Source organism: Nocardioides sp. (genome assembly GCF_036503465.1).
Classification (GTDB): Bacteria; Actinomycetota; Actinomycetes; order Propionibacteriales; family Nocardioidaceae; genus Nocardioides.
On the sequence record NZ_DASXWU010000031.1, the window covers coordinates 1 to 45,095 of the forward strand.

The window sequence follows — 45,095 nt, forward strand, 5'->3', positions numbered from 1 at the left end:
AAAGGCACCGGCCAGACACGATGGGCAGTGCGGTGGAAGCCCGCCCTGAATGCGTTCGCCGTCACCTTCGCCGACCGGATGCCGGCCGCGGAGAACCGCTAACAAGATGAACGCCACTTACACCGTTGATCTGACAGACCCCCTGCTGGACGTCAAAAGAACCATGCGACTCGCTTGTTGCGGTGGAATGCTTGACGTCACTACACGCTTGTCACGAGTGGAGGCCCGATGATCTTCTACGGCTTTCTCGTTCTGGTCGGGCTCGGGACCGTGGTTTGGTTGATCCGTTCTCCTGTTGCCAGACAGGCGCGGCGGGGACACTTCACCGATCCGGGTCAAAATGGCGACAAGTTGGACCAGCTCAATGAAAGCCGGATGGGTTCGGCGGGCGACTTCGACGCAAGCGGCGGAAAGCGGGAGTCGGACTTCTTGAAGCGCAGGCCGCGGTAGCGGGTCCCGCACATGCGGGAGTCGTGCCCCGGGCCACCCGGTCGGCCTGGGCGAACATGGGCGAACACGGGCGTGGGAGGAACGTTCGCCGTACGCCCGGCGCTGCCCTCTGGTGTCCGCCCTCACCTCCGAGGAGGCATTGCGGCGTGGACGCCGTGAAGCGGTCGACGAGATGGGAACATTCAGTGCGTGTCCGAGGCCCGAGACGAGACTGGTGTCCACGGCTGGTGGCTCCGCGTGTCTCGGCGGCTGTTTCACACGCCGGCGCACCCTGATAGAGGCTTGTACGGCGCCGTAGCCGTCATGTTCTGCCTGGGCCTGGTCGCGTTGGCGGCAGGCCTCTTGGGCGTGGTGTACCTGCCGAACGGGGACTTCCCACGAACCTCGTTGCGTCTCGGTGCCGGACTCATCGTCGGACCGGGATTCATGTTCGCCGCCTCGGGTGCCCTCGTGCGCCGATGGTGGAACGGTCTTCAGGAGCCAGGTCGCCACACACTGGACTGACGTTCTCGAGAGGGATCAGCGCGCGAAGCCGCGCCAATCGCGCGTGGCGCTTCCGGCCTGCGCCGTCCTCCTTCTGCGACGGGACACCGAGCCCGCAGAGCTCAGCAGGGGGACGATCCCACCCTCCACACCCCACCGCAGCCTGTGTTCCTATGCCGCAGTCACGTTCGGTCATGCCGACGGGGGTCAGCCGCAGGAAGTCGTGTTCGCGACGTTCGGTGGCGATTCCGAGTGACATACGCGTCCAGGTTGCTCAAGGTGGACTCGAAGGCCATGGCGTGGTCCTCGCTCGAGATTCCGTCTGGAACGTCGGTGGCCGTGATGATGACGAGAGTCCCGGCGTCGACGGGCTCGAGAGACCACGTCATCGTCATCGTTCCGGCCAGGTCGGGGTCATCGGAGACGAAGTCCGCCTCCTCGACCAGCCGATGGGGTTCGTCCATGCTGACGAACCTCGCCTCGACCACGTCGGTGTTCTGGCCGGACTTCCCTCGTGTCGTCGCGTCGTCGTAGCTCAAAGTCATCCGGTAGCCACCGCCGGGTCTGGCGTCGAACCAGCTGAACCGCCCGGACATGCCGGCAGGAGGGAGCCAGGCAGTCCTGGCCGCCTCGTCAACGAGCGCAGCAAACACCTCGTCGAGTGGTGCGTCGACGACCGCCCGTCCCACGTCGGTATGGCTCACACGAGGAGACTAGGCAATGGGGACCACCGCGGGCGGCCCACAACTCGACCGGAGGATCCCAGGGCACCGCGAGACCGGAAAGTTCCGCGCGGGCACGAGGAGCGGGCCGGGGGGGGGTCATCGGGTTTCTTCGTGCTCGCCCCACGCCTGACGTACCGCCTCGGCGGCGGACTGCAGTACGGCGTCCACGTCGAGGTCGTCGGACTTCTTCGGGTGGCGTTCGAGGCGGCGGGCCATCCGAGTCTGCTGCTGACGTGGCGTCCGGGGCGGGATGCGCTTGCGACGCGGTGTCGGGGACATGGCTTCCAGGGAACCAGCCGGGATCAACCCGCGCACGATCAACGGGGCATGGCCCGGCGACCCGTCGGATACCTGGATGCCATGAGCCAACCTCCGCAACATCAGGAACCGCCCGGGAGCCGGGCGCGGATGGAGCCGCGTCCGGACTGCGGCGAGGAGAGCTACGAGGGGCACGGGCGCCTGAAGGGCAAGTGCGCGGTGATCACCGGCGCCGACAGCGGGATCGGCCGGGCGGTGGCGATCGCCTATGCCCGCGAGGGCGCCGACGTGCTGATCTCCTACCTCAGCGAGCACGAGGACGCCGAGGACACCGCGACGTACGTCGAGAAGGCCGGCCGGCGCGCCGTGCTCGTGTCCGGCGACATCTCCTCACCCCAGCACTGCCGGGACATCGTCGCGAAGGCGGTCGAGGAGTTCGGCCGGATCGACGTCCTGGTCAACAACGCGGCGTACCAGATGACCCGCGAGACGCTCGAGGACGTGCCCGACGAGGAGTGGGACCACACCATCGCGACGAACCTCTCGGCGATGTTCCACCTGTGCAAGGCCGCGCTGCCGCACATGGGGGAGGGATCGTCCATCATCGGCAGCTCGTCGGTCAACTCCGACAACCCCAACCCCACGCTGGCGCCGTACGCCGCGACCAAGGCCGCGATCGCGAACCTCACCGCCAGCCTCGCGCAGATGCTCGGGGAGCGCGGCATCCGGGTCAACAGTGTGGCGCCCGGGCCGATCTGGACACCGCTGATCCCGTCCACGATGGAGCCGGACAAGGTCGAGCAGTTCGGGTCCAACACACCCCTGGGCCGCCCGGGCCAACCGGTGGAGCTGGCTCCGGTCTACGTGCTGCTCGCATCCGACGAGGGCAGCTACGTGTCGGGAGCGCGGGTCGCCGTGACGGGCGGACGTCCGATCCTCTGACGACATGCTGTCGGCGGCCGGCGCAGGCATCCATCAGCGCTGGCGGGGTACCCGACAGGTCTCGACAGCTGAACGGAACAACCAGTGGAGGAGTGACCCATGGCAACCGGTGAGACGGGCTTCGACGACGTGACCTACGACCTGATCTCGGTGCAGTACCACGCGCTCAAGGCCGGCCACGACTACGGGCAGTACGTGCGGGACGCGGACAACGCCAAGCAGGACGACATCGCGTCGTTCTTCCGAGACGTCATGAAGCAGGACTCCGAGCGCGCCCACCAGTGCCACGAGTTCCTGCGACGTCTGGGAGGGACCGACAACACGGCGCCGCAGGGCTGACCCTCGGCACCCGCTGCGCGGACGCCGACCCCCCACCGGTCCTTAGGCTGAGGTCATGGCCGAGGTCGACGCCGTGGTCGTAGGGGCGGGTCCCAACGGCCTGACCGCGGCCGCCGTGATGGCCCGCGCCGGCCTCGCCGTGCGGGTGTACGAGGCTGCAGAGACCGCCGGTGGGGGGTCGCGCACGCGTGAGCTCACGCTGCCCGGATTCCGGCACGACCCGTGCTCTGCCGTGCATCCGCTCGCGATCAGGTCGCCGGTCTTCACGACCCTCGAGCTCAACAGGCACGGGCTGGAGTGGCTGCAGCCCGAGATCCCGATGGCCCACCCGTTCCCGGACGGTACGGCGGGGTTGCTGGCCCGTTCGGTCGACGAGACCGCCGCCTCGCTGGGCCCGGACGAGACCGCCTACCGGCGGCTGATGGAGCCGTTCGCAGGACGCTGGGACGAGCTCGCAGCCGACATCCTGCGGCCCCCCTGGTCGGCCTGGCCGGAACACCCACTGCGGCTGGCGCAGCTCGGGCTGCGGTCCGCCGTACCGGCTGCGCTCCTCGGCCGGATCTTCCGCGGCGAGCGGGCACCCGCGCTGCTCGCCGGGATGACCGCGCACGCGATGGCGCCGCTCACCGCGCCCACCGGCACCGCGGTCGCACTGGTGTTCGCGGTCGCCGCGCACTCCTCCGGATGGCCGATCCCGCGCGGGGGCTCCCAGTCCATCGTCGACGCGTTGCTGGCCGACCTCACCGCGCACGGGGGCGAGGTCGTCCTCGGCCACGAGGTGCGCGACCTGGCCGAGGTGCCACCCGCGCGGGCCTACCTCCTCGACGTCTCACCCACCGCCCTGGCCCGGATCGCCGGCGACCGGCTGCCCGCCCCGTTCCGCTCGCGACTGATGCGCTACCGGTACGGCCCCGGCGTCTACAAGATCGACTACGCCCTGGACGAGCCGGTGCCCTGGACGTCTCCGGCCTGCCGCAGGGCCGGGACCGTGCACCTCGCCGCGAGGTACGCCGAGGTGCGCGCCGCCCTGTCCGACGTGCACACGGGCCGTGTCCCCGACCCGCCGTTCCTGATCACCGCCCAGCCCACGCTCGTCGACCCCTCCCGCGCGCCGACGGGAGGCCACACTTTCTGGGTCTACGCGCACGTCCCCAGCGGCTACGACGGCGACCTGACCGACGCCGTGGAGCGACAGATCGAGCGGTTCGCCCCCGGCTTCCGGGACATCGTCCACGCCCGTCATGTGACCCGGCCACGCGACCTCGAGGCCGCCAACCCGAACTACGTCGGCGGCGACATCGCGTGCGGCAGTGCGGCCGGACTACGGCTGGTCGCCCGACCGCACCTGCGCCGCACGCCGTACGCCACGCCCGACCCCGCGGTCTACCTCTGCTCCTCGGCGACCCCGCCCGGCCCCGGCGTGCACGGGATGTGCGGCTACCACGCCGCCCGGGTCGCCCTGGACCGCCGCTTCGGCGTCCGGCTGCCGATCGACCCCTCTCGGAGCTAGTCGACGGGCAGCGCGGTGGACTGGTTCGCGGCGGAGCACAGCTGGTTGGCACGGATGCTGTTCCAGCGCTCGGTGGCCGCGATCTACCTGGTCGCCTTCGTCGTCGCCGCCCGGCAGTACCGCGCCCTCCTCGGTGAGCACGGCCTCACGCCTGTCCGGCGCTACCTGAGGTCGACCGGGTTCCGGCGCTCGCCCAGCCTGTTCCACCTGCACCACTCCGACCGGACGTTCCTCACGGTCGCCTGGGTCGGCGCCGTGGTGTCGCTCGCGACCGTGGTGGGCCTGACCGACGCCGTCCCCCTGGCCGCTGCGATGGCGGTCTGGGCCGTGCTCTGGCTTCTCTACCTCTCCATCGTCAACGTCGGCCAGACCTGGTACGCCTTCGGCTGGGAGTCGCTGCTGCTCGAGGCCGGCTTCCTCGCCGTCTTCCTCGGCAACGACTCCACCGACCCTCCGCTGCTCACCCTCTACCTCGTGCGCTGGCTGCTGTTCCGGGTCGAGTGCGGTGCCGGGCTGATCAAGATGCGCGGCGACCCGTGCTGGCGCGACCTGACCTGCCTGTACTACCACCACGAGACCCAGCCGATGCCCGGGCCGTTCAGCTGGTACTTCCACCATCTCCCGCGGCCGCTGCACCGGCTCGAGGTGCTCGCGAACCACACCACCCAGCTGGTGGTGCCGGTCCTGCTGTTCCTGCCCCAGCCGGTGGCCGGCATCGCTGCCGTGGTGATGATCGTGACCCAGCTCTGGCTGGTCGCCAGCGGGAACTTCTCCTGGCTCAACTGGATCACCGTCGTGCTCGCCTTCTCGGCCCTGCCCGACCGCTGGCTCGCGCCGGCCCTGCCGGGGCCCGGCCACCATGCCTCCGCCGGTACGCCGACGCCGTTCGCGGTGGTCGTCTGCGCGGTCACCGCGGCCGTCCTCGTGCTCAGCTACTGGCCGGTGGCGAACCTGCTGTCCTCCCGGCAGCGGATGAACACCTCGTTCAACCCGTGGCACCTGGTGAACGCCTACGGTGCTTTCGGGAGCATCACTCGGACCCGTTTCGAGATCGTCGTGGCGGGGACCCGTGATCCCCGGCCCGGCTCGGCCTCGGCGTGGGAGGAGTACGAGTTCCGGGGCAAGCCGGGAGACCCGAAGCGGCGCCCGCGGCAGTTCGCGCCGTACCACCTTCGTCTGGACTGGCTGATGTGGTTCGCCGCCCTGTCACCCCGGTACGCCGAACCGTGGTTCCGAACGCTCGTCCAGCGGCTCCTCGAGGGCGACCGCGCGGTGTCACGCCTGCTGCTGCGTGACCCGTTCGCCGGTGACGCGCCGTACGCCGTGCGGGCACTGGTCTACCGCTACCGGTTCACCACCCGGAGGGAGCACGCCGTCAGCGGCGAGTGGTGGGCACGCGAGCGGGTCGGCGAGTTCCTGCCGCCGGTGACGCTGCACGGACCGGCGGCAGCCGGGAGGCGACGCTCGGCGCTATAACTGGCGCGTGAGCGCGCACCGGCTCGTCGTCGCGGACGCTGCTATGCGGGGCCGCCCCGGCCGCTGGCAGATCGGCGTCGACGACGGCCTCATCACGACGGTCAGCGAGGATCGGTTGACCGGCCGGGACGAGATCGACGCCGGCGGCGGACTGGTCACCGAGAGCTTCGTGAACACGCATCTGCACCTGGACAAGGTGCACACGCTGGACCGGGCCGGCGACGCCGCGCTCACGGCGTACACCGCCGGGGACCCGGGTTCCGCGTTGCTCTCGATCGGGCTCGCGTCGGCGGTGAAGGCGGACTACGACCGCACCTGGATCGAGCCGAACGCCCGCGCGGCACTCCTGCAGGGCGTGCGGCACGGCGTCCGGCACATCCTGGCGTTCGCCGACGTGGACACCAAGGCCCGCCTCGAGGGCGTGATCCCGCTGCTGGCGTTGCGGGACGAGTTCCGCGGCGTGGTCGACCTGCAGGTGGTGGCGTTCCCGCAGGACGGTCTGCTCTGCGACCCCGGCGCCGAGGACCTGATCCGTGAGGCGGTCGACCTGGGCGCCGACGTCGTCGGTGGCATCCCCTGGATCGAGCACTCCGACGCCGACGCCCGCGAGCACGTACGCCGGATGTGCGCGCTCGCCGCGGACCACGGCCGGCGGGTGGCGATGCTCGTCGACGACGCCGGGGACGCGAGCCTGCGCACGACCGAGATGCTCGCGGAGGCGATGCTCGAGCACGACCTGGTGGGTCGCGGGGTCGCCCTCCACGCGCGGGCCCTGGGGCGGTATCCCCGGCCCGCCCTGGAGCGGCTCGGTCGGCTCGCGACGCGCGGGGGTCTCGGCTTCGTCAGCGACCCGCACACCGGTCCGGTGCACCTGCCGGTGCTCGAGCTGACCGCCATGGGGCTTCCCGTCGCCCTCGGCCAGGACGACATCGAGGACGCCTTCTACCCGTTCGGCCGCCACAACCTGGCCGAGGTCGCCTTCCTCGCCGCGCACGCCCTGGGGGCCGTCGACGGCGCCGGGATCAGCCTGGTCTACGACGCCGTGACGACCACGGCCGCGACCGTGCTCGGCCTGGCCGGGCACCGGCTGACCGAGGGCGGCAACGCCGATCTCGTCGTCCACCGGCACCCGACGTTGCGCTCGGTGCTCACCCACCACGAGCCCCCGGCGTACGTCGTGGCGTCCGGCCACGTGGTCGCCACGTCCACCTCGTCGACCAGCTTCCACCTGTCGTCCTAGCCGGGGCGTGCGCCTGCGGACGGCGGTGGTCAGCCCTCGCCGAACAGGGCGGCGTACCGGGCCAGGTACAACGGCCAGCCCTGGTCGCCCTCGACGCCCCCGTGGACCGACTCCCAGCCGGTGCCGTGGCGATCGAGATTGCGGTGCTCCAGCTCGACGCGGGTGCGGTCCGGCCCCTCGGCGACGAACCGGACCTCGACCTCACTGGTGAGCTCGGGGTCGGACTCGATCTGCCAGCGCGGGCTGATGTCCCAGCTGAAGACCAGCCTCTCCGGCGGGTCGTAGGCGAGGATACGCGCCCAGCGGCACTCGGTCCCGTCCTCGGCCCGGTCGACGATGTTCCCGCCGACCCACGGCTCGAGCACGGTCCGGGCGATCGGGGAGGGGAGCAGGTTGTGCTCGGGCGGCTTGATGTCGCCGAACCGCTCGGTGAACACGGCGAACGCCCGTTCCACCGGTGCGTCGACGACGATCTCGAGATGTACGGCGGTCTGGGTCTGGGTCATCGGTCCTCCTGAGGGCCACTCGTGGAATCGTCGGCGATGGTGTCGGCGTAGCGGGTCAGGGAGCGCTGCCAGTAGGTCTCGAGCTGGTCGCGGAGCGCTGCCAGGGCCACCGGGTTGACGCGGTAGATCCGGCGCGTGCCCTGGGCGCGCTCGGAGACAAGGCCGGCGTCCTTGAGGATGCGCAGGTGCTGGGAGACGGCCGAGCGGGTGACCGGCAGCTCGGCGGCCAGCTCGCCGACCGGGCGTGGACGCTCCGCCAGCCGCGACACGATCTCGCGCCGGGTCGGGTCCGCCAGGGCGCCCCAGCCGTCATCAACTCCGTTAGTATTCACTAACCGTTAGTAGAGCCTGACCGAAGTGGTCGTGTCAAGGGTGCCGACCCCGGCCGTGCGGGCTCCGAGCAGCCGAGCACACTGGAGGGAGCCCCTTTCACGCATGCGGAGGTCCCGATGAGCACCAGCAACCCGCACGACCGCGCAGCCGAAGCCGACGCAGCCGACCTCGCCGAGCAGGGTGCACCGGTGACGGACGAGGAGTCCGTCGACGTTCCCAGCCGGGACGACGTCGACGAGGGCGACCTGCTCGAGCAGGCGATCCCCGTCCCCGACGATGACGACGACGACCACGGCCGAACCTGAGCGGGCCTGAGCCCGGACCCGAGCCGACGGCCGGTGGCGGCGGCCGGTCGGCCCGCGCCGAGCCCGCACCACTACGCTCGTCCGCATGGCCAGTCCCCCCGACTCCTCGGTCGCCGAGGCCGCCCCGGTGACTCCGCGGCTGGGGCCGAAGCTGCTGCGCTACCTCACCGGCTCCGTGGTGGCGACCGTGTGCAGCGAGGTGGCCTTCGTGGTGCTCTACGGGCTGCTCGGCGTGGGGACGACCTGGTCGTCAGTGCTCTCCTGGCTGGCCGGTGCCGTGCCGAACTTCTGGCTCAACCGCAACTGGGCCTGGCAGCGCACGGGCCGCCCCAGTCTGCGCCGCGAGGTCCTGCCGTACGTCGCGATCATCCTCACCACCCTGGTGCTGGCGACCCTTCTGACCCACCTCGCCGACAACTGGCTTCACCACGAGGCTGTCTCGTCCTCGGTCCGGGTGACGCTGGTGGCCGCGGTGTTCCTCGGGACGTACGTCGTGGTGTTCGCGCTCCGCTTCCTGCTGCTGGAGCGGCTCTTCCGGTGGCTCCACCTGCTCGAGGCCGCCGAGGACCGCCGGTGAGCAACGAGCCGGGCGAGAACGGCTCAGTCGGCTCCGGGGGCTCTGTGGGGTCAGCCGGTGCCTTCTGCGCCGCGACCGGACGGTCGCTCGAGGACTCCTCTGGTGCCGACCAGCGGCGCTACCGCGCCTTCCAGCACGAGCTCATCGAGGCGCACTGCGGTCCGTCGGTGCTGGAGGTCGGCGCCGGGCTGGGGGAGTTCGCCGCCCAGTTCTCGGGGCTGGAGCGGCACGTGGTGACCGACGTCGACCCGGCGGCCGTCGCGGCGATGGCGGAGCGCTTCGCGACGCGACCCGAGGTCGAGGCGCGGGTCTTCGACCTGGCGGAGGGCGTCCTCGACCTCGGCAAGCCTGTGTCCACGGTGGTCGCGATCAACGTCCTCGAGCACCTCGACGACGACACGGGCGCCCTGCGCGCGCTCGCCGAGATGACGGAGCCGGGCGGGCGGATCGTGCTGTGGGTGCCGGCGTACATGCAGCTGTACGGCGACTTCGACCGGGCGGTCGGGCACGTGCGGCGCTACACGCCGGCCACCGTGCGCGCCGTCATCCGTAACGCCGGACTCTCCGCCGAGCTGGTCAAGCCCGTCAACCTCCTCGGCGGCCTCGCCTGGTGGATGGCCGTCCGTCGTGGCGGCGTCGGGGCGCCGAACCCCGGTCTGGTGCGCACCTACGACCGCTTCGTGGTGCCGGTGACCCGCGCCGTCGAGCGCCGGGTCACCCCGCCGTTCGGCCAGTCGGTGCTGGCGGTGGCGCGCGTCGCGGGTGAGGCCTCTCAGCGCTGAGCAGGGACCCGGTGCGGCTCGGGCTCACGGCTGTGTGTGTCGTCCGACCGGGGAGCACCCGTGGGAGGCCGCAGGCGTGTCCAGCCCAGGGCAGCGCTCAGGGGGAGCACCAGCACCAGGGGCAGCTGATAGCGCCACACGAACTGTGCGGTCACATCGGGGATCAGGATCAGCATCAACGGCAGGGCCAGGGTCAGCAGCGCCAGGGGCCGCAATGACGGCCCGTCCCGGCGGCGGCGTACGAGGATCCCGACGGCGGCCAGCACCACCAGGGCGAGAGCCAGCGGCCCGGTCAGGAACACGAACCGTCCGTACCACGCCATCACGTCCGCCATCGGCTGGTTGGTCCCGGGCAGCCGGCCGCCGTGCGCCTCGAACGCGGGCCGGGTCCAGTCGGGCGTCGCCTGGTAGTCGACGTAGTGGGCGAACGTCCACTTCACCGACGTGCTCATCTCGTAGTGGTTGCCGCGGTCGTACCCGATGAAGGCGAGGCTGAAGTCCCGCGCGACGTCGCGCGCGTAGTCGCCCGGTTGGGCCTCGATCGCGCGGATCGCGAAGTCACGCATCGCCTGCCGGACGGTCACGCCCGGCGGTGGGTGGAGCCGCGGGATGGTCTCCTGGGAGTGCCAGCCGTACCAGGTCGGGTCCTGGCGGTCGCTGAGCGGGTCGTCGGGGCACAGCACCCGTTCGTAGTCCGGCACCTGGAGCGTGCGGCAGTCGACGAACGTCGTCGTGCGCATGTAGAGCGCCCGGCCGCTCGCCTGCGTGATCGCCCATGCGCCGTTCTCGTGGTGGTACCACGCGGCGTACGCCGAGACGGGCACGGCGAAAGCGACCACCACCAGTGCCACGTGCAGGAGCCGCGTGCGCCACGACGTCGCGACCAGCAGCAGGAACAGGGCCGCGAGCACGATGATGGGCTCGCCCAGGATGCGCACGAGGGTCGCCAGCCCGAACAGCGCTCCGGCCACGACCGTGGTCCACCACCGCGGCGTCGGCCACCAGGCCAGCGCGGCGACCCCCGCGACCAGCAGAAAGCCGAACAGGACGTCGCTGAGGATCGTGTGCTCGAGCAGGAGCTGCATCGAGTCGAAGAGCGTCGGAACGGTGGCCAGGGTGGCCACCCACGGCCTGACCCCCCAGCGACGCAGGAGAGCGTAGGCCGCGACGGCGGTGAGCAGGCCGAGGACCGCTTGCAGGGACGTCACCAGCTCCAGCGATCGCGTCGCGTCGGAGACCCCGCGCAGGAAGATGCTGTAGCCGATCGGGCGGTCCGGCGACGGCGCCAGGTGGTCGCTGATGGCGAGGTACGTCGGGGCGTCGCTCATCAGGAACGCTGGCGGGAAGGCGATCACGATCAGGACCCGGAGGGCGGCGGCCACCACCAGCGTGACCAGGAACGGCAGCTCGGTGCGCCACCGGACGGGTGTCGCGTCAGTTGCCATGCCCACGAGTGTGGCGCAGCGCCGGTGCCGTCTCGCTCACCGGTCGCGGCAGGCCCTCGCGCAGCCAGGTGCCGGTCATCGCGCGGGCGTAGCGCCGGCCGTAGACGACGTTCCGGCCCTTCTTGGTCGAGCCCGCCGACCGGAGGTTCATCGTGCCCGGCACCTCGAGGGTCCGGAAGCCGTGCGAGACCACGCCCAGGAGCAGCTCGGAGGACTGGTACTGCGGCTGGTTGAGAGTGACGACCCCCGTGACCTCCGCCCGCATCGCGCGCAGACCGAAAGACGTGTCGGTGAAGCGACGCCCGGTGAGGACCGTGGCCAGCCACGCGAAGACGTGGACGCCGGCGCGACGTACCCGGTCGCGGGTCTGCTGGTGGCCCAGGATCCGCGAGCCGGTCACGAAATCGGCGCGGTCCTCGAGGATCGGCACGAGGAGTGCCGGCATGTCCGTCACGGCGTACTGCCCGTCGGCGTCGGTGGTGACGATGTACGCCGCCCCGTGCTCGCGGGCCACCCGGTAGCCCAGCCGGAGGGCGGCTCCCTGGCCGCGGTTGGTCCGGCACGACACGACGTGCGCGGCGGTGCGCTCGAGGGCCGCCGCGGTGCAGTCCGTGCTGCCGTCGTCGACCACGATCACGTCCACGTGGAGCCGGCAGATCTCCTCCGGCAGCGTCTCGAGCACCGCGGGGATGCCGTCGGCCTCGTTGTACGCCGCGATCACGATCGCGACCGGTCCCAGAGGCACGTTGCCGTAGCGGTCCCGGAACTCCGCCAGCGCCGCCTCGTCCACCTGGTCGCGCTGGGACACGCGGGTGCCACGACCCCGGCGACCGCGGAGCAGCGCGGTCACGCCGAGGGCTCCCGCGGCCGGCCACCAGCTGACCTCCGCGGCGACGCTCGACGTACCCGCGAGCACCGCCGCGACACAGGCGAGACGGAGGTCCACCGGCTCGGCACGGCCCACGCCGAGTGCCGCCGCGAGCCCGACCAGGGCCAAGGCGCCGGCGACGGGCCAGGCGACGTGGAGATGGACGATCCCGGGGTCGCCCGAGGCCACCGGGACGCCGTGAGCGAGCACGAAGGCGATGACGCATGCGGCGCCGAAGACGATGACGGGGAGCGCCGGTGACATCGGGACACGTCGTACGAGGAGCAGCAGCGCCGAGGAGACGATCACGAGCCCGAGCAGCACGCGGCCGTCCTGGTGGCTCAGCATCCGGTCGTCCAGGAGCGCCGGCAACGCCGCGGCGCAGCAGAGCCAGGTCCAGCAGCCCCACTGGAAGCAGACCAGCGCCACCGTCGTGCCGACGACCAGGGAGCCGAGGGCACTGGCCGAGAGCCCGTCGTCGGACAGGGCCTGCACCACCACGGCGACGGCGAGGACGGCGGTGAGCAGCAGCGGCGGTCGGGGCGTCGCTGCGCTGAGGGTCGAGGTCGCGGCCACGGTCAGCGGGCCACCGCGGGCGCGCTGCCGACCTCGGCGTCGCGCACCCCGCTCACGGGGCCCCGGTCGAGGAAGCCCGAGCCCCCGGTGACGACAACCAGGGTTCGCATCGCTTTCCTCTCTCGCCGACGTGCGGCCAGGGACGCCTCTCGGGGCATCGACCCGAGGTCGGGGTGGTCAGGTCTTCGTGAGCATATCGACGCGCCGGCCCGGGGCGTCTCTCCCCGTCTGTACCCCGTTCCCGGTCGGCTACGCATGACTGAGGCAGCGGTAGTAGTCCGTGGCCAGCAGCGGGCGGTAGCCGGCGTTGCGGATCGCGTCGTACCGGCGCTGGTCGGCGATGGCCGTGCATGCCACGTCCACGCCCACCCGCCGGAGCGCGGTACGAAGGTCGAACGGTGGTGTCGGGACGGCGTCGTTGACGTACTGCCACAGGTCGCGTCGATCGGCGTAGTGGAAGGCCGGGTCGTGCTCGAGGTAATGGAGGTAGTACTCGCGGGGCGCGACCGTCTTCACCGACGTGGTCGTGACCGCGAGCGTGACCGAGATCGAGTCGGGGGCCAGCACCACGTCTCCAGGTCGGGTGTCGCGCAGGATCTCCGCCACCACGGAGCGGCTCGCGTAGGACCGTTGCCAGTGGACCGGTTCGCGGAAGTAGGCGTTGGTGTCGTGCGACCAGATCGGATGGCCGAATCCGACCAGCAGCGCCAGCGCAGCCAGGGCCGCCACGGGCGTCGCACCACGGCCGAAGCGCCATCGGGCGCTCAACGTGTGGAGCCAGCTCGCCGCCCGGACGGCCGCTACCCCGACGAGGGGGGCGATCGTCGCCCCCCACGACACCCGCCACAGGGTCGGGCCGACGCCGGTGACGTCGTACATCGCCCGGGTGATGCCGGGCACGAGCACGATGCCGGTGCACAGGACCAGGACACCGGTCGTCACCCGCGCTGCCGGGTGCGGGACGAGCAGAGACCCGAGCAGGACCGCGAGGACCGCCGCCAGAGCCAGAAAGCCGGTCAGGAAGATCAGGTGACCGATCCACGACGCGTCGAACCGATAGAGGCGGCGGTCCCCGAAGTCGTCCGCGGATCGGCCACCGAGGACGAGGGTGACAACCACGGCTCCGAGTGGGTATCCGGCCATGGCGGCGAAGCCGGCCAGGGCGCGTCCGCGGGCACGGGGCAGGAGCGGCGCCATGGCCGCGAGCGCGATCAACGGTGTCAGGAACATGGCGGTGGTGCTCAGCCCGACGGATGCCACGCCCGTGAGCGCGAGAGCGGGCAGCCGCGACCGCGTCGGTCGCTCGACGTACCTCAGGGCGTGCACGAGCAGCAGGGGCACGACCAGACAGAGCAGGATGACCTTGCCCTGCCACAAGCGCGTCAGGAACAGGTTGCCGGGAGTGCCGTACGACGAGGTGCCGTCGACAAGGAGGAAGGCCAACGCGACCGACAGCACCCACGCGACGTGGCGGACCCGCCAGGTCCGCAGCAACCGCCAGAGGGCCAACACGGAGAGCGCCGTGGCGATCGGGGGGACCGACATGTACTCCACCGAGGCAGCGTGCGCACCGAGAATCCTGGCGACCACCCCGACCAGACCGTCGTAGGACGCCACCGGCGGCCAGTTCGACATCGGGTAGACCAGGTCTGCGAAGAGGGTGTCGCGGACCGGGAACTCGCCGTGGGTGGCAACCCACTGCGAGACGTTGAGGTAGAACAGGTCGTCCGGGTTGGACCGCAGGGGCCACAGCGAGAAGATGCCCAGACCGACCGCCCAGACCAGGACCACGCCGACCGTCCACCTGCCCTCGCCTTGCTCGCCGTCCGCGCGGTCGTCCCGGCTCGGACGGGGCCTCGCGTGCTCGTCGCAACGACCCAGGCCCGCGCACGCCCAGCCGATGCCGGCCACGGCGGCGATCAGCCACGGCACCCAGACCAGGACCCACGGCGCGCTCAGGGCCGTGCCCACGGCCGCGACGCAGGCGGCAACGACGGTCGTGGCCCGGAGCGGGCGAGCCCCGCTGGCGACCCACCGGGCCGGACCGAGCTCGCCGTGCGTCACGGGCGGGGGCACCCAGGGCCGTCGTGCTGCGATCCCGGCCGCGCACGCGAGCGCGAGCAGCTCGAGGGCGATCGCCGGCGTCGTGCCGAGCCGGGTCACCAGGCAGACGTGGTACACGAGGGTCCACGTCGCGAGCAGCACGACCACGCCGTCGAGGAGCCGGTCGCACCACGCCGCGGTGCTCCCACCGCGGCGTCGGACCATTGGACGAATGTAGCCACGCCCCGTTCGGCTCATGCCGGCCGGGCCGCGGGGTAACGGACGGGTGTGGCGACATCAGCGAGCGACCGGCCCGAGCGGCCCGGTGCCCAGGAATGGGTCCCGGAGCGGCTCGGGAAGAAGACGGTGGCAGCCGGGATCGACGCCTGCCGCGGGTGCGAGCTGTACCGCGACGCCACCCACGGTGTGCCGGGGGACGGGCCGCTCGACGCCGCGGTGATGCTCGTCGGTGAGCAGCCCGGTGACCAGGAGGACCGGCAGGGCAAGCCGTTCGTCGGCCCGGCCGGGCGGCTTCTCGACCGCGCCCTGGAGGACGCCGGCGTCGACCCGGGCATCGTCTTCCGGACGAACGCCGTGAAGCACTTCCGGTGGGATCCCGGCCGCGGCGGCAAGCGGATCCACAAGGGGCCGAGCCGGGTCCACGTCACGGCCTGCGGGCCCTGGCTGGTGGCCGAGCTCGACCTGGTCCGTCCGCGAGGCGTCGTGCTGCTCGGCGCGATCGCCGGCGCCGCCGTGTTCGGCCCGTCGTTCCGCGTGGGCCCTGCGCGCGGCCACCCACTGGACTGGCCGGACGGGGGGATCGGGTCGTCGTGGACGCCGTCCTGGGCGGTGGCGACCACGCATCCCTCGGCGGTGCTCCGCTCGCGGCAGCGGCACGAGGACTACGCCGCGCTCGTCGCGGACCTCGAGGTGGCCGCCTCCCTGTTGTCGGCCGACTCGTGACGGCGCCCCACGAGGAGGCCCACCGATGGCGGGCCCTGGTCGTCTGCCTGGTGGCCGGAGGGATGTGCCTGCTCGACGTCAGCATCGTGAACGTCGCACTGCCCTCGATCCGGATCGGGCTCTCCGCGGACGACAGCGACATCCAGTGGGCGGTGGCCGGATACTCGCTGGCCTTCGGGATGGCGCTCGTGCCGGCCGGCCGGATCGGGGACGCCCGGACCCGTCGTACCGTCTTCCTCGGCGGGATCGCGGTGTTCACCGCGGCCAGCGCCGCCTGCGGAGCGGCCTCCGGGCCGTTGGGGCTCGCCCTGGCGCGGGTCGTGCAGGGCATCGGCGGCGGGCTGATCACGCCCCAGGTGTCCGGTTTCATCCAGAACATGTTCCGGGGACAGGAACGCGGGCGTGCCTTCGGGCTGTTCGGTGCCACGGTCGGTGTCTCGACCGCTCTCGGGCCCCTCCTCGGTGGGCTGCTGATCCAGCTCGGCGGGGCGACCGACGGGTGGCGGCTGGTGTTCTACGTCAACGTGCCGGTCGGTCTGGTCGTGGTGGCACTGGCCCTGCGGTGGATGCCGCTCGACCGGGGCAGTCGGTCGGCGTCGCTGGACCCGGTCGGGATCCTGCTCTTCGCGTCGGCGGTCCTGCTGGTGCTGCTCCCGGTCGTGCAGGGAGGGCAGGGCCAGTCGCTCGCGGACCGACCGTGGTGGATGGTGGCGGTGGCCGCGGTCGTCCTCGGGGTCTTCCTCGCCTGGGAGGTGCTCTGGACCCGACGCGGACACGGCACGCTCGTCGACCTGTCGCTGCGTCGCGTGCCGTCGTACGTCTTCGGGGTGTCGCTGGGCACGTTCTACTTCGCCGGGTTCACCGCGATCTTCCTGATCCTCACGCTCTACCTGCAGGAGGGGCAGGGGTACTCCGCCCTGGAAGCGGGAGCCACCCAGATGTCGTTCGCGGCGGGCTCGGCGGTGTCCGCGTTCCTCGCCGGGCGCCTGGTCAGCAGGTTCGGCCGCAAACTGGTGATCACCGGACTGGTCGTGATCGGGGCCAGCCTGGTCGCGCTCGACGTCGTGGTGCCGCACCTGCACGGGTCCATCGGGGCCAAGATCGCACCCATCCTGTTCCTGGCCGGAGCCGGGGGAGGCATGGTCATCTCGCCGAACGTGACCCTGTCCCTGGAGGAGGTCGACCCGGTACGGGCCGGAGCCGGCGGAGGGCTCCTGCAGACAGCGCAACGGGTCGGGTCGGCGGTCGGCGTCGCGGTCGTCCTGGCGCAGTTCTTCGACCGGCTCGCGTCGACGCACGGCGAATTCGCCGAGGCGTTCTCGGTGGCGCTGCACACGACGATCGCCCTCGTGGTGATCGCCCTGGTGCTGGCGGTCGCCGACCAACTCCGGCGCACCGGCGGCGTCGGCACCGGCGAGACCGATGCTCAGCGCCGGCCGAGCACCCAGTAGGCCAGGGAGTTGCCCGGGTTCATCCCGATCAGCAGCCGCCACAGGAGCTTGGGGCCGCGGACCTCGGCGTCGCCGCGACGCGCCAGGTCGCGGAACGCGAAGGCGGCGGACACCGCCTCGACGGCGACCACGGCGATGACGACTTCCTTCGGCGGCTTCCGCATGACGCGAGCGTAGCCAGACGACCCTCCGCAGCTCCGCGGTCCGGTGCATGGCTGTGACGAGACGGGGGTACAAGAGGAGCGTGGAGTTCGATCGACCCGTGCGCGTGCGTCTCGTCAACGAGTGCGAGCTGGTGCGTGCCGGGCTGACCCAGTTGCTGACCGAGCACGCGGACCGGGCGATGCTTCTCGCACCCAGCGCCGACCGTGACGAGATCGCGGACGTGGCGCTGGTCGACCCGTTCCGGCGGCGTACCGACGACGTCCTCGGCGCCCCGACGACGGTGATCCGGCCTCCGGGAACGGCTCGGGTGGCGGTGTTCACGTGGGAGTGCCGCGACGGCTTCGTCGAGCGCGCCATGCTCGGCGGTGCCGACGGCTACCTCACCAAGGACCTGCCCGCCCTCGAGCTGGTCGCCGCCCTCGAGAAGGTGCACGCCGGCGAGCGGATCGTCGCGGTCGACGCCGGACAGCGGCCCGCGCCCCCGAAGCCCCGCCCGATCGCGTTGACACCCCGGGAGACCCACGTCGTGGCGCTGATCGCCGCGGGCGCCCCGAACAAGGAGATCGCCCGGGAGCTCGAGCTCTCGATGAACACCGTGAAGTCGCACATCCGGACCGCCTACCGCGCCATGGGCGTGACCAGCCGGACGCAGGCCGTGCTGTGGGCGGTCGAGCACGGCATCACCGCTCCCTGGGTCGCCGTGCGCGACGAGGTCGCCTCCTAGCTGGTCACGAGGCGGCGGTCTGGCGGGGGAGGACTCGGCGGGTGTCGTCGGGGAGGCGCACGGTCCGGCCGGCCCGGTCGAGGTGGGCCAACAGGGGCAGGACGACGCGTCTGCTGGTGCCCAGTGCCTGACGGGCCTGGCTGGTGGTGAAGGGCTGCGGCAGCGCGCCCAGCACGTCGTACGCCGTGTCGTCGGCGCCGGGCAGCAGCACGACCCCGTCGCCGAGCGCGAGCAGGTGACCGTCCCGCGCGAGCCTCCCGACCGTGCCGCGGTCGAGACCGAGCACGACGAGGCGATCTGCGTCGGGCGCCCGGAACGGGTCGTCCCGGAGCTCGGAGTGCAACGTCTCCAGCGCGTGCCGCACGGGCTCCGGCAGCGCCTGGTCGACGACCAGTCGCCCCGCGCGCATCGAGACGGGCTCGGCGACCAGCACGGGGATCAGGCCGCGGTCGGGAAGGCCGATCGCGCGGGCCGCGGCCTCGGGGGAGAGTCCGTCCGGTGCACCTGAGACCGCCGAGTGCAGCGCCTTCCGCCACACGGCCAGCTGCTGCCCGGACACCAGCCAGTCGCCGACCGAGGCGGCCTCGGGCGGCACCGGGTCGGCGTCGACGCCGAGCCGGCGCAGCAGGCTCCGGCGTACGGCGCCACGGCGGTCCAGCTCGCCCGCCACGTCGGACCGGAGCCCGGCCAGCTCGACGGCGCGAGCCCGTGCCGCGCCCCGGCGGCCGAGTCCGGGCGGGGCGGCGTCGAGGACGTCCGCGCCCCAGAGGTGCCTGCTGCCGGGGTCGCGGAGCGCCACCCGGTCGCCGTGCCGCAGGGGCAGGGGTGACCCGAGACGCAACCGGGCATACCGGTCACCGAGCGCGCGGGCCCGGACCGCCACCCGGGTCGAGCCGACGTGCAGCAGCGGGGTCTCGGGCACGCGTCCCTCACCGTGCAGGCGCACGTCGACCTCGGTGACCTCGGCGTACGCTCCGGGTGTCACCAGGGCCGAGCCCCGCCCCAGGGCGGAAGGCGCGCGTCCACCGAGGCGCAGCGCGACGCGGGCGGGGCCGGACACCTCCTCCGCCGGGCGGCCGAGCGACTCGAGACCGCGGACGCGGACCGACTCCTCACCGAACGCGAGCTCGTCCCCGACCCGCACGGTGCCGGCCGGAAGTGTCCCGGTCACCACCGTCCCCGCGCCGGCCACCCTGAACACGCGGTCCGCCCACAGCCGGACGTCCGACGACGGATCGGCCGTCACACCCGCGAGCACACCCACGAGCTCGGCTCGGAGCTCCTCCAGCCCGGCCCCCGTGCGGCCGCTCACCACGACCGCCGGGCACCCGGCCAACGAGGTCCGGTCGACCTCGGCCCGCGCCTTCCCGAGCGCGGCTGCCGGGTCCGCCAGGTCGGACCGGCTCACCACCACGAGTCCGTGCCTGACGCCGAACGCGTCGAGGGCCGCGAGGTGCTCGGCCGCCTGAGGCATCCACGGGTCGTCGGCGGCCACCACCAGCATCGCCACCGGCACGGGTCCGAGGCCGGCCAGCGTGGTCGACAGGAAGCGTTCGTGGCCCGGGACGTCGACGAACGCGACGTCGCCGATCCCGTCGAGGTCGGTCCAGCAGTAGCCGAGCTCGATCGACAGCCCGCGCCGGTGCTCCTCGTCGAGCCGGTCCGGGTCCTGTCCGGTGAGGGCGCTGACGAGGGTCGACTTGCCGTGGTCGACGTGCCCTGCCGTGGCGACGACGTGCACGTCAGTCGTGTCCCGGGTCCACTGCGCGTCGTACGGCGTCGACCAGGGCGTCGTCGAGCGACTCGGGCACCGTGATCAGGTCCAGGTGGAGGCGCCCGTCCGCGACGTAGCCGACGACCGGCGGCTCGCCGTTGCGGAGCGGGTCGGCCAGCAGGGGCGGCAGTGCCACCGCGGCGCTGGGGAGCGTGACACCGGGTGCGCCGCCGCCGCCGACGGCGCCGTCGGACGCAACGGCCTCGGCGAGGTCGGGGCCGAGCGCGTCGGCGATGCGCCGTGCCCGGCGCATCAGGTCGTCCTGCCGGACACCGAGAGCGGCGAGCACCGGCGGGGTCGGTCCGGCCAGCGTCGCCTCGAGCGCGGCGAGCGTCAGCTTGTCGACGCGCATCGCGCGCGCCAGCGGGAACCGGCGTACCTGCGTGACCAGCGCGGCGTCGCCGAGCACCAGCCCGCACTGGGGACCTCCGAGCAGCTTGTCGCCGGACGCCGTCACCAGGGCGGCGCCGTCGCGCAGCGTGGAGGCGGCGTCCGGCTCGCCGGGAAGCCGCGGGTGCGGCGTGAGCAGGCCCGACCCGATGTCCGCGACCACGGGTACGCCGAGCGCCGAGAGGCCCGGGACGGGGACGGAGGAGGTGAAGCCCTCGACCCGGAAGTTCGACGGGTGCACCTTCAGCACGAACGCCGTCTCCGGACCCACCGCGGCCTCGTAGTCGGCCAGGTGCACGCGGTTGGTCGTGCCGACCTCCCGCAGCCGGGCCCCGACCGACTCGAGCAGCTCCGGGATCCGGAAACCGTCGCCGATCTCGACCAGCTCGCCCCTCGCGACGACGACCTCACGGCCGGCCGCCAGCGCGCACGTGACCAGGGCGAGCGCGGCTGCGCCGTTGTTCACGACGTGCACCGCTCCGGCATCCGGGACGGCGGCTGACAGCGCGGCGAGGGCGCCACGACCGCGCGGCCCGCGTCGACCGGTCAGCAGGTCCAGCTCGACGTCCGTGCTCCCCGCCGCGGTCACCACCGCGTCGACGGCTGCGTCCGACAGCGGCGCCCGGCCGAGGTTGGTGTGCACGACCACGCCGGTCGCGTTGACGACGCGTCGCAAGGAGGACGCGGCGACGGGAAGTCCGGCGACGACGTGGTCGACGACTGCGTCCGGCGCGAGATCTCCGTCGCGGACCCGTTGCAGCGCGTCCGTCACGGCGTCCTTGACGACGCCGCGGCCGAGACGACCGGCGGCGTCCTGCAGCCGTGGGTCGGCGAGCACGACGTCCGTGCGCGGCGTACGACGGCGCGGGTCTGGCTCCGACACGGACCCATCTTCCCCTCACCGACGCCGGGTGACGAGCTGTCCCTAGGCTGACCCCGGAGGCGTACCTCGTCTGGTGACGGGCGCGGTCCTCAAAACCGTAGTGACCGGGTAGCCCGGTCAGGCGGGTTCGATTCCCGTCCGCCTCCGCTGGAGCAAGCACGCAGCCGCGCCCGAGGAACGAGGGCGCGGCGTCGCGTGCGCAGATTGAGCGAGCCCCACGGCTGAGCTTGCGAAGCCGTGACGGGCGTGTCGACATCCGGCGACGGTGCCTGGGGGGCGACCGAGGGGTGCTGGGCGACCGAAGGGTGGTTTCGAGTCAGGCTCCCAAGGGCCCTCCTCAACCACCCGGTCGGGTCGGTGACCATCCGGAGCCCCCGGCCATGTTTGAAGGACCGCCGGGATGGCTACTGTGGCGTCGTGGCTGTGACGTCCCGGATCGGCGAGTGGTCGCTCCTGCGCCAGTTCACCGGCCGCGACCGCCTCGGGCGCGGCGAAGCGGCGCAGTCGGAGCAGAGCCGCACCCTCGAGCCGCGGACCGTCCAGGCCGACCGGGTGGTCGAGTCCATCTGTCCCTACTGCGCGGTGGGCTGCGGCCAGAAGATCTTCGTCAAGGACGAGAAGGTCACCCAGATCGAGGGCAACCCGGCCAGCCCGATCTCCCGCGGCCGTCTCTGCCCCAAGGGCAGCGCCTCCAAGCAGCTGGTCACCTCGCCGACCCGGGTGACGAAGGTCCGCTACCGGCGGCCCCACAGCACCGAGTGGGAGGACCTGGACCGCGACACGGCGATGGACATGATCGCCGACCGGGTGATCAAGACGCGCAAGGAGTTCTGGGAGTGGGAGAGCGACGGGAAGCGGACCCGTCGCACGCTCGGCATCGCGAGCCTCGGAGGAGCGACCCTCGACAACGAGGAGAACTACCTCATGAAGAAGCTCTACACCGCGATGGGGGCGATCCAGATCGAGAACCAGGCCCGGATATGACACTCCTCCACGGTGCCCGGTCTGGGTACCTCGTTCGGCCGCGGTGGGGCCACCACCAACCTGATGGACCTGCAGAACTCCGACTGCATCCTGATCCAGGGCTCCAACATGGCCGAGGCGCACCCGGTCGGGTTCCAGTGGGTGGTGGAGGCCAAACGGCGTGGCGCGACGGTGATCCACGTCGACCCGCGCTTCACCCGCACCTCGGCGCTCGCTGACCTGCACGTCCCGATCCGGGCCGGATCCGACATCGCGTTCCTCGGCGCCCTGATCAACCACGTGCTCAGCAACGACCTCTACTTCCGTGAGTACGTCGTCGCCTACACCAACGCCGCCGCCCTGGTCGAGGAGGACTTCCGCGACACCGAGGACCTCGGCGGCGTCTTCTCCGGCTACGACCCGGAGAAGGGGTCCTACGAGCCCAGCAGCTGGCAGTACGCCGGAGCGACCGAGGCCGCGGCTGCGGGCCAGCGCGACCCGGGTCAGTCCGGCACTCCCGACTCCGCGGGGCGGCACCGGTCGGCGAGGTCGGAGACGAGCGGCTCGGGCGGTCCGGCGGTCGAGGCGAAGCCCGAGCGCGACGAGACCTTGCAGCATCCGCGCTGCGTCTTCCAGGTCCTCAAGCGCCACTACGCGCGCTACACGCCCGAGATGGTGCAGGAGGTCTGCGGCATCTCTCCCGAGCAGTTCCGCAAGGTCGCCGACGCCCTGACCAGCAACAGCGGCCCGGAGCGGTCCAGCGCGATCTGCTACGCCGTGGGCTGGACCCACCACAGCGTCGGCGTGCAGAAGATCCGCGCCGCGGCGATCCTGCAGGGGCTGCTGGGCAACATCGGCCGGCCGGGGGGCGGGATCATGGCGCTGCGCGGGCACGCCTCGATCCAGGGGTCCACCGACATCCCGACGCTGTTCAACATCCTCCCCGGCTACATCCCGATGCCGCACGCGCACGAGCACGAGTCCCTCGACGACTTCGTGGCCGAGGACGCCGGCAAGACCGGCTACTGGGGGAACATGCGTGCCTACGCCGTCAGCCTGCTCAAGTCCTGGTTCGGGGACGCCGCGACGGAGGAGAACGACTACTGCTTCGACTACCTCCCGCGACTCACCGGGAACCACGGCACGTACGAGACCGTGAAGGCCCAGCTCGAGGGTGGGTGCAAGGGCTACTTCGTGGTCGGGGAGAACCCCGCGGTCGGGTCCGCCAACGGCAAGATGCAGCGGCTCGCGCTGGCCAACCTCGACTGGCTGGTGGTGCGGGACATGCAGATGATCGAGACCGCGACGTTCTGGAAGGACGGGCCGGAGATCGAGACCGGCGAGCTGGTGACCGAGGAGATCGGCACCGAGATCTTCTTCCTGCCGGCGGCGGCGCACACCGAGAAGGCGGGCTCGTTCACGCAGACCCAGCGGATGCTGCAGTGGCGCGACAAGGCGGTCCGGCCGCCGGGCGACTCCATGAGCGAGCTCGACTTCTACTACGAGCTCGGTGAGCGGTTGCGCGCCAAGCTGGCCGGGTCGACCGACGAGATGGACCGGCCGCTGCTCGACCTGACCTGGGAGTACGAGAAGGACGACGACGGAGACGTCGACGGCGAGTCGGTGCTGCGCGAGATCAACGGCACCGGTCCCGACGGCGCCGCCCTCTCGTCGTACACCGAGCTGAAGGACGACGGCTCGACCGCGTGCGGCTGCTGGATCTACTGCGGGGTGTACGCCGACGAGGTCAACCAGGCGCGTCGCCGCAAGCCCCACTGGGAGCAGGACCAGGTGGCGGCCGAGTGGGGCTGGGTGTGGCCGGCGAACCGCCGCATCCTCTACAACCGTGCCTCCGCCGCGCCCGACGGGACCCCCTGGAGCGAGCGCAAGAAGTACGTCTGGTGGGACGCCGACGAGGGCACGTGGACGGGCCTCGACGTACCCGACTTCATCCCGGACCGGCCACCCGACTACGTCCCCGACGAGGACGCGCAGGGCCCCGACGCCATCGGTGGCAAGGACCCGTTCATCATGCAGACCGACGGCAAGGCCTGGCTCTACGTCCCCGTGGGCCTGGCGGACGGCCCGATGCCCACGCACTACGAGCCGCCGGAGTCGCCGGTCCCGAACCCGCTGTACCCCGACCAGCAGCGCAACCCGGCGCTCGAGGGCATCGAGACGCCGACCAACCCGATGAACCCGTCGTTCAGCGACGTGTTCCCCTACGTGTTCACCAGCTACCGGCTCACCGAGCACCACACCGCTGGTGGCATGAGCCGCACCCTGCCCTATCTCACCGAGCTGCAGCCCGAGCCCTTCTGTGAGGTGTCGCCGACGTTGGCGCAGGAGCGCGGGCTGGAGCACCTGGGGTGGGCCACGATCGTGACCTCCCGCTCGGCCATCGAGGCCCGGGTGATCGTCACGGACCGGATCCGCTCGCTGCGGCTGGGTGACCGCCGCGTCGAGCAGGTGGGGCTGCCCTACCACTGGGGACGCAACGGCATCATCCCCGGCGACTCGCCGAACGACCTCGTCGGCGCGGCGCTCGACCCCAACGTGCACATCCAGGACAAGGTCGGCACCTGCGACATCCGCCCCGGCCGGCGCCCACGCGGCCGCGCGTTGACGGCGTACGTCGAGGACTACCGGCGGCGGGCCGGGATCGGCGCGGAGTCGGAGAAGGAGGAAGGCTGATGGGCAGGCTGTCCGGCCGCCTGGACGACGTCACCGGTGACGCGGGCTACGGATCGTCCGGTGAACACCCGCCGCGGATGGGGTTCTTCACCGACACGTCGGTCTGCATCGGCTGCAAGGCCTGTGAGGTCGCCTGCAAGGAGTGGAACTCCGTCCCCGACGACGGCTACCTGCTGACCGGGATGTCCTACGACAACACGCAGTCGCTGGGGGCCAGCACCTGGCGGCACGTCGCCTTCGTCGAGAAGCCGACGTCGACCTCCGTCGACCTCGGCATGCCGGGAAACGGCCCTCCTTCTCAGGGGCAGGACCAGGAGGCGGAGTCGGGCGACGACAGCATCCGCTGGCTGATGTCGTCGGACGTGTGCAAGCACTGCACCCACGCCGCCTGCCTCGACGTGTGCCCGACCGGATCACTGTTCCGCACCGAGTTCGGCACCGTCGTCGTTCAGGCCGACATCTGCAACGGCTGCGGCTACTGCGTCCCGGCCTGCCCGTACGGCGTGATCGACCTGCGCGAGGACGACGGCCGCGCCTTCAAGTGCACCCTGTGCTACGACCGGCTGAAGGAGGACCAGACGCCGGCCTGCGCGATGGCCTGCCCGACCGAGTCGATCCAGTTCGGCGAGCTCAGCGAGCTGCGGCAGCGTGCCGACAACCGACTGGCAGAGCTCCACGAGAAGGGTGTGGACGCCGCCCGGCTGTACGGCCGAGACCCCGAGGACGGCGTCGGGGGCGACGGGGCCTTCTTCCTGCTGCTCGACGAGCCCGAGGTCTACGGGCTCCCGCCCGACCCGGTCGTGACGACGCGGGACATCGGCTCGATCTGGAAGCACGTCGGCGCGGCTGCCGCGGCCGTCGCCGGTCTCGGCGTCGCCGCCTTCGTCGGGAGGCGGCGCTGATGGCGCCCCGCGACCAGATCGTTCCCGACGGGGACTTCTCGTCGTACTACGGACGACCGATCCTCAAGGCACCGACCTGGAAGAGTCCCGACATCCCTCTGTACTTCTTCCTGGGCGGCATGGCGGGTGCGTCCGCCGTGCTGGCAGAAGGAGCGGCGATGACCGGCCGGCCCGGTCTCGAGCGGGTCGCCAGGCTGGCGGCGGCGGGAGGGGCCTCGGTCGGGACCGTGGCCCTGGTGCACGACCTCGGGCGGCCCGAGCGCTTCCTGAAGATGCTCCGCGTCGTGAAGCCGACGTCGCCCTTGTCGGTCGGGTCGTTCATCCTGGCTCCCTTCAGCACGTTGTCGGGGATCGCCGCCGCCTCGCAGGTGACCGGATGGTTCCCGCGGATCGGTCGGTTGGCCGGGTTGGGTGCTGCTGCATTCGGCCCGCCGCTCGCGACGTACACCGCCGGGTTGATCGCGAACACCGCGATCCCGGCCTGGCACGAGGCCCACCGGGAGCTGCCGTTCGTATTCGGCGGCTCGGGAGCGGCCGCCGCGGGCGGGGTGGGCATGCTGTGCGCGCCGTACGCCGAGACCGGGCCCGCCCTGCGTCTGGCCGTCGCGGGCGCGGTGGTCGAGACCGCGGCCGCGGAGATGATGAGCAAGCGTCTCGGCATGCTGGCCGAGCCGTACCACGAGGGCCGGTCCGGGAAGCTGATGAAGCTCCAGCGCGGTCTCACCGGGGCAGGGCTCGTGCTGTCCGGACTGGGGCTCAAGAGCGGTCCGGCGCGCCGATTGGCGGGCGCCGCCCTCGTCGCCGGCTCGCTGGTCACCCGCTTCGGGATCTTCGAGGCCGGCAAGGCGTCGGCGAAGGACCCGAAGTACACCGTCGTACCCCAGCGCGAGCGCCTCGAGAAGCGCGAGCCGGCCCTGGCGTGAACCCGCCGGGTTGTGCGGGTGGCTCGCACGCGGGTACGAACGAGGCATGACGCTCGAGCTGCCGGCCCGCCTGACGCAGTACGCAGCTGGTGGGGGCTGCGCGTGCAAGGTGCCGCCCGGCGAGCTGGACCGGGTGCTCGACGGCCTCACGGCCGGTCGTGCCACCGCCGACCTGCTGGTCGGCGTCGAGAACGGTGACGACGGGGCCGTCGTACGCATCGACGGGGGACGGGCGGTGATCGTCACCGCGGACTTCTTCACGCCGGTCGTCGACGACCTGCGGGACTGGGGGAGGATCGCCGCTGCCAACGCCCTGTCGGACGTGTACGCGATGGGCGGCGAGCCGCTGGTGGCGGTCAACCTGCTGGCCTGGCCGCGGGACGTCCTGCCGTTCGAGCTCGCGGCGGAGGTGCTGGCCGGGGGAGCGGAGGTCGCCCAGGAGGCCGGCTGCCACCTCGCCGGCGGCCACAGCATCGACGACCGGGAGCCGAAGTACGGCCTCGCCGTGACCGGCCTGGGCGACCCCGACCGGCTCCTCCGCAACGACGCCGGTGAGCCGGACCTGCCGCTCACGCTGACCAAGCCCCTCGGCCTCGGCATCCTCAACAACCGGCACAAGGCGACGGGCGAGTCTTTCCCCGAGGTGGTGGAGGTGATGACGGCCCTCAACCGCGACGCCTCACGCGCGGCCCTGGCCGCCGGCGCGTCGTGCGCCACCGACATCACCGGTTTCGGCCTGCTCGGGCACCTGCTCAAGCTGTGCCGCGCGAGCGGCGTCGACGCGGAGATCGACGCTGCGGCGGTCACGTACGTCGAGGGCGCACGGCAGTCCCTGGCCGCGGGGTTCGTCCCGGGCGGCTCACGCCGCAACCTCGACTGGGTGCGGCCGCACGTGGCCGCGCAGGTCGAGGACGACGAGCTGGTGCTGCTCGCCGACGCCCAGACCTCGGGCGGACTCCTCGTCGCCGGGGAGCTGCCCGGTCATCCGGTGGTCGGTCGGCTCCTCCCTCGTGCGGGTGGGGAAGCTCGGATCACCGTGCATTGAGGTTGGGCGGTGAGCCAGCCACGGTTTGCGGGGCGGGGATGGTGCCTGACTCACCGCCGCCCAAGGCCGCGCGAGATGGGCGGTGAGCTCAGGCCCGGCCGGCCGCCTCGGCGGCGCCACGCTCGTCGTCTGCGCCCTCGGTTGCCAGCCGGCCACCCTGGTCCTCCAGGTGCGCCCGGATGAACCAGTGGAACAGCTCGAGCTGCTCGGTCTGGCCGATGATCATGTCCTGGGTCACCAGGTCGATGTCGTCGAGCTCCTCGATGATGGTCCGGTTGGTGCCGATGACCCCGCGGTAGACGAGGTCGAGGGCCCCGAGGTGCTCCTGTGTGCCGGCGCGTCCGAGCGAGTAGTCGTCCCAGTCACGCTCCTTGACGATCGAGCCCGGCGTACCGCTGGGAGATCCACCGAGCGTGGCGATGCGCTCGGCGAGGTCGTCGGCGAAGCCGCGCACCGCCTCGACCTGGGGGTCGATCATCTCGTGGACCGCGATGAAGTGCGGGCCGACGACGTTCCAGTGGACGTGCTTGAGCGTGAGGTGGAGGTCGTTCATCGCGTGGAGCCGCGACTGGAGTCGCGCGATCACGCGCTCGGCGTCCTCACGGCTGAGTCCGGGAGTCGTGTAGTGGATGTCTCGAGAAGTACCCATGGTCCGCCCGTACCCCATGTCCCGCAGAACGTGCGTCCGCGGATCCACGTCGCGATCAGGGGCTCGGCGATGCCGTCGTGGTCGACGTCGTGGTCGTCGTGGTGGTGGGCGCGGTGCTGGTCGTCGTGGTCGTGGTGGTCGGCGCAGTGCTGGTCGGCGCCGACGTCGGAGTGGTGAGGGTCGCACCAGGAGACGTGGGCGTCGGGGTCACCGCGGGGGTCTCGGTCTGCGCCACAGGCGACGGTTGGTGCCCGCGCGCAGGGGTGACCGGGTTGGGGGAGACGGCGCGTTGACCGGCGGGGGACAGCAGGAGCGCAGCCAGTACGACGGTGCCCGCGACGGCGAGGAGCCCGGCCGTGGTGAGGGTCGCCGGATGCGTCCCGAACCGCCGGAACTCGGTACGCCGCCGCTCGGCCAGCTCGGCCGGGAGGCTGGCCCGCTGGGCTCCGAGGCTGTTCAGCGGGGCGCACACGAACGCGGTCGTGGGCCAGACGAGCAGCGCGGCGGTGACGTAGCCACCGAACCCGCCGGCGGCCGCGGACCCGATGATGGCGGCGATCCCGAGCACGGCGAACAGTGACTCGGACAGGTTGCCGCGCACGGCGTCCCAGAAGTGCGCGTCCTCCGCGGTCTTGGGGGTCCGCAGGAACTCCGCCTCCTTCGCGAAGAGCGCCTGGACCGAGGCCCGGGCCACCACGATCGAGGTGGACTGCCAGACCAGGAACGCTCCCATGGCGTCCCGCCAGGAGGCGCCGGTCCCTCGGCGCAGGAGCGCCACCGCGCGCACCAGACCCAGCACGACCAGCAGCGGGATGGCCGCGAGCAGGAACCCGCTCAGCTTGCGGAACAGCAACCCCCCGCCCAGCGCCACGTTGGCCGCGCCGGCGAGCAGGAAGAGGAAGAACACGACCGCGAGCAGGTCGCCGTACCACTGGACGGCACCGGACAGGTACGCCCACCGCTGACCCTGGTCCATCCGGTTCCCGGCCCTGGAGCCGCCCGGCATCATCAACCGCCAGTGACGCCGCAGGATCTGGATGCCGCCGAAGCACCATCGGAAACGCTGGCCCTTCAGCGCCTCGAACGTCAGAGGCATGACGCCTCGGCCGAACGAGCGGTCGACGTGGAGCCCCGACCAGCCGTCGCGAAGCAGCCGCAGTGACAGCTCGGCGTCCTCGGTGATGCACCACTCGTCCCAGCCGCCGGCCCGCTCGAGGGCCTCGCGCCGGATCAGGCCCATCGTGCCGGCGAAGATCGCTCCGTCGCGCTCGTTCCGCGACGGCTGCGACACGGCGAAGAAGTACTTGTAGGAGTAGTACAGGCGTCGGTAGAAGGGCGCCTGCTCCCAGTCGCGGTAGTCCTGCGGGGCCTGGATGAACCCGACCTCCGGGTCGGCGAAGAGCGGGGCGCACGCCGACAGGAAGTCCGGCGCGAGCTGGTAGTCGGCGTCGATCACGCCGATCAGCTCGGTGCGCGGGTCGATCAGCTCCCGCAACGCGTAGTTCAGCGCGCCCGACTTGTACCCGGGCCAGTCCGCGAGGTGCGCGAACTTCAGACCGTGCTCCCGGCACCACGACTCGACGGGGCGCCACAGCGCCTCGTCGTCGGTGTTGTCGTCGATGACGATGACCTCGTACGCCGGGTAGTCGATCGTCAGCAGCGACCGCAGGGTCTCGATCACCATCTCCGGTGGTTCGTTGTACGCCGGTACCTGGAGGCTGACGAACGGCGTGTGGGTGCGCTGCTCCGGCGACGCGCCCTCGGCGACCCGGCGTATCCAGGCCTCTCGGCCGAGTGCGTCGCACAGCTCCCACAGGTAGGCGACGCCGAGGAAGCCTGCGAACGCCTCCATCACCCACAGGATCAGCGCGCCGACCGTGCCGAAGATCCCGAGGTCGCTGACGAAGGTCCACCAGATCATGTACGCGAGGTAGGCGGCGAAGAGGTAGCAGGTCGCGGCCCAGGCGACGTGTGCACGGGCGCTCCAGTGGCGGGTCGCCGGCAGCCACACGACGCTGAACGCGAGCAGGCCGGCCGCCCCGGCGATCGTGTTCGCGCGGGTGACTCCCAGCAGGTGCAGGAAGCCGGCGGTCAGGGCTGCCAGCACCACGGAGGCGAGCGCCGAGACGACCAGTCGCCTGCCCGACGACCAGGCCCCGGCGGAGCCGGAGGAGGTGCGCATGGCGCGGGTGAACAGGGCCAGCGTCGCCAGCGGGGCGGAGAACAGCCCAGCTAGGAGGAAGGCAGCGAGCACGGAAACTCCTCTTGCGTCATAGGCGGGGAACGTCTCGTCGGTCGCGCAGCTCGGTCCGGGCCACCTTGCGGTCGGTGATCACGATCCACGCGACCAGCGCGACCCCACCGAGGATCGCGATGGCGAACAGGACGATGGCGACCGCGGGATAGCCGAGGACCCGGTGGTCCGTCGGCACCTGCGTCAGCAGTGAGGCACCGAGGATCGTCGCGGCGATGACGACACCCAGGGTCAGCCGGTTGGCGAGCCGCTGGAGGACCGTGTGCAGGCGCTCCTCGTCCAACGCGTCCACCCGGATCCGCAGCTCGCCGTCCGCCAGGCTGTCCATGATCCGGTTGGCGCGCCGCGGCAGGTGCGCCGTGAACTCCTTGGCGTCGAGCGCCGCGGTGATCAGGTCTCCGGGCGACGTCTTCAGACCGCCGCGCAGGATGGACTCGACGTTCTCCCGGATCGCCTCGGCGGGCGCGAAGCCGGGATCGAGGTGCTCGGTGGTGCGGTCCAGGTTGAGCAGGGCCTTGCCGACCAGTGACATCTCCGGCGGTGGTCTCAGACCTCGGGTCCCCGACACCCGGCTGAGCTCGACCAGGACCCCGCCCACCCGCAGCTCGGGGCCTTCGGCCACGGCCTCCGAGACCAGGTGCGACACGTCGTCGCGGAAGGCCATGGGGTCGTAGTTGTCCAGCGGCTGACCCATCTCGGCCAGCACCCGCGCCGCCTGCTCGCCGTTGTCGTCGCCGATCGCGACCAGCAGCCGCACGACCTTGTCCTGCAGCCGTGGAGGGACCGACGTGACCATGCCGAGGTCGAGCACCGCGAGGCGGCCGTCCTCGGTGAGGAGGAGGTTCCCGGGATGCGGGTCCGCGTGCAGGAAGCCCTCGACCAGGATCGAGCGGAGGTACGCGCGGAAGAGCTGCTCGACGATCGGCCCCGGGTCGAGATCGGTCAGACCGAGTGGACCGACGTCGGTGACCTTCCTGCCGTGGATGTAGGACATCGTGAGCACCCGTCCGGTGGTCAGCTCGAGGACGGGTTCGGGCACCAACAGCCGGTCGTGGCGGTGGGTCAGCTCGCCGAACCGGATCAGGTTGCGCGCCTCCCGGCGGTAGTCGAGCTCGAGGGTCAGGGATCGCTCGAACTCGTGGAGGAGGCGACGGAAGCCGTAGGTGCGACCCACGCCGGTGCCCTTGTCGGCGAGCGCCGCCAGCCTGGCGAGCGTCGCCATGTCCTCACGGACGTCCTCGCGGGCGCGAGGCCGCTGGATCTTGACCGCCATCTCGCGCCCGTTGCGCAACGTCGCGCGATGGACCTGCCCGAGCGAGCCCGCGGCCACGGGCACGTCGTCGAAGTCGGCGTACAGGTGCCTGACCTCGGCGCCGAGCTCCGCCTCGATCAGGGCGTGGACCTCCCGGGCGGGGAACGGCTCGTTCTCGTCCTGCAGCCGGCTCAGCGCCGTCGTGTACGCCGGAGGGAGGAGGTCGAAGCGGGTCGAGAGCAGCTGCCCGAGCTTGATGTACGTCGGGCCCATGGCCTCGAGGTCGGCGGCGAACGCCTCGGCCTGGTCGGTGGTCTGCTGCGAGTCGCCCGCGGGCTCGGAGGCGTACTCGTCGAGTCCCGCGCCCGACACCAGGTCCGAGCGGCCGTGGCGGAGGAGCAGGCGGACGATCGCGGCGTACCGATGGGCGCGAGAGTCCTCGGCCGGCGTGTCTCCCGGCAGGCGTGACCCGCGCATGAACCACGCCGTACCCGATCGGGCGCTCCGCATGACATCACCATCACCAGGGCGTCCAGGCCGTCACCAGGTCGTGACCCCGGCCGGGGTGGGCATCCCCGGAGGCAGCGACTACCGTCGGAGACACGATGTACGGGGGTGCAGCGAGAGCTCGGGCCACGACGTGGGCGCGCCGCCTGCGCCGCGAGTCGCTGCGCGCCGGCATCACCGCGAGCGCGGTGGCCGTCCTGGCGGCGGCTCTCGTCGCCGGTGGGCGCGAGCCGTCGCGTGAGGTGCTGGCGAAGGCGCCCGGCCCCCCTCCGGCTCCGACCGTCACCGCGCCGACGCCGCCCCCGGTCCACCTGCCCGACCCCAGCGGCCGCGCGATCCACTCACCGGCCTCACTCTCCCGAACCGCACCTCAGGCACCCGTTCGCGCCCAGAGCATCCCCGAGGTGGCCCTGGCGGCATACCAGCGGTCCGCTGCCGTGATCGACGCCGCGGACCCGTCCTGCGGACTCGACTGGGCCCTGCTCGCGGCCATCGGGCAGGTCGAGTCCGACCACGGGCAGGTGGGCGGCAGCAGCCTGGACCGGCACGGCATTGCCCGCCCGCCGATCATCGGGCCGCGTCTCGACGGCCACCACGGCACCTCACTGGTCCGAGACACCGACCGCGGCCGGCTCGACGGCGACCGTCGGTTCGACCATGCGGTCGGACCGATGCAGTTCCTCCCGGCGACCTGGGCCGCGGTCGCGGTGGACGGCGACGACGACGGACGCCGAGACGTGCAGGACGTCGACGACGCATCCCTCGGCTCGGCGGTCTACCTGTGCGCCGACCACGACGACCTGTCGACGAGGTCGGGGATGCGGACCGCGTTGCTGCGCTACAACCACAGCCAGGCGTACGCCGCGCGGGTCATGGCGATCGCCCGGGCCCTCCGCACCAGCAACCTCTACCAGGGGCCGACGGAGGTCTCGGTGCGCTCGATCAGCTTCACCGGCACGCTCCACCTGCACCAGCTCGGCGAGCACGCCCATCACCAGTCGGACACCCATCGGCACCGGCACGACGGCGACCACACGACGTCCGGCCCCAGCCTGCAGGCCGATCACCAGGGCCCGGTGATCGCCGACCCGATCCCGCCGGACGGCCAGACCTCCGGGCCCGCCACGTCGCCGACTCCCACGCCCACACCGACCCCGACGCCGACCCCGACCCCCACACCGACCCCGACGCCGGCACCCACGCCGACGCCGACGCCGACGCCGACGCCCACGCCGACGGAGCCCGCGCAGCCACCGATCATCCCCGACCCCCTGCCGGCCGAGCTCGTCGGCTTCAGCCCGGAGCAGGTCCAGGCGTACGACGCCGCGTGGGCCTTCTGCTACGACGACCTCGCACTCACCGCCGGCTGGTCGTCCGACCAGCAGACACGGGACGCCCTCACCCGGTGCCTGGCGGAGCAGGTGTCTGTGCCGCTCGACGATTCCGGTCTGCTCGCCTTCGTGGCCTGGGTGGCCGTCTACGAGGACGGCGCCACCGACCCCACCCGGTAGAGTCTCCGGACAGCCAGCCTCCGAGTCCGAAGGACCCCGAACCGCCCATGGACGGCTCTGACAGTCGCCCCTCACCCGATCCCTCCGACCGCTCGGCTGTGACGTGCTGACCGCCTGGCTCCTGCTGGGGGCGTCGGTGCTGCTGGTGGTCGCCGCCGGCGTCTTCGTCGCGGCCGAGTTCTCGTTCGTCACCGTCGACCGGTCCAAGGTCGCCCAGGCGGCCGAGGAAGGGGACGCGCCCGCAGCCGGAGTGCTGAAGGCCCTGCGGTCGTTGTCCACCCAGCTGTCGGGCGCCCAGGTCGGGATCACGATCACCAACCTCGCGATCGGCTTCCTGGCCGAGCCCGCCATCTCACGACTGATCTCCGGCCCGCTGGGCTCGGCAGGGATGCCGGAGGGCGCCGTCGACCCGACCGCGGTGGCCATCGGCCTCACCCTCAGCTCGGTGGTGACGATGATCTTCGCCGAGCTCGTGCCCAAGAACCTGGCGATCGCGCGTCCCTTGAAGACCGCGAGGGCGACCCAGCGCTTCCAGCGGATCTTCACCGCGATCATGACCGGACCCATCCGGGTGCTCAACGGCTCGGCCAACGCCATCGTGCGGCGGCTCGGCATGGAGCCGCAGGAGGAGCTCCGGTCCGCCCGGTCGTCCACCGAGCTGGCATCCCTGATCTCCCGATCGGCCGACGAGGGCACCCTCGACCCCGACACGGCCGAGCTGATGGAGCGTTCGGTGGAGTTCGGCACCCGGACCGCGGGCGAGATCATGACCCCGCGGGTCCGCACGGTCAGCCTCGAGGCCAACGACCGGGCCTGGGCGGTGATCGAGCTCGCCCGGCAGACCGGGCACTCGCGCTTCCCGGTGCTCGACCCCGAGGACACCGTCATCGGCACCGTCCACGTCAAGCACGCCGTGGCGCTCCCGATCCCGGAACGCCACACCACCAAGGTCAAGCACCTGATGACCCGGCCGATCGTGGTGCCGGACTCGTTGAGACTCGACCCGCTGCTCGCGCTGCTGCGCCAGGAGGGCCAGCTCGCAGTGGTCCTAGACGAGTACGGCGACCAGGCCGGCATCGTCACCATCGAGGACGTGATCGAGGAGATCGTCGGCGACATCGCCGACGAGCACGACCGGCTCGGCGCCCGGGGGCGCCGGCGGGCCGACGGCTCCTGGACCCTCTCGGGGCTGCTCCGCCCCGACGAGGTCGAGGACCTGACCGGGATCGAGCTCCCCGACCACGAGGACTACGACACCATCGCCGGGCTCGTCCTCCAGGTGCTCGGACGCGTGCCCGAGCGGGGTGACGTCGCCGAGGTCCCGGTGCCCGACCGCACCGACCCCGATCAGCCCGAGCGCCAGCGACTGGCCGTGCTCACCGTGGAGCACATGGACGGGCTGCGCATCGACCGGCTCTCGCTGCGGCTGCTCGGCGCCCCCGCCGATGAGGACCACGCGTGAGCACCACGACGTCCGTCGTCCTCGCCGTGTGCCTGCTCCTGGGCAACGCGTTCTTCGTGTCGGCCGAGTTCGCCCTGGTCTCGGCCCGGCGCACCCAGATCGAGCCGCGAGCCGAGCAGGGTTCGCGGTTCGCGCGCACCACGCTGCGCGCGATGGAGAACATGTCCCTGGTCATCGGCGTCAACCAGCTCGGGATCACGGTCTGCTCACTGGTGCTCGGTGCCGTCGCCGAGCCCACGGCCGCCCGCCTGCTCGAGCCGGTGCTGCACGCCGTACACGCTCCCGGGTCGCTGCAGCACCCGATCGCCTTCGCGGTCGGGCTCGCGGTGGTGGTCTACCTGCACGTGGTGCTCGGGGAGATGATCCCGAAGAACATCGCACTCGCCGGGCCGGACCGTGCGGCGCTGGTGCTCGGCACCCCGATCTGGGCCATCGTGTCGGTGGCTCGTCCGGTCATCGTCTGCGTGAACGCCGTCGCGTCGGGAGTGCTGCACCTGCTCGGCGTCCGGCTGATGGACGAGGTCAGCTCGACGTACACCCGCGAGGAGGTCGCGGCGCTGGTCGAGGAGTCACGCGGCGAGGGCCTCCTGGAAGAGGGGGAGTACGACCGGTTGTCGGGGGCGCTGGGCTTCACCGAGAAGACGGTCGAGACCGTGCTGATGCGGCCCGAGACCCTGCAGACCGTACGCCGCGGCTCGAGCGGAGCCGACGTCGAGGCGCTGTGCGCCGCGACCGGCTTCAGTCGCTTCCCGGTCGTCGGGGACGAGGGGGAGCTGGTCGGGTACCTGCACATCAAAGACGTGCTCGAGACCGACGAGAGTCGTCGTACGCGTCCGGTCGAGGACAAGTGGATCCGCCCCTTCGCGCCCGTCCGCACCGACGACCTGCTCCACGACACGCTGGAGAAGCTGCAGCGTCGCGGTGCGCACATGGCCCGCGTCGTCGACGCGGAGGGGGCCACCCTGGGCGTGGCCACGCTCGAGGACGTGATCGAGGAGCTGGTCGGCGAGATCCGCGACAGCGCCCACCTGGAGACATCGGCACCCGCGGCCACCGGTGAGCGCGGTAGCGAGGGGTCCCGGGGGCGCGCCGGATAGGGTGTGCCCGGCGGTTCTGACGATCCTGGGCGGGGAAGGTGCAGACGGCAGTGGCGGACGAGGCGGCACGCGATGACGCACGCGTGTGGACCGTTCCCAACGCGCTGAGCTTCCTGCGGCTGCTCGGGGTGCCGCTCTTCCTGTGGCTGGTCCTCGGGCCCGAGGCGGACGGGTGGGCGCTCGGCGTTCTCGCGGCGTCCGGCATCACCGACTACCTCGACGGCTACCTCGCCCGACGGCTGCACCAGACCTCGCGGCTCGGGCAGGTGCTGGACCCGGTGGCCGACCGGCTCTACATCCTTGCCGTGGTGATCGGTCTCGCCCTGCGCGACATCGTCCCGTGGTGGTTCGCGGTGATCCTGCCCCTGCGCGACGCGTTGCTCTGGGGTCTGGTGCCGATCCTGCGCACCCGGGGCTACAGCGCCCTCCCGGTGCACTTCCTGGGCAAGGCCGCGACGTTCAACCTGCTCTACGCGTTCCCGCTGCTGCTGCTCGGCGACGGCACCGGTGCCACCGCCACCCTGGCCAAGGTGTTCGGCTGGGCGTTCGCCGGCTGGGGCATCGGCCTGTACTGGTGGGCCGGCGCCCTGTACGCCTACCAGGTCTACCGGCTCGTGAAGACGACCGATCGGCGGGTGGTGGCCCGTGGCTGAGCCTGTGCCCGAGGCACCCGCCCCTCGCCGGCCCGGACGTGGAGACGACGAGAAGGCGCTGCCCGACCACGTGACGGTCCCGCTGCTCACGCTGATCACGCAGCGCTCCCTCGACGCCGACTACGAGCACGTCGCAGCTCGTCGTCGGGCGTCCGGGCAGACGGTCGCCCAGCACCCGGTGCCACGTCGTACGGCGGCCCTGGTGCTGCTGGCGTTCGGGCTGCTGGTCACGGTCGCCGCGGTCCAGACCAGCCGCAACGCCGGCGCCAGCAACGCCAGTCGCGAGAGCCTCATCGAGCAGGTCAACCTGCGCCGGGAGGGCCTCAGCGACGTCCAGCGCACCCTCAACCGCGAGGAGTCGCAGCTGTTGTCGCTGAAGAGCAGCTACAACGACCTGACCACCGAGACGAAGGCCGCCCAGGCGCATCTCGAGCGCCTCCAGGCGCGCGCCGGCTTCGCGCCGGCGCACGGTCCGGGGATCCAGGTCACCGTGAACAGTGCTCCGGGCAGTGCCGGCGCCCAGCTGGTGCGTGACTCCGACCTCACCCTGCTCACCGACGCGCTGTGGGTCGCGGGTGCGGAGGCGATCAGCGTCAACGGCCACCGGCTGACGGTGCTCAGCGCCTTCCGCAACGTCGGGGTCGGGGTCCTGCTGAACTCCCGGCCGATCAACCCGCCGTACGTCTTCGACGTGATCGGGAACCCCGACCGCATGCCCGCCGCGCTGCTCTCCAGCTCGATCGGGGAGAAGTGGTACGCGCTCAAGGACAGCCTCGGGTTCCGGTTCGACGTCCGCAACGGCGGGACGATGACGCTGCCGGCGGCCGAGCCCGAACGGCTCCGGTCGGCGCAGGTCGCCGGCCCGGACACCGGCCACACACGCACGCAGGGGGACAGCGCGCCATGATCGCGGCACTCGGCCTACTGATCGGAGTCGTCCTCGGGTTGATCTTCACCCCGGACGTGCCGCCCGGACTCGACCCCTACCTCCCGATCGCGGTGGTGGCGGCCCTCGACGCCGTCTTCGGCGCCCTGCGCGCCTACCTGGAGGGGATCTTCGACGACAAGGTGTTCGTCGTCTCCTTCTTCTCCAACGTGGTGATCGCGGCCGCGATCGTCTACCTCGGCGACAAGCTCGGCGTCGGTGGCCAGCTGTCGACCGGGGTGATCGTCGTCCTCGGCATCCGGATCTTCTCCAACGTCGCCCAGATCAGGCGGTACGTGTTCCATGCCTGACCAGCCCCAGGGATCGGCCGACGAGGTCGGCCGGCAGCGGCTGCGCCAGGCACTGGTGCGGCCGTCGCGCGGCCAGCTGATCGTCGGCGTCCTCCTGGCCGCCCTCGGGTTCGCGGCGATCACGCAGGTGCGCACGAACAACACCGACAACACCTACGCCGGCTATCGCGAACAGGACCTCGTCGACGTGCTCTCCGGCCTCGCCGACGCCTCGCAGCGGGCACAGACCGAGATCAACCGCCTCGAGGCGTCGCGACGAGACCTCGAGCAGAACAAGCAGGCCCAGAGCGCGGCGCTCGCCGCCGCCCAGAAGCAGGCGGAGGAGATGAGCATCCTGGCCGGCGCCGTGCCGGTGACCGGGCCCGGCATCCGGCTGACCGTCACCGAGGGGCCGCGCCCGGTCGACGTCAACGCGGTCCTCGACGCCATCGAGGAGCTTCGATCGGCGGGGGCCGAGGCGATGCAGCTGAACGGCCAGGTGCGTCTGGTTGCGCAGAGCGCCGTCGAGTCCGCACCCGGCGGGCTGCGCGTCGACGGGACGCTGCTGACGTCGCCGTACGTCCTCGACGTCATCGGTGACCCGCACACCCTCAGTGGCGCCCTCAACCTGGTCGACGGCCCGATCGCCGAGTTCAAGGACGCGGGAGCCACGGTGGACCTCGAGGAGCGCGACTCCCTCGACATCACCGCCGTGCGGGAGCAGTCCGCGCTGCAGTACGCCCAATCCCGGTGAGCCCGGGTAACGTGCCGACAGGCACGGCCCGGCCCGTGACCGAAGCCCACACCAAGGAGAGCCCGTGTATCCCGACGACCTGAAGTACACCCAGGAGCACGAGTGGGTCCGCAACCCCGGCGAGAGCGAGGGGTCGGTGCGGGTCGGGATCACCCACTACGCCCAGGACCAGCTCGGCGACATCGTCTACGTGTCGCTTCCGGCCGTCGGTGACGCCGTCACGGCGGGAGCCGCGTGCGGTGAGCTCGAGTCGACGAAGTCGGTGAGCGACGTCTACGCCCCTGTTGACGGCGAGGTGGTCGCCGTCAACGAGAGCCTCGACGCCACTCCCGAGCTGGTGAACAGCGACCCGTACGGCGGGGGCTGGCTCTACGAGCTCACGCCGACGGACGCCGGTGCCGTCGACTCGCTGATGGACGCCGCGGCGTACCAGGGCACCCTGGGCGAGTGACCTCGACGGGATGGTCGTGCCTGATAGGTTCGGGACAACCATCAACCTCAGCCCTTCCCTGAGGGTTGGACAGGAGACGATCACCGATGCCGTACTGCACCAACTGCGGCAAGGCGAACCCGGACGACGCGCGCTTCTGCTCGCAGTGCGGCACCCGCCTCGCGGGTGACGGTGCTCCTGCCCCGCAGGGTGCGGACTCGACCGCCACGATCAGCATCGCCGGATCCGAGCGGGCGGAGATCTCCTCGGACCGTCAGCTCAACCCGGTCGACGCCGCTGCCGTGGACGCGCTGCCGGTCGGATCGGCACTGCTCGTGGTGCAGCGCGGACCGGGCGCCGGGAGCCGGTTCCTGCTCGACAAGGACGTGACCACCGCCGGGCGTCATGCCGACAGCGAGATCTTCCTCGACGACGTGACCGTCTCGCGTCGCCATGCCACGTTCACCCGCGAGGGCGGCACCTTCACCGTTGCCGACGCGGGCAGCCTGAACGGCACCTACGTCAACCGGGATCGCATCGACACCGTCGTCCTCAAGGACACCGACGAGGTGCAGATCGGCAAGTACCGCCTCGTCTTCTTCCAGGGCCACGAGAACCCGTGACCGACGCTCGGGCGACGAGGACGGGTGCGGCCGCCGCCGGAGGACGCGTCCGACACAACATCGGGGAGGTGCTCGACCTTCTGCGCCCGGACTTCCCGGGCGTGACGATCCCGAAGATCCGCTTCCTGGAGGACAAGGGCCTGGTCAAGCCCGAGCGCACGCCGGCCGGCTACCGGAAGTTCTCCACCGAGGACGTAGACCGCCTGCGCTACGTGCTCCGGATGCAGCGCGACCACTACCTGCCCCTGCGGGTCATCGGTGAGCACCTGGACGCCATCGACCGCGGCCTCGAGCCGCCCCCGATCGAACCCGTCGTGCCGACCGTCCCCACCGTCGCCCTCGCCGCCGACGGGATGCCCTCAGCCGAGTCGTTCACCAGACGCGACCACCTGCGGCTGTCGCGCAAGGAGCTGCTCAAGATCGCCGAGATCTCCGAGGACCTGCTCACCCAGCTCGAGCAGTTCGGTCTGGTCACGCCGCGTATCGGCACCGGGCACTACGACACCGACGCGCTCGTCATCGCGACCACGGCTCGAGAGCTGGCCGAGTTCGGCCTCGAGCCGCGTCACCTGCGCGCGTTCAAGACCGCCGCCGACCGCGAGGTGGGCCTGGTCGAGCAGGTGGTCGCACCGCAGAAGCGGGGGAGGGACGCGTCGGCGCGGGGCCGGGCGGAGGAGACCGTCAGCGAGATCGCGGCCCTGTCGGTCCGCCTGCACGCGACCCTGGTGAAGGCGGGTCTGCGCGGCCGCTGAGCGGGTCGTCGGCGTCGTTCCGTCGGCCTTCGGGCCCGCTCGTGCCCGGAGTAGTGTGGGCGACATGCGCGAGGTCGACGTCCTGGGTGTCCGGGTGGAGATGCCGTCGAACAGCCCGATCGTGCTGCTCCGAGAGGTCGAGGGACAGCGCTACCTCCCCATCTGGATCGGCGCGGTGGAGGCCACCGCGATCGCGTTCGCGCAGCAGGGCGTCGTACCACCGCGTCCGCTGACCCACGACCTGCTCAAGGACGTGCTGGAGTCCACCGGCAACCAGCTCAGCGAGGTCCGGATCACCGAGGTCAAGGACAACATGTTCTTCGCGACCCTGGTCCTCGCGTCGGGGGTCGAGGTGAGCGCGCGGCCGTCCGACTCGATCGCGCTGGCGCTGCGGACCGGCAGCCGCATCCTGTGCGCCGAGGAGGTTCTCGCCGAGGCCGGCCTGGACGCCCCCGCGGAGCAGGAGGACGAGGTGGAGAAGTTCCGCGAGTTCCTCGACCAGGTCTCGCCGGAGGACTTCGAGACCCGCTGACCGGATGCCACGTGGGGGTTGCCGTCACCCTCAACCTGAGGCTGAGGGTTCCGACACGCCGGGTTCCTCTTTGACGGGGGTGCGGCTCGGGCTTACCTTGAACTGTCCTCGTTGTAACTCCACCGATGTGGCTTGCGCCGTACGGTTTCCCCAGGAGTTCCTGCACGCGAGGTAGCCGACGGAGGTCGTAGGTGAACGACAACGAGCAGCACCGGACGGATGCCCGGGGCGAGGAGACCGAGGCCGCGCGGGCGGCCGAGGCCGCGGAGGAGCAGGGCCTGCTCTTCGCCGACGACGTCTCGCCGTTGCCCAGCGACACCGGCTACCGCGGTCCGACCGCGTGCAACGCCGCCGGGATCACCTACCGGCAGCTGGACTACTGGGCCCGCACCGGTCTCGTCGAGCCGTCCGTGCGCAGCGCGACCGGCTCCGGCTCCCAGCGGCTGTACTCCTTCCGCGACATCCTGCTGCTGAAGGTGATCAAGCGGCTTCTCGACGCCGGCATCTCCCTGCAACAGATCCGCACCGCGGTCCAGCACCTGCGCGCCCGGGGCACCGACGACCTGACCCGGGTGACTCTGATGAGCGACGGCGCCTCGGTCTACGAGTGCACCAGCAACGACGAGGTCATCGACCTGCTCCAGGGTGGCCAGGGCGTCTTCGGCATCGCCATCGGGGGAGTCTGGCGCGAGATCGAGGGCACCCTCTCCGAGCTGCCGAGCGAGCGCACGGCCGAGGAGGACGCCCTCTCCCACGCGAACGACGAGCTCGCGGCCCGTCGCGCCCGCAAGCTGGGCTAGGCGGCGACGGCCCGAATTCCCCGCCTGAGCGGGGGATTCGACACTTGTTGGCCCAGATTTCCCCCTACAAGTGCCAACTTCCCCGCCGGAGCGGGGAATTCGACGAGCCACCCGATGACCGGCGGGCCGGAAACGCAGGTCGGCTGAGACAGCGCGTTAGAGTAGGTCCGCTGACGATCCCGCACGGGAGAGTCTTCGCCGGGTGAGAGCCCGGACCGGAGCGCCGAAGGGGCAAATCCTCCCCGGAACCTCTCAGGCGCCAGGACCGTGCGGGGCAGGCAACTCTGGAGGACCGGTTCCGGCTCGACAGAGGGGGAGGCGAATCTGACACATCTGTCGAGGAGCCACCCGTGAGCCAGCAACCCACCTTCGCCGACCGACACCTCGGTCCTCGCGCGGACGACGTCGCCCGGATGCTCGAGACCGTCGGGTTCGACTCCCTCGACGACCTGATGGCCGCGGCCGTTCCCGCCACCATCGCCTCGCGCACGCTCGATCTCCCCGAGCCGTTGTCGGAGTACGACGCAGCGCGGGAGCTCCGCCGCCTCGCCGCGCTGAACCGGCCGGCCGAGTCCATGATCGGCCTGGGGTACCACGCGACGATCACCCCGGCGGTGATCCGGCGCAACGTGCTCGAGGACCCCAGCTGGTACACGGCGTACACCCCCTACCAGCCCGAGATCTCGCAGGGGCGGCTCGAGGCGCTGCTCAACTTCCAGACCGTCGTCGGCGACCTGACCGGCCTGCCGACCGCCAACGCCAGCCTGCTCGACGAGGGCACCGCGGCGGCCGAGGCGATGACCTTGGCCCGACGCGCCCGGCGTACCGCGACCGGGCCGTTCGTCGTCGACGCGGACGCGCTCCCACAGACGATCGAGGTCGTCCGCACCAGGGCCGACGCCATGGGCATCGAGGTCGTCGTCGCCGACCTCGCCGCGGGACTGCCGGAGGGTGACGTCTCCGGCGTGCTGGTGCAGTACCCCGGGGCCTCCGGCCGGATTCTCGATCCCCGCCCCGTCATCGAGTCGGTGCACGAGCGCGGAGCGCTCGCGGTGGTGGCCGCCGACCTGCTCGCGCTCACCCTGCTCGAGGCACCCGGGGAGCTGGGCGCCGACGTCGTCGTCGGGTCGTCGCAGCGGTTCGGCGTGCCGATGTTCTACGGCGGCCCGCACGCGGGCTACATGTCGGTCGCGTCGGGCCTCGAACGACACCTGCCCGGCCGGCTGGTCGGCGTGTCCGTCGACGCGGCGGGCCGGCCGGCGTACCGCCTCGCCCTGCAGACCCGCGAGCAGCACATCCGGCGGGACAAGGCGACCTCCAACATCTGCACCGCGCAGGTCCTGCTCGCTGTCGTCGCCTCCATGTACGCCGTGTACCACGGCCCCGACGGGCTGCGCGGCATCGCCGAGCGGGTCAACGACAGTGCCGGCCGGCTCGGGGCGATGCTCCGCCGAGGCGGGGTCGAGGTCGTCCACGAGAGCTTCTTCGACACCGTCCTGACCCGGGTGCCGGGGCGCGCGGCCGAAGTCGTGACGGCTGCCCGAACCCTGGGCGTGCACCTGCGGCACGTCGACGACGACCACGTCGGGGTGAGCGTGGGGGAGACCTTCGGGCCGGCGAGCCTCGGTGCGGTGCTGCGGGCGTTCGGGGCCTTCGAGGAGGGCCACCACCTCCTGTCCGGCCCCGACACGATCCCGTCCGAGCTGCGCCGCTCGACGCCGTACCTGACCCACGAGGTCTTCAGCGCGCACCGCAGCGAGACCCAGATGCTGCGCTACCTGCGCATGCTCTCGGCCCGCGACTACGCGCTCGACCGAGGCATGATCCCGCTCGGCTCGTGCACGATGAAGCTGAACGCGACGACCGAGATGGAGCCCGTCTCGATGCCGGGCTTCGCCGACCTGCACCCCTTCGCGCCGGCCGCCGACGCCGAGGGCTACCGCGAGCTGATCGGGCAGCTGGAGTCGATGCTGGCCGAGGCCACCGGGTACGGCCGGGTCTCCATCCAGCCGAACGCCGGCTCGCAAGGTGAGCTGGCCGGCCTGCTGGCGATCCGCGGGTACCACCGCGCCAGCGGCGACGACCAGCGCGACGTGTGCCTGATCCCGTCCTCCGCGCACGGCACCAATGCCGCCTCCGCGGTGATGGCGGGCATGCGCGTGGTCGTGGTCGGGGCGGCGGAGGACGGGTCGGTCGACCTCGACGACCTGCGCCGGCTCTGCGACGAGCACGGCGAGCGCCTGGCCGCGATCATGGTCACCTACCCGTCGACGCACGGTGCCTACGAGAACACGATCACCGAGCTCTGCACGATCGTGCACGAGGCCGGTGGCCAGGTGTACGTCGACGGCGCGAACCTGAACGCGCTGCTCGGCCACGCCCGGCCGGGCGAGTTCGGTGGCGACGTCTCCCACCTCAACCTGCACAAGACCTTCTGCATCCCCCACGGCGGCGGGGGTCCCGGCGTCGGCCCGGTCGCGGTGCGGGAGCACCTCGCGCCGTACCTGCCCACGCACCGGCAGCACCCTGACCCGGAGAAGCGGGAGGGCACCGGCGCGATCAGCGCCGCGCCGTACGGCTCGGCGGGGATCCTGCCGATCTCCTGGGCGTACATCCGGATGATGGGCGCCGACGGTCTGCGCCGGGCGACCGCGACGGCCGTGCTCTCGGCCAACTACGTCGCGGCGCGGCTGGACCAGGCCTACCCGGTGCTCTACAAGGGGCACGGCGGGCTGGTCGCCCACGAGTGCATCCTGGACCTGCGCGGGCTGACCAAGTCGTCGGGCGTGACGGTGGACGACGTCGCCAAGCGCCTCATCGACTACGGCTTCCACGCCCCGACGATGTCGTTCCCGGTCGCGGGCACGCT

General features: G+C 71.7%; 42 protein-coding genes, 1 tRNA gene and 1 riboswitch. Of the genes, 30 read left to right on the forward strand and 13 right to left on the reverse strand.

The genetic code is table 11. From position 1 onward, the window contains the following. The first annotated feature begins 228 nt into the window (after positions 1–228). A complete protein-coding gene (locus tag VGK78_RS04745) occupies positions 229–450 on the forward strand; it encodes a hypothetical protein (RefSeq protein WP_331526290.1) in 222 nt (73 codons plus the stop codon). A gap of 665 nt (positions 451–1,115) precedes the next feature. On the opposite strand, the gene VGK78_RS04750 is transcribed toward VGK78_RS04745, so the two are convergent. After that, entirely contained in the window at positions 1,116–1,637 is a 522-nt protein-coding gene (locus VGK78_RS04750) for an SRPBCC domain-containing protein (RefSeq protein WP_331526291.1), read from the reverse strand. A 117-nt stretch (positions 1,638–1,754) separates the two neighbouring features. Continuing rightward, positions 1,755–1,937, reverse strand: coding sequence for a hypothetical protein (locus VGK78_RS04755; RefSeq protein ID WP_331526292.1), 183 nt, complete (start codon positions 1,935–1,937; stop codon positions 1,755–1,757). A 129-nt stretch (positions 1,938–2,066) separates the two neighbouring features. Between VGK78_RS04755 and VGK78_RS04760 the strand changes: the two genes are divergently transcribed. The 5 genes from VGK78_RS04760 to VGK78_RS04780 all read left to right on the forward strand — a co-directional run bounded on the left by VGK78_RS04760 (position 2,067) and on the right by VGK78_RS04780 (position 7,423). Then, positions 2,067–2,858: a glucose 1-dehydrogenase gene (locus VGK78_RS04760; protein ID WP_331526293.1), complete on the forward strand. Its 792-nt coding sequence runs from the start codon at positions 2,067–2,069 to the stop codon at positions 2,856–2,858. Between the two features lie 99 nt (positions 2,859–2,957). Then, a complete protein-coding gene (locus VGK78_RS04765; protein WP_331526294.1) occupies positions 2,958–3,197 on the forward strand; it encodes a hypothetical protein in 240 nt (79 codons plus the stop codon). A gap of 55 nt (positions 3,198–3,252) precedes the next feature. Then, entirely contained in the window at positions 3,253–4,707 is a 1,455-nt protein-coding gene (locus VGK78_RS04770; protein WP_331526295.1) for an NAD(P)/FAD-dependent oxidoreductase, read from the forward strand. 15 nt (positions 4,708–4,722) lie between these two features. Beyond that, positions 4,723–6,183 (forward strand): lipase maturation factor family protein, encoded by a 1,461-nt coding sequence (locus tag VGK78_RS04775; RefSeq protein ID WP_331526296.1) that lies wholly within the window; start codon positions 4,723–4,725, stop codon positions 6,181–6,183. Between the two features lie 7 nt (positions 6,184–6,190). After that, positions 6,191–7,423, forward strand: coding sequence for an amidohydrolase family protein (locus VGK78_RS04780; RefSeq protein WP_331526297.1), 1,233 nt, complete (start codon positions 6,191–6,193; stop codon positions 7,421–7,423). Positions 7,424–7,452: 29 nt separating this feature from the next. Here the strand turns inward: VGK78_RS04780 and VGK78_RS04785 are convergent, their stop codons facing one another. Together VGK78_RS04785 and VGK78_RS04790 are read right to left on the reverse strand one after the other, a co-directional pair. After that, positions 7,453–7,929: an SRPBCC family protein gene (locus tag VGK78_RS04785; protein ID WP_331526299.1), complete on the reverse strand. Its 477-nt coding sequence runs from the start codon at positions 7,927–7,929 to the stop codon at positions 7,453–7,455. Beyond that, positions 7,926–8,261: a metalloregulator ArsR/SmtB family transcription factor gene (locus tag VGK78_RS04790; protein WP_331526300.1), complete on the reverse strand. Its 336-nt coding sequence runs from the start codon at positions 8,259–8,261 to the stop codon at positions 7,926–7,928. Before VGK78_RS04790 ends, VGK78_RS04785 begins: the two co-directional genes overlap by 4 nt. A 117-nt stretch (positions 8,262–8,378) precedes the next feature. On the opposite strand from VGK78_RS04790, the gene VGK78_RS04795 reads away from it, so the two are divergent. From VGK78_RS04795 to VGK78_RS04805, 3 genes are all read left to right on the forward strand, one after another. Further along, on the forward strand, positions 8,379–8,567 hold the full coding sequence (locus tag VGK78_RS04795) for a hypothetical protein (protein WP_331526301.1): 189 nt from the start codon (positions 8,379–8,381) through the stop codon (positions 8,565–8,567). An 85-nt stretch (positions 8,568–8,652) separates the two neighbouring features. Continuing rightward, a complete protein-coding gene (locus tag VGK78_RS04800; RefSeq protein ID WP_331526302.1) occupies positions 8,653–9,144 on the forward strand; it encodes a GtrA family protein in 492 nt (163 codons plus the stop codon). Beyond that, entirely contained in the window at positions 9,141–9,926 is a 786-nt protein-coding gene (locus VGK78_RS04805) for a class I SAM-dependent methyltransferase (protein ID WP_331526304.1), read from the forward strand. The genes VGK78_RS04800 and VGK78_RS04805 overlap by 4 nt, the downstream gene beginning before the upstream one ends. Here the strand turns inward: VGK78_RS04805 and VGK78_RS04810 are convergent. The 3 genes from VGK78_RS04810 to VGK78_RS04820 form a co-directional block, all read right to left on the reverse strand. After that, positions 9,917–11,371 (reverse strand): phospholipid carrier-dependent glycosyltransferase, encoded by a 1,455-nt coding sequence (locus VGK78_RS04810; protein ID WP_331526305.1) that lies wholly within the window; start codon positions 11,369–11,371, stop codon positions 9,917–9,919. The genes VGK78_RS04805 and VGK78_RS04810 overlap by 10 nt on opposite strands. Beyond that, a complete protein-coding gene (locus VGK78_RS04815) occupies positions 11,361–12,815 on the reverse strand; it encodes a glycosyltransferase family 2 protein (protein WP_331526307.1) in 1,455 nt (484 codons plus the stop codon). The genes VGK78_RS04810 and VGK78_RS04815 overlap by 11 nt, the downstream gene beginning before the upstream one ends. Positions 12,816–13,064: 249 nt before the next feature. Further along, positions 13,065–15,083 carry a DUF6077 domain-containing protein gene (locus VGK78_RS04820; protein WP_331526309.1) on the reverse strand — a complete coding sequence of 673 codons (2,019 nt, stop codon included), beginning with the start codon at positions 15,081–15,083 and terminating at the stop codon, positions 13,065–13,067. Between the two features lie 63 nt (positions 15,084–15,146). Here VGK78_RS04820 and VGK78_RS04825 point away from each other — a divergent pair, with 63 nt between their 5' ends. Then, entirely contained in the window at positions 15,147–15,821 is a 675-nt protein-coding gene (locus tag VGK78_RS04825) for a UdgX family uracil-DNA binding protein (RefSeq protein WP_331526310.1), read from the forward strand. Then, complete coding sequence (locus VGK78_RS04830; RefSeq protein WP_331526311.1) at positions 15,818–17,272, forward strand: MFS transporter; 1,455 nt, start codon at positions 15,818–15,820, stop codon at positions 17,270–17,272. The genes VGK78_RS04825 and VGK78_RS04830 overlap by 4 nt, the downstream gene beginning before the upstream one ends. Here VGK78_RS04830 and VGK78_RS04835 read toward each other — a convergent pair. Beyond that, on the reverse strand, positions 17,248–17,436 hold the full coding sequence (locus tag VGK78_RS04835) for a hypothetical protein (RefSeq protein WP_331526312.1): 189 nt from the start codon (positions 17,434–17,436) through the stop codon (positions 17,248–17,250). The two genes, VGK78_RS04830 and VGK78_RS04835, sit on opposite strands and share 25 nt — an antisense overlap. A gap of 98 nt (positions 17,437–17,534) precedes the next feature. On the opposite strand from VGK78_RS04835, the gene VGK78_RS04840 reads away from it, so the two are divergent. Then, positions 17,535–18,161: a response regulator transcription factor gene (locus VGK78_RS04840; RefSeq protein WP_331526313.1), complete on the forward strand. Its 627-nt coding sequence runs from the start codon at positions 17,535–17,537 to the stop codon at positions 18,159–18,161. A 4-nt stretch (positions 18,162–18,165) separates the two neighbouring features. Here the strand turns inward: VGK78_RS04840 and VGK78_RS04845 are convergent, their stop codons facing one another. Then, positions 18,166–19,902, reverse strand: coding sequence for a SelB C-terminal domain-containing protein (locus VGK78_RS04845; RefSeq protein WP_331526314.1), 1,737 nt, complete (start codon positions 19,900–19,902; stop codon positions 18,166–18,168). Position 19,903: 1 nt separating this feature from the next. After that, positions 19,904–21,208 carry an L-seryl-tRNA(Sec) selenium transferase gene (selA, locus tag VGK78_RS04850; protein ID WP_331526315.1) on the reverse strand — a complete coding sequence of 435 codons (1,305 nt, stop codon included), beginning with the start codon at positions 21,206–21,208 and terminating at the stop codon, positions 19,904–19,906. Between the two features lie 55 nt (positions 21,209–21,263). Here selA and VGK78_RS04855 point away from each other — a divergent pair. The 5 genes from VGK78_RS04855 (at position 21,264) to selD (ending at position 27,735) form a co-directional block, all read left to right on the forward strand. Beyond that, a tRNA-Sec gene (locus VGK78_RS04855) sits at positions 21,264–21,356 on the forward strand. A 269-nt stretch (positions 21,357–21,625) separates the two neighbouring features. Further along, positions 21,626–24,865, forward strand: coding sequence for a formate dehydrogenase (gene fdh / locus VGK78_RS04860; RefSeq protein WP_414690632.1), 3,240 nt, complete (start codon positions 21,626–21,628; stop codon positions 24,863–24,865). Continuing rightward, a complete protein-coding gene (locus VGK78_RS04865; RefSeq protein WP_331526316.1) occupies positions 24,865–25,767 on the forward strand; it encodes a 4Fe-4S dicluster domain-containing protein in 903 nt (300 codons plus the stop codon). The genes fdh and VGK78_RS04865 overlap by 1 nt, the downstream gene beginning before the upstream one ends. Continuing rightward, the gene (gene nrfD / locus VGK78_RS04870) at positions 25,767–26,690 is read left to right on the forward strand and encodes an NrfD/PsrC family molybdoenzyme membrane anchor subunit (RefSeq protein WP_331526317.1); all 924 of its coding nucleotides are present in this window, start codon (positions 25,767–25,769) and stop codon (positions 26,688–26,690) included. Before VGK78_RS04865 ends, nrfD begins: the two co-directional genes overlap by 1 nt. A 46-nt stretch (positions 26,691–26,736) precedes the next feature. Next, complete coding sequence (selD, locus tag VGK78_RS04875; protein ID WP_331526318.1) at positions 26,737–27,735, forward strand: selenide, water dikinase SelD; 999 nt, start codon at positions 26,737–26,739, stop codon at positions 27,733–27,735. An 88-nt stretch (positions 27,736–27,823) separates the two neighbouring features. On the opposite strand, the gene VGK78_RS04880 is transcribed toward selD, so the two are convergent. From VGK78_RS04880 to VGK78_RS04890, 3 genes are read right to left on the reverse strand one after another with little or no spacing between them, the layout of a single operon-like run. Beyond that, the gene (locus VGK78_RS04880) at positions 27,824–28,384 is read right to left on the reverse strand and encodes a DNA starvation/stationary phase protection protein (RefSeq protein WP_331526320.1); all 561 of its coding nucleotides are present in this window, start codon (positions 28,382–28,384) and stop codon (positions 27,824–27,826) included. Positions 28,385–28,439: 55 nt separating this feature from the next. Further along, positions 28,440–30,638 carry a glycosyltransferase gene (locus VGK78_RS04885; RefSeq protein ID WP_331526322.1) on the reverse strand — a complete coding sequence of 733 codons (2,199 nt, stop codon included), beginning with the start codon at positions 30,636–30,638 and terminating at the stop codon, positions 28,440–28,442. A gap of 16 nt (positions 30,639–30,654) precedes the next feature. Continuing rightward, entirely contained in the window at positions 30,655–32,400 is a 1,746-nt protein-coding gene (locus VGK78_RS04890; protein WP_331526324.1) for an ABC1 kinase family protein, read from the reverse strand. Between the two features lie 95 nt (positions 32,401–32,495). Between VGK78_RS04890 and VGK78_RS04895 the strand changes: the two genes are divergently transcribed. The 13 genes from VGK78_RS04895 to gcvP all read left to right on the forward strand — a co-directional run. Further along, positions 32,496–33,908: a lytic murein transglycosylase gene (locus VGK78_RS04895; RefSeq protein WP_331526326.1), complete on the forward strand. Its 1,413-nt coding sequence runs from the start codon at positions 32,496–32,498 to the stop codon at positions 33,906–33,908. 103 nt (positions 33,909–34,011) lie between these two features. Next, positions 34,012–35,370 (forward strand): hemolysin family protein, encoded by a 1,359-nt coding sequence (locus tag VGK78_RS04900; protein WP_331526327.1) that lies wholly within the window; start codon positions 34,012–34,014, stop codon positions 35,368–35,370. Further along, positions 35,367–36,467: a hemolysin family protein gene (locus VGK78_RS04905; RefSeq protein WP_331526329.1), complete on the forward strand. Its 1,101-nt coding sequence runs from the start codon at positions 35,367–35,369 to the stop codon at positions 36,465–36,467. Before VGK78_RS04900 ends, VGK78_RS04905 begins: the two co-directional genes overlap by 4 nt. Positions 36,468–36,517: 50 nt before the next feature. Next, complete coding sequence (locus tag VGK78_RS04910; RefSeq protein WP_331526331.1) at positions 36,518–37,120, forward strand: CDP-alcohol phosphatidyltransferase family protein; 603 nt, start codon at positions 36,518–36,520, stop codon at positions 37,118–37,120. Next, positions 37,113–38,027: a DUF881 domain-containing protein gene (locus VGK78_RS04915; RefSeq protein ID WP_331526333.1), complete on the forward strand. Its 915-nt coding sequence runs from the start codon at positions 37,113–37,115 to the stop codon at positions 38,025–38,027. Before VGK78_RS04910 ends, VGK78_RS04915 begins: the two co-directional genes overlap by 8 nt. After that, on the forward strand, positions 38,024–38,356 hold the full coding sequence (locus VGK78_RS04920; protein WP_331526335.1) for a small basic family protein: 333 nt from the start codon (positions 38,024–38,026) through the stop codon (positions 38,354–38,356). The genes VGK78_RS04915 and VGK78_RS04920 overlap by 4 nt, the downstream gene beginning before the upstream one ends. Beyond that, positions 38,349–39,089 (forward strand): DUF881 domain-containing protein, encoded by a 741-nt coding sequence (locus VGK78_RS04925; RefSeq protein WP_331526336.1) that lies wholly within the window; start codon positions 38,349–38,351, stop codon positions 39,087–39,089. Before VGK78_RS04920 ends, VGK78_RS04925 begins: the two co-directional genes overlap by 8 nt. Before the next feature lie 64 nt (positions 39,090–39,153). Next, entirely contained in the window at positions 39,154–39,540 is a 387-nt protein-coding gene (gcvH, locus tag VGK78_RS04930) for a glycine cleavage system protein GcvH (protein ID WP_331526337.1), read from the forward strand. Between the two features lie 86 nt (positions 39,541–39,626). After that, positions 39,627–40,142 (forward strand): FHA domain-containing protein, encoded by a 516-nt coding sequence (locus VGK78_RS04935; RefSeq protein WP_331526338.1) that lies wholly within the window; start codon positions 39,627–39,629, stop codon positions 40,140–40,142. Further along, on the forward strand, positions 40,139–40,894 hold the full coding sequence (locus VGK78_RS04940) for a MerR family transcriptional regulator (protein ID WP_331526339.1): 756 nt from the start codon (positions 40,139–40,141) through the stop codon (positions 40,892–40,894). The genes VGK78_RS04935 and VGK78_RS04940 overlap by 4 nt, the downstream gene beginning before the upstream one ends. A gap of 64 nt (positions 40,895–40,958) precedes the next feature. Continuing rightward, positions 40,959–41,426, forward strand: coding sequence for a bifunctional nuclease family protein (locus VGK78_RS04945; protein ID WP_331526340.1), 468 nt, complete (start codon positions 40,959–40,961; stop codon positions 41,424–41,426). A gap of 278 nt (positions 41,427–41,704) precedes the next feature. Further along, positions 41,705–42,226 (forward strand): MerR family transcriptional regulator, encoded by a 522-nt coding sequence (locus VGK78_RS04950; RefSeq protein WP_331526342.1) that lies wholly within the window; start codon positions 41,705–41,707, stop codon positions 42,224–42,226. Between the two features lie 174 nt (positions 42,227–42,400). Beyond that, positions 42,401–42,504: riboswitch (glycine riboswitch) on the forward strand. Positions 42,505–42,639: 135 nt separating this feature from the next. Then, a partial coding sequence (gene gcvP, locus VGK78_RS04955; RefSeq protein WP_331526344.1) for an aminomethyl-transferring glycine dehydrogenase occupies positions 42,640–45,095 on the forward strand: 2,456 nt, incomplete at its 3' end.

Bases quoted from the DNA above. Each gene is read 5' to 3' on its own strand.
- VGK78_RS04745 (WP_331526290.1), top strand. From the start codon at position 229: ATGATCTTCTACGGCTTTCTCGTTCTGGTCGGGCTCGGGACCGTGGTT.
- VGK78_RS04755 (WP_331526292.1), bottom strand. From the start codon at position 1,937: ATGTCCCCGACACCGCGTCGCAAGCGCATCCCGCCCCGGACGCCACGT.
- VGK78_RS04760 (WP_331526293.1), top strand. From the start codon at position 2,067: ATGGAGCCGCGTCCGGACTGCGGCGAGGAGAGCTACGAGGGGCACGGG.
- VGK78_RS04765 (WP_331526294.1), top strand. From the start codon at position 2,958: ATGGCAACCGGTGAGACGGGCTTCGACGACGTGACCTACGACCTGATC.
- VGK78_RS04770 (WP_331526295.1), top strand. From the start codon at position 3,253: ATGGCCGAGGTCGACGCCGTGGTCGTAGGGGCGGGTCCCAACGGCCTG.
- VGK78_RS04785 (WP_331526299.1), bottom strand. From the start codon at position 7,929: ATGACCCAGACCCAGACCGCCGTACATCTCGAGATCGTCGTCGACGCA.
- VGK78_RS04795 (WP_331526301.1), top strand. From the start codon at position 8,379: ATGAGCACCAGCAACCCGCACGACCGCGCAGCCGAAGCCGACGCAGCC.
- VGK78_RS04800 (WP_331526302.1), top strand. From the start codon at position 8,653: ATGGCCAGTCCCCCCGACTCCTCGGTCGCCGAGGCCGCCCCGGTGACT.
- VGK78_RS04810 (WP_331526305.1), bottom strand. From the start codon at position 11,371: ATGGCAACTGACGCGACACCCGTCCGGTGGCGCACCGAGCTGCCGTTC.
- VGK78_RS04820 (WP_331526309.1), bottom strand. From the start codon at position 15,083: ATGGTCCGACGCCGCGGTGGGAGCACCGCGGCGTGGTGCGACCGGCTC.
- VGK78_RS04835 (WP_331526312.1), bottom strand. From the start codon at position 17,436: ATGCGGAAGCCGCCGAAGGAAGTCGTCATCGCCGTGGTCGCCGTCGAG.
- VGK78_RS04865 (WP_331526316.1), top strand. From the start codon at position 24,865: ATGGGCAGGCTGTCCGGCCGCCTGGACGACGTCACCGGTGACGCGGGC.
- nrfD (WP_331526317.1), top strand. From the start codon at position 25,767: ATGGCGCCCCGCGACCAGATCGTTCCCGACGGGGACTTCTCGTCGTAC.
- selD (WP_331526318.1), top strand. From the start codon at position 26,737: ATGACGCTCGAGCTGCCGGCCCGCCTGACGCAGTACGCAGCTGGTGGG.
- VGK78_RS04880 (WP_331526320.1), bottom strand. From the start codon at position 28,384: ATGGGTACTTCTCGAGACATCCACTACACGACTCCCGGACTCAGCCGT.
- VGK78_RS04890 (WP_331526324.1), bottom strand. From the start codon at position 32,400: ATGCGGAGCGCCCGATCGGGTACGGCGTGGTTCATGCGCGGGTCACGC.
- VGK78_RS04895 (WP_331526326.1), top strand. From the start codon at position 32,496: ATGTACGGGGGTGCAGCGAGAGCTCGGGCCACGACGTGGGCGCGCCGC.
- VGK78_RS04920 (WP_331526335.1), top strand. From the start codon at position 38,024: ATGATCGCGGCACTCGGCCTACTGATCGGAGTCGTCCTCGGGTTGATC.
- VGK78_RS04925 (WP_331526336.1), top strand. From the start codon at position 38,349: ATGCCTGACCAGCCCCAGGGATCGGCCGACGAGGTCGGCCGGCAGCGG.
- VGK78_RS04935 (WP_331526338.1), top strand. From the start codon at position 39,627: ATGCCGTACTGCACCAACTGCGGCAAGGCGAACCCGGACGACGCGCGC.
- VGK78_RS04945 (WP_331526340.1), top strand. From the start codon at position 40,959: ATGCGCGAGGTCGACGTCCTGGGTGTCCGGGTGGAGATGCCGTCGAAC.